General features: G+C 63.0%; 55 protein-coding genes and 1 tRNA gene (2 of these 56 running past the window's edge). 39 read left to right on the plus strand and 17 right to left on the minus strand.

Annotated elements, in window-relative coordinates; translation table 11 throughout:
• The 8 genes from N7568_RS05430 to N7568_RS05465 all read left to right on the plus strand — a co-directional run.
• On the plus strand, positions 1-808 hold the 3' portion of the coding sequence (locus N7568_RS05430) for an ABC transporter permease (protein WP_261608877.1). Its footprint begins 56 nt before the window's first position; only the last 808 of its 864 coding nucleotides appear in the window; its start codon lies beyond the left edge, outside the window; the stop codon is at positions 806-808.
• Positions 805-1638 carry an ABC transporter permease gene (locus N7568_RS05435; RefSeq protein WP_261608878.1) on the plus strand — a complete coding sequence of 278 codons (834 nt, stop codon included), beginning with the start codon at positions 805-807 and terminating at the stop codon, positions 1636-1638. Before N7568_RS05430 ends, N7568_RS05435 begins: the two co-directional genes overlap by 4 nt.
• 127 nt (positions 1639-1765) lie before the next feature.
• Positions 1766-2332 carry a hypothetical protein gene (locus tag N7568_RS05440; protein WP_261608879.1) on the plus strand — a complete coding sequence of 189 codons (567 nt, stop codon included), beginning with the start codon at positions 1766-1768 and terminating at the stop codon, positions 2330-2332.
• Between the two features lie 10 nt (positions 2333-2342).
• Positions 2343-3176: an exodeoxyribonuclease III gene (locus N7568_RS05445; RefSeq protein ID WP_261608880.1), complete on the plus strand. Its 834-nt coding sequence runs from the start codon at positions 2343-2345 to the stop codon at positions 3174-3176.
• Positions 3177-3196: 20 nt separating this feature from the next.
• Positions 3197-4309, plus strand: a complete 1113-nt coding sequence (gene trpS / locus N7568_RS05450; RefSeq protein WP_261608881.1) for a tryptophan--tRNA ligase — start codon at positions 3197-3199, stop codon at positions 4307-4309.
• Between the two features lie 4 nt (positions 4310-4313).
• Entirely contained in the window at positions 4314-4991 is a 678-nt protein-coding gene (locus tag N7568_RS05455; RefSeq protein WP_261608882.1) for a 2'-5' RNA ligase family protein, read from the plus strand.
• A complete protein-coding gene (locus tag N7568_RS05460; RefSeq protein WP_261608883.1) occupies positions 4918-6003 on the plus strand; it encodes a YihY/virulence factor BrkB family protein in 1086 nt (361 codons plus the stop codon). The genes N7568_RS05455 and N7568_RS05460 overlap by 74 nt, the downstream gene beginning before the upstream one ends.
• A 21-nt stretch (positions 6004-6024) precedes the next feature.
• Entirely contained in the window at positions 6025-6177 is a 153-nt protein-coding gene (locus N7568_RS05465; RefSeq protein WP_261608884.1) for a glycine zipper domain-containing protein, read from the plus strand.
• A gap of 22 nt (positions 6178-6199) precedes the next feature.
• Here the strand turns inward: N7568_RS05465 and N7568_RS05470 are convergent, their stop codons facing one another.
• Together N7568_RS05470 and N7568_RS05475 are read right to left on the minus strand one after the other, a co-directional pair.
• Positions 6200-8440, minus strand: coding sequence for a hypothetical protein (locus N7568_RS05470; RefSeq protein WP_261608885.1), 2241 nt, complete (start codon positions 8438-8440; stop codon positions 6200-6202).
• A 97-nt stretch (positions 8441-8537) separates the two neighbouring features.
• On the minus strand, positions 8538-9503 hold the full coding sequence (locus tag N7568_RS05475; protein WP_261608886.1) for a glycoside hydrolase family 43 protein: 966 nt from the start codon (positions 9501-9503) through the stop codon (positions 8538-8540).
• A gap of 79 nt (positions 9504-9582) precedes the next feature.
• Here N7568_RS05475 and N7568_RS05480 point away from each other — a divergent pair, with 79 nt between their 5' ends.
• Positions 9583-10884 carry an ABC transporter substrate-binding protein gene (locus N7568_RS05480; protein WP_261608887.1) on the plus strand — a complete coding sequence of 434 codons (1302 nt, stop codon included), beginning with the start codon at positions 9583-9585 and terminating at the stop codon, positions 10882-10884.
• A 25-nt stretch (positions 10885-10909) separates the two neighbouring features.
• On the opposite strand, the gene N7568_RS05485 is transcribed toward N7568_RS05480, so the two are convergent.
• The 5 genes from N7568_RS05485 to sdhC form a co-directional block, all read right to left on the minus strand.
• On the minus strand, positions 10910-11686 hold the full coding sequence (locus N7568_RS05485; protein ID WP_261608888.1) for an alpha/beta hydrolase: 777 nt from the start codon (positions 11684-11686) through the stop codon (positions 10910-10912).
• Positions 11687-11800: 114 nt separating this feature from the next.
• Positions 11801-12583 carry a succinate dehydrogenase iron-sulfur subunit gene (locus N7568_RS05490; protein ID WP_261608889.1) on the minus strand — a complete coding sequence of 261 codons (783 nt, stop codon included), beginning with the start codon at positions 12581-12583 and terminating at the stop codon, positions 11801-11803.
• Positions 12583-14382, minus strand: coding sequence for a succinate dehydrogenase flavoprotein subunit (sdhA, locus tag N7568_RS05495; RefSeq protein ID WP_090819949.1), 1800 nt, complete (start codon positions 14380-14382; stop codon positions 12583-12585). Before sdhA ends, N7568_RS05490 begins: the two co-directional genes overlap by 1 nt.
• A 97-nt stretch (positions 14383-14479) precedes the next feature.
• Positions 14480-14941 (minus strand): succinate dehydrogenase hydrophobic membrane anchor subunit, encoded by a 462-nt coding sequence (locus N7568_RS05500; RefSeq protein ID WP_017197835.1) that lies wholly within the window; start codon positions 14939-14941, stop codon positions 14480-14482.
• Positions 14942-14944: 3 nt separating this feature from the next.
• Positions 14945-15325 carry a succinate dehydrogenase, cytochrome b556 subunit gene (gene sdhC / locus N7568_RS05505; RefSeq protein WP_089594138.1) on the minus strand — a complete coding sequence of 127 codons (381 nt, stop codon included), beginning with the start codon at positions 15323-15325 and terminating at the stop codon, positions 14945-14947.
• A 289-nt stretch (positions 15326-15614) separates the two neighbouring features.
• Here sdhC and N7568_RS05510 point away from each other — a divergent pair, with 289 nt between their 5' ends.
• The 24 genes from N7568_RS05510 (at position 15615) to N7568_RS05625 (ending at position 40626) form a co-directional block, all read left to right on the plus strand.
• Complete coding sequence (locus N7568_RS05510; RefSeq protein WP_306422660.1) at positions 15615-16712, plus strand: mannose-1-phosphate guanylyltransferase; 1098 nt, start codon at positions 15615-15617, stop codon at positions 16710-16712.
• Between the two features lie 110 nt (positions 16713-16822).
• On the plus strand, positions 16823-18028 hold the full coding sequence (locus N7568_RS05515; RefSeq protein ID WP_261608891.1) for an amidohydrolase: 1206 nt from the start codon (positions 16823-16825) through the stop codon (positions 18026-18028).
• 122 nt (positions 18029-18150) lie between these two features.
• On the plus strand, positions 18151-18585 hold the full coding sequence (locus N7568_RS05520; RefSeq protein ID WP_261608892.1) for a MarR family winged helix-turn-helix transcriptional regulator: 435 nt from the start codon (positions 18151-18153) through the stop codon (positions 18583-18585).
• A gap of 69 nt (positions 18586-18654) precedes the next feature.
• Complete coding sequence (locus N7568_RS05525) at positions 18655-19086, plus strand: organic hydroperoxide resistance protein (RefSeq protein WP_261608893.1); 432 nt, start codon at positions 18655-18657, stop codon at positions 19084-19086.
• Positions 19083-20096, plus strand: coding sequence for an NADP-dependent oxidoreductase (locus N7568_RS05530; RefSeq protein WP_261608894.1), 1014 nt, complete (start codon positions 19083-19085; stop codon positions 20094-20096). The genes N7568_RS05525 and N7568_RS05530 overlap by 4 nt, the downstream gene beginning before the upstream one ends.
• Before the next feature lie 246 nt (positions 20097-20342).
• Positions 20343-21449: a BMP family lipoprotein gene (locus N7568_RS05535; protein ID WP_439898960.1), complete on the plus strand. Its 1107-nt coding sequence runs from the start codon at positions 20343-20345 to the stop codon at positions 21447-21449.
• Positions 21450-21584: 135 nt separating this feature from the next.
• The gene (locus N7568_RS05540; RefSeq protein ID WP_089597251.1) at positions 21585-23102 is read left to right on the plus strand and encodes an ABC transporter ATP-binding protein; all 1518 of its coding nucleotides are present in this window, start codon (positions 21585-21587) and stop codon (positions 23100-23102) included.
• Positions 23095-24450, plus strand: a complete 1356-nt coding sequence (locus N7568_RS05545; protein ID WP_261608895.1) for an ABC transporter permease — start codon at positions 23095-23097, stop codon at positions 24448-24450. The genes N7568_RS05540 and N7568_RS05545 overlap by 8 nt, the downstream gene beginning before the upstream one ends.
• Positions 24447-25736: an ABC transporter permease gene (locus N7568_RS05550; RefSeq protein WP_089594145.1), complete on the plus strand. Its 1290-nt coding sequence runs from the start codon at positions 24447-24449 to the stop codon at positions 25734-25736. Before N7568_RS05545 ends, N7568_RS05550 begins: the two co-directional genes overlap by 4 nt.
• Before the next feature lie 2 nt (positions 25737-25738).
• On the plus strand, positions 25739-26143 hold the full coding sequence (locus N7568_RS05555; RefSeq protein WP_261608896.1) for a cytidine deaminase: 405 nt from the start codon (positions 25739-25741) through the stop codon (positions 26141-26143).
• Positions 26140-27450, plus strand: coding sequence for a thymidine phosphorylase (locus N7568_RS05560; protein WP_261608897.1), 1311 nt, complete (start codon positions 26140-26142; stop codon positions 27448-27450). The genes N7568_RS05555 and N7568_RS05560 overlap by 4 nt, the downstream gene beginning before the upstream one ends.
• Positions 27451-27538: 88 nt before the next feature.
• Positions 27539-28189 carry a DedA family protein gene (locus N7568_RS05565; RefSeq protein ID WP_261608898.1) on the plus strand — a complete coding sequence of 217 codons (651 nt, stop codon included), beginning with the start codon at positions 27539-27541 and terminating at the stop codon, positions 28187-28189.
• A gap of 192 nt (positions 28190-28381) precedes the next feature.
• Complete coding sequence (locus tag N7568_RS05570) at positions 28382-29065, plus strand: DedA family protein (protein WP_261609032.1); 684 nt, start codon at positions 28382-28384, stop codon at positions 29063-29065.
• Positions 29066-29126: 61 nt separating this feature from the next.
• On the plus strand, positions 29127-30269 hold the full coding sequence (locus tag N7568_RS05575) for an adenosine deaminase (protein WP_261608899.1): 1143 nt from the start codon (positions 29127-29129) through the stop codon (positions 30267-30269).
• Entirely contained in the window at positions 30247-30936 is a 690-nt protein-coding gene (locus N7568_RS05580) for a MazG nucleotide pyrophosphohydrolase domain-containing protein (RefSeq protein WP_261608900.1), read from the plus strand. Before N7568_RS05575 ends, N7568_RS05580 begins: the two co-directional genes overlap by 23 nt.
• Positions 30937-31052: 116 nt before the next feature.
• Positions 31053-32333, plus strand: coding sequence for a phosphopyruvate hydratase (gene eno / locus N7568_RS05585; RefSeq protein WP_231342452.1), 1281 nt, complete (start codon positions 31053-31055; stop codon positions 32331-32333).
• Between the two features lie 132 nt (positions 32334-32465).
• Positions 32466-33260: an FtsB family cell division protein gene (locus N7568_RS05590; protein WP_261608901.1), complete on the plus strand. Its 795-nt coding sequence runs from the start codon at positions 32466-32468 to the stop codon at positions 33258-33260.
• 68 nt (positions 33261-33328) lie between these two features.
• Entirely contained in the window at positions 33329-34009 is a 681-nt protein-coding gene (locus tag N7568_RS05595; protein WP_261609033.1) for a DUF501 domain-containing protein, read from the plus strand.
• Positions 34006-34962 carry a Ppx/GppA phosphatase family protein gene (locus tag N7568_RS05600; RefSeq protein WP_261608902.1) on the plus strand — a complete coding sequence of 319 codons (957 nt, stop codon included), beginning with the start codon at positions 34006-34008 and terminating at the stop codon, positions 34960-34962. Before N7568_RS05595 ends, N7568_RS05600 begins: the two co-directional genes overlap by 4 nt.
• Positions 34959-36347: a S8 family serine peptidase gene (locus N7568_RS05605; RefSeq protein ID WP_261608903.1), complete on the plus strand. Its 1389-nt coding sequence runs from the start codon at positions 34959-34961 to the stop codon at positions 36345-36347. Before N7568_RS05600 ends, N7568_RS05605 begins: the two co-directional genes overlap by 4 nt.
• Before the next feature lie 38 nt (positions 36348-36385).
• Entirely contained in the window at positions 36386-37840 is a 1455-nt protein-coding gene (locus N7568_RS05610) for an NAD(P)/FAD-dependent oxidoreductase (protein WP_261608904.1), read from the plus strand.
• Positions 37841-37931: 91 nt separating this feature from the next.
• A complete protein-coding gene (locus tag N7568_RS05615) occupies positions 37932-38852 on the plus strand; it encodes an N-acetyltransferase (protein WP_261608905.1) in 921 nt (306 codons plus the stop codon).
• 21 nt (positions 38853-38873) lie between these two features.
• Positions 38874-38947 (plus strand) — tRNA-Leu (locus N7568_RS05620).
• 323 nt (positions 38948-39270) lie between these two features.
• Positions 39271-40626 carry an ABC transporter substrate-binding protein gene (locus N7568_RS05625; protein ID WP_261608906.1) on the plus strand — a complete coding sequence of 452 codons (1356 nt, stop codon included), beginning with the start codon at positions 39271-39273 and terminating at the stop codon, positions 40624-40626.
• Positions 40627-40709: 83 nt separating this feature from the next.
• On the opposite strand, the gene N7568_RS05630 is transcribed toward N7568_RS05625, so the two are convergent.
• From N7568_RS05630 to N7568_RS05650, 5 genes are all read right to left on the minus strand, one after another.
• Positions 40710-41567, minus strand: a complete 858-nt coding sequence (locus N7568_RS05630; RefSeq protein ID WP_261608907.1) for a phosphotransferase — start codon at positions 41565-41567, stop codon at positions 40710-40712.
• 119 nt (positions 41568-41686) lie between these two features.
• Positions 41687-42457 (minus strand): ABC transporter ATP-binding protein, encoded by a 771-nt coding sequence (locus N7568_RS05635; RefSeq protein ID WP_261608908.1) that lies wholly within the window; start codon positions 42455-42457, stop codon positions 41687-41689.
• Positions 42454-43446 carry an ABC transporter ATP-binding protein gene (locus N7568_RS05640; protein ID WP_207596785.1) on the minus strand — a complete coding sequence of 331 codons (993 nt, stop codon included), beginning with the start codon at positions 43444-43446 and terminating at the stop codon, positions 42454-42456. Before N7568_RS05640 ends, N7568_RS05635 begins: the two co-directional genes overlap by 4 nt.
• Positions 43443-44411 carry a branched-chain amino acid ABC transporter permease gene (locus N7568_RS05645; RefSeq protein ID WP_089594158.1) on the minus strand — a complete coding sequence of 323 codons (969 nt, stop codon included), beginning with the start codon at positions 44409-44411 and terminating at the stop codon, positions 43443-43445. Before N7568_RS05645 ends, N7568_RS05640 begins: the two co-directional genes overlap by 4 nt.
• A gap of 9 nt (positions 44412-44420) precedes the next feature.
• Positions 44421-45755, minus strand: coding sequence for a branched-chain amino acid ABC transporter permease (locus N7568_RS05650; RefSeq protein WP_261608909.1), 1335 nt, complete (start codon positions 45753-45755; stop codon positions 44421-44423).
• Between the two features lie 418 nt (positions 45756-46173).
• Between N7568_RS05650 and N7568_RS05655 the strand changes: the two genes are divergently transcribed.
• Positions 46174-47085, plus strand: a complete 912-nt coding sequence (locus N7568_RS05655; protein ID WP_261608910.1) for a Bax inhibitor-1/YccA family protein — start codon at positions 46174-46176, stop codon at positions 47083-47085.
• Positions 47086-47163: 78 nt separating this feature from the next.
• Here N7568_RS05655 and N7568_RS05660 read toward each other — a convergent pair whose 3' ends face one another.
• The 3 genes from N7568_RS05660 to galT all read right to left on the minus strand — a co-directional run bounded on the left by N7568_RS05660 (position 47164) and on the right by galT (position 50777).
• On the minus strand, positions 47164-48402 hold the full coding sequence (locus N7568_RS05660; protein ID WP_261608911.1) for an acetyl-CoA C-acetyltransferase: 1239 nt from the start codon (positions 48400-48402) through the stop codon (positions 47164-47166).
• Between the two features lie 66 nt (positions 48403-48468).
• On the minus strand, positions 48469-49629 hold the full coding sequence (gene galK / locus N7568_RS05665) for a galactokinase (RefSeq protein WP_261608912.1): 1161 nt from the start codon (positions 49627-49629) through the stop codon (positions 48469-48471).
• Complete coding sequence (galT, locus tag N7568_RS05670) at positions 49626-50777, minus strand: galactose-1-phosphate uridylyltransferase (RefSeq protein WP_261608913.1); 1152 nt, start codon at positions 50775-50777, stop codon at positions 49626-49628. Before galT ends, galK begins: the two co-directional genes overlap by 4 nt.
• A gap of 100 nt (positions 50778-50877) precedes the next feature.
• On the opposite strand from galT, the gene N7568_RS05675 reads away from it, so the two are divergent.
• The 4 genes from N7568_RS05675 (at position 50878) to N7568_RS05690 (ending at position 55068) form a co-directional block, all read left to right on the plus strand.
• Positions 50878-51828 (plus strand): aldose 1-epimerase family protein, encoded by a 951-nt coding sequence (locus tag N7568_RS05675; RefSeq protein WP_261608914.1) that lies wholly within the window; start codon positions 50878-50880, stop codon positions 51826-51828.
• Positions 51829-51913: 85 nt separating this feature from the next.
• Entirely contained in the window at positions 51914-53194 is a 1281-nt protein-coding gene (locus N7568_RS05680; protein WP_261608915.1) for an AI-2E family transporter, read from the plus strand.
• Positions 53195-53197: 3 nt separating this feature from the next.
• Positions 53198-54436: a threonine ammonia-lyase gene (gene ilvA, locus N7568_RS05685; protein ID WP_261608916.1), complete on the plus strand. Its 1239-nt coding sequence runs from the start codon at positions 53198-53200 to the stop codon at positions 54434-54436.
• Between the two features lie 14 nt (positions 54437-54450).
• On the plus strand, positions 54451-55068 hold the full coding sequence (locus tag N7568_RS05690; protein WP_261608917.1) for a rhomboid family intramembrane serine protease: 618 nt from the start codon (positions 54451-54453) through the stop codon (positions 55066-55068).
• Between the two features lie 142 nt (positions 55069-55210).
• On the opposite strand, the gene greA is transcribed toward N7568_RS05690, so the two are convergent.
• Positions 55211-55705: a transcription elongation factor GreA gene (gene greA / locus N7568_RS05695; protein ID WP_026542824.1), complete on the minus strand. Its 495-nt coding sequence runs from the start codon at positions 55703-55705 to the stop codon at positions 55211-55213.
• A gap of 152 nt (positions 55706-55857) precedes the next feature.
• Positions 55858-56316, minus strand: a complete 459-nt coding sequence (locus N7568_RS05700) for a DUF4307 domain-containing protein (RefSeq protein ID WP_261608918.1) — start codon at positions 56314-56316, stop codon at positions 55858-55860.
• Between the two features lie 74 nt (positions 56317-56390).
• On the opposite strand from N7568_RS05700, the gene mca reads away from it, so the two are divergent.
• Positions 56391-57269: the 5' portion of a mycothiol conjugate amidase Mca gene (mca, locus tag N7568_RS05705; RefSeq protein WP_261608919.1), read on the plus strand. It continues 27 nt past the right edge of the window; 879 of the gene's 906 nt are visible here — the first part of the coding sequence; it begins with the start codon at positions 56391-56393; its stop codon lies off the right edge, out of view.

Genomic DNA, 57269 nt, shown 5'->3' on the forward strand with positions numbered 1-57269 from the left:
CTCGCCTGAGGTTTCGGCTGCCCGGGCGCGGCGTTGGGGCTCCTTCTTCTATGCGGAGCAGGTCCTCCGCGTCATGCGCAACTACGGCTGGTCCGTGATCCTTTACAGCGTAGGGCAGCCGGTGGCGTACCTCTTTGCCATGGGAGTCGGGCTTGCCAGTCTGGTGGACGCCAACAGCGAAGCGGCGTTCGGAGGGGTCAGCTACCTGGAGTTCGTGGCGCCCGCCTTGCTGGTCTCCGCTGCCGTGATGACGGCGTCGGGGGAGTTCTCCTACCCCATCATGGACGGATTCAAGTGGCGCCGGGTGTTCTACGGTCCGCACGCCTCGCCGCTCATTCCACAGCAAATCGCAAGTGGCCACATCATGGCCAGTACCCTGAGGTTCCTCCTGCAGTCGGTGGTCTATTTTCTGGTGGTGGCCATGTTCGGCGCATCCCCGAGTCCGTGGGGTTGGGTGTCCGCGATCGTGGCCACGGTGGCAGCATTGTCTTTCGGCCTGCCGTTGATGGCATACGCGGCCAGCATCAAACAGGACAAGGGGCAGTTTGCCTTGGTTCAACGCTTCATCGTGATGCCGCTGTTCCTCTTCTCGGGGACGTTCTTCCCCCTCGATTCGCTGCCCCTTGCCGTACGTTGGATCGGCTGGATCTCGCCGGTCTGGCATGGGACCGAGTTGGGCCGGGTCTTCACCTACGGGATGGATCAAAGCCCCGTGCTGACCATCATCCATGTGGTGTTCCTGGTGGCCACAGCCACAGGTGGGTGGGTGCTGGTCCGCCGCCAGTTCGTGAAAAGGATGGGCTCATGAGTGTCCTGACAGGTGGCCACAGCGCCACGGACCTTGCCCGGGAGCGTAAGTTTGGTCCGCTGTACTCCCGTAACGCCAAGGCCGTGGTGGGCCGTGGACTGATGGCTGCCAAGAGCAGCACGTGGCTGGTGATGGTGTCCGGTTTCTTCGAGCCCGTGCTGTTCCTGTTGGCCATGGGCGTGGGCATGGGCTCGATTGTGGGCACAGTCCAAGGTCCCGGCGGAGAAGACATCAGCTACGCCGCCTACATTGCTCCCGCGTTATTGGCAGTCTCGGCCATGAACGGAGCCATTTACGACTCCACCTGGAACGTCTTCTTCAAGATGAACTTCGCCAAGCTGTACCAGGGAATGCTCTACACCTCCCTGGGGCCGCTGGATGTGGCCATCGGCGAGATCTTCCTGGCTCTCCTTCGCGGCCTGCTGTATGCCACGGGGTTCACCGCCGTCATGGGAGTGATGGGACTGCTCACCAGTTGGTGGGCCATTCTGGTCATCCCTGCCTCGGTGCTGATCGCGTTCGGTTTCGCGAGCTTCGGGATGGGCATCACCAGCTTCATGAAGACTTTCCAGCAGATGGACTGGATCAACTTCTTCCTGCTGCCCATGTTCTTGTTCAGTGCCACGTTCTACCCGCTCAGCGTCTACCCGCAGGTCATCCAATGGTTCATCCAGGCCATGCCCCTGTGGCACGGAGTGGAGCTGCTGCGCCAGATCAGTGTTGGCTCTTTCAGCCCGGCAACCGCCATCCACGTGGGCTACTACCTGGTGATGATCACACTGGGCATCATGCTGACTACGGGGCGGCTGCGCCAACTGTTCCTCAAGTGATGGGAGTTTTTGTACAGCTAATGCCCTCAAAAAGCCGTCTTAGGGGCACTAGCTGTACAAAAACTCCCGTGTTCGCCGTCCGTGGAAGCGGGCACGGGCACCAGTAGGCATTTGAGAGAATGGGTTCATGCAATCTCTCGGTGACCCGCACCCGTCCACGTCCCCCGCCGGTAAAGGCATGTTCAAGGGCTTCCGCATCGGCGGCCTGGGGATGACCGTCGTCATCATCGCCTTCCTGGTCGCCGTCATTTTCGCGGCGAACCAGAACGATGTTGTGGGCTGGGTTGTCGCAGTTGTGGCATTCGGTTGGTTGGCCCTGGCCACCTTCGTCGTGCTGAGCATTCGCAAGGCCGCGCAGCGGGCCGGTGCAAAGCTGACCGAAGCGCAGAATGCCTTCAACGCAGCAGCCGGCCGCGCGCCGTCGTCGTCCGCGGCCGACAGCGGCGGCACGCGCGTTGTAGCCGAGCGGAGCAAGGCGGACGAGGTACGCGACCTCAAGCTGGACCACTCGTTCAAAATCGTTCAGGTGCAGGTCCGCGTAGTGGATGAAGAACGCGCCAAGGGTGGCGCCGCAGATCAGGACACCATCAACCGGGCGCTGGAAACCATCGCCATTACGGCCACGAATGCACGGGACATGATCAAGTCCTCCGGCGGCTCGGACGAGCCCATGGCCGGCACCATCATCGACTAGAGTGGACCGGGTGAGTACGGCATTGAAGAGGGACTTCCTTCGCATCGCATCAGTAAACGTCAATGGCCTGCGGGCTGCCTACAAGAACGGCATGGCGGAGTGGCTGGAGCCGCGCGAGGTGGACATTCTCTGCCTGCAGGAAGTACGGGCCCCTGACGACATTGTCAGGAAGCTGATCGGCGACGGGTGGTACCTCCTTCACTCCGAGGCTGAAGCCAAGGGCCGGGCCGGTGTTGCCATCGCTTCCCGCGAAGAGCCCACCGCTACCCGTGTTGGCATCGGTGACAGCTACTTCGATACCTCCGGGCGCTGGGTTGAAGCTGACTTTTCCGTAAAGAACGCCGCAGGTGGGTTCTCCACGCTTTCCGTTGTCAGTGCCTATGTGCACTCCGGTGAAGTGGGAACCCCCAAGCAGGACGACAAATTCCGGTTCCTGGACGCCATGACCGTCCGTCTGCCGGAGCTCGCCAAGCACAGCGACCATGCCTTGGTGGTTGGCGACCTCAACGTCGGACACACCGAACTCGACATCAAGAACTGGAAGGGCAACGTCAAGCGTGCCGGCTTCCTCCCCGAGGAGCGCGCGTACTTTGACCGCTTCCTCGGCGAAGAAATCGGATGGAGGGATGTCCACAGGGGCCTGGCAGGAAATGTCGCCGGCCCCTACACCTGGTGGTCCCAGCGCGGTAAGGCCTTTGACACGGACACTGGCTGGCGCATCGACTACCACCTGGCCACCCCGGGTCTCGCGGCAGCCGCTTTCTCGGCTGTGGTGGACCGGGCACCTTCGTGGGACACCCGCTTCTCTGACCACGCACCGCTGGTAGTCGACTACCGGCTCTAAGCTCCCTGAGGTATTTCTCCATGACTAGTTCCATCACGACTGAAACCGGTACGTCCGCCGCGGCGGCACCTGCGACGTCCACAAAATTGGCTGCTGGCGCCAAGCACCGGGTCCTCTCCGGCATGCAGCCTTCCGCCGATTCACTGCACCTTGGCAATTACCTCGGTGCCCTGGTCAACTGGGTCCGGATGCAGGACGAGTACGACGCCGTGTACTTCATCCCGGACCTTCACGCCATCACGGTGCCGCAGGACCCTGCTGAACTTGCACGGCGTACCCGCGTCACCGCAGCCCAGTACATCGCCGGTGGCGTGGACGTGGATAAGTGCACACTCTTCGTCCAATCGCAGGTTCCCGAGCACGCCCAGCTGGCCTGGGTCCTGAACTGCATCACCGGCATGGGTGAAGCCAGCCGCATGACCCAGTTCAAGGACAAAGCCCAGAAGCAGGGATCGGACCACGCCAGCGTTGGCCTGTTCACTTACCCCATCCTGCAGGCCGCTGACATTCTCTTGTACCAGCCGCACGGTGTGCCGGTGGGCGAAGACCAGCGCCAGCACGTGGAACTCAGCCGGGACCTCGCCAACCGATTCAACAGCCGTTTCGGGGAAACATTCCAGGTGCCCGAGGCCTTCATCCAGAAGGAATCGGCCAAGATCTACGACCTCCAGAACCCCACGGCCAAGATGTCCAAGTCCGCTGAATCACCGGCCGGTCTGATTAACCTCCTGGACGATCCCAAGACAGTGGCCAAGCGCATCAAGTCGGCCGTCACGGACACTGAAACCGAGATCCGCTACGACCGTGAGAACAAGCCAGGGGTTTCCAACCTGCTGACCATCTACTCGGCCATCAGCGGCACCCCGGTTGAGAAGATCGTGGCCGACTATGAGGGCAAGATGTACGGCCACCTCAAGGTTGACCTGGCGGAACTCGTCTCCGGACATCTGGCACCCATCCGGGAACGCGCCAACGAACTCCTGGCGGACCCGGCCGAGCTGGACCGACTCCTGGCCCTCGGTGCAGACAAGGCACGCGAGATTGCGTCCGCCACGCTCGCCGATGTCTATTCCAAGGTCGGTTTCCTTCCCTACCGCGGAGATGCCTCCCGCGGGGACCAGGGAGTCCGCTAACTCCATGTGCTCCGCTGGCCAGCTCAACGTCAAGACCGGCACCCGAAAGGGTGTCGGTCCGGACGACTCTCGCCAGCCCGCTGCCACCGGCACCGATTGCGGTGCCGGTGACACCATGTGCGTGGGTGTGATCCTCGGTTTTCCGCCGGAGATCGCGCGTGAGCTCCAGGAATGGCGGGCCTCCTTCGGCGATCCGATGGCCGAGGTCATTCCCGCCCACATCACGCTGATCACCACCACGCCCACCCAGGATTGGGCGGCTACCCGCGAACACGTACGGGAAGTAGCGCGGACCCAGGAACCGTTCGATATCACCATTTCGGGTACAGGTTCGTTCCGTCCCATCTCACCCGTGGTGTTTGTCAATGTCGAAGAAGGCTTTGAAGAGTGCGTGCAGTTGCACGAGAAACTTCAAACGGGCCCGCTGGAGCGAATGCTTCCCTTCCCGTACCACCCGCACGTCACCGTGGCACACGATGTCGCACAGGAAAACCTTGACGAGGCCGAAACGGTCCTCAAAGATTACCGGGCGACCTTCCCTGTGGTTAGCATGGGACTTTACGAGCACGACACCAATGGAATTTGGCAGCTACGGGAAGAGCTCGACTTTGGCGGCGATACTGACGAAGAACAGCAAGCGGATTCAAGCCACACAGGCGGACGCTCCTCCGCTTCCAATTGAGCTGGCCAAACTCAAGCTTGAACTCCTGCGCAAGAGGCAGGACTGGGGCCAGGCGAAACGCGCCGGTTTAGGCGTGCCACAGAAGGCCGGCGCATTCTTTGCCCTCTTCATGGCGAGGCTGAACACCAACCGCGCCATGCGTTCCTTCCAGCACTATTCACGGCAGCACGGGCCGTTGTTGAGCGCCGGCATCGGATTCAACATGTTCTTCTCCGTCACGGGTCTGATCACCACCGGCTTCGCAGTTGCCGGAATCGTTTTGGGTGGTAGCCCCGCACTTCAGGACGCTGTGATAGACAGCGTCGCCTCGGCTGCTCCCGGGCTTCTCCAGGTGGATGGCGGCGAGGGACTTGTTGATCCGCAGTCTTTGCTTAATCCCTCGGGACTTGGCTGGACAGCTCTGATTGCGGCGGTTGTCACCGTTTTCATCTCCCTTGGGTGGATAGCAAGCATCAGGGAGGGCATCCGAGGCGTCATGAATGCCGAGCCCCTGGTGCGTAATGCTGTCCTGCAGAAGGTCATCGACGCCGGCACGCTCCTTCTTCTTGGCGTGATGCTGGTAGTAAGTGCCGGCGCATCCCTGATCTTCGGCACGGCGGCCGACTGGCTCATCGACGTCCTGAAGCTGGATGAGAACGTGGCCGGGCCCATCGCCGCAACCGTCAAGATCGTCATTCCACTGCTGCTGAACTGCGCGACGGCGGCAGTACTGTTCCGTATTGCTGCCGGCCTCAAGCTGGGGCGGCGGGCCTTCCTCGAAGGGGTGGTGCTGGCCGGCGTCGGGACCACAGTCCTTCAACTCTTCAGCACCGAACTCCTGGCCCGGTCCGGGAACAATCCCGTCCTGGCATCGTTTGCCATCATCATCGGCCTGCTGATCTGGTTCAACCTGGTCAGCCAGGTGTTCCTCATCTCTGCCTCGTGGTCGGCCATTCGCGAGGCTGACACCGGGGCGGGGGAGACCCCTCGCAAGAAGGTCCTCGGTTCGCGCCGTGCGGCGCCCCGCACCTGACATTCCGGCTCTGGAGGCGCCATGAACAATCAGCTGTGGATCGGATGCCTCCTGGGGGCCGCTGTGGGCCTCATCGTTGGCCAGTTGGTCTTCAACTCGCCCTTCCTGGGCATCCTTGTGGGTGTGGGACTCGGAGCACTTGTGGGGGCAGCGGTGGGACCCCGCCGCGGATAGCCGGCAAGGCCCCGGAACCACCCTAGGGCGCCTGCATCAACCCTTCCCACGCAACGGTCCAGTCCGACGGGAATCCGGGGGCATGGCGCTCCGGCCCGTTGTCCCAGCCTGCCGCCATCAGTGCGACGGCAGCCAAAAGCCCCCCGTTTCCGGGGAGATAGAGCGGCAGGGAGTCGGTTTGCCGGTTGTGCCCATTGGTGAGGACCGTGTTCTTGCGGGCGTTGAGGAGGAGCGCGTCCACAGCCGCTTCGGGGTCCTCCAGCCGGGCAGCAGTCATCGCCATCACGGGATAGTCCCAGCCCCAAGTGCTGTCCCAGTCCCAGTCGGCCAGGACGTCCGACAGGGTGGCGCGCATAATGTCCGGGTCGATGAGATCTGTCTGTGGAAGGACCCCCAGAGCGCACAGCATGGACGGGTGGTCTGTGCGAATGGTGAACGGCTCCACGTCGATCGCAGCGTACGCGCCATCGATCACGCGCGGTGGTACCAGGCCGTCTGCGACGTCGGACCATTCCGTCACGGGTTCCAGGCCCAGCCGCTCGCGCCACGCAGCCGCCGCCCGCAGGCCCCACTGCCAATAGGCCAACTCAAACGTGGGGTTGGTGACCTTGACCCGGATGGAGCCGTAGCTTTCCTGTGCTGGAATCAGGGGTGGACCCAGCTCGAAACCGCGTGATGTGGGATACGCAAAGCTTGCCATGAAGGCGGCCGATTCGAACACGATCTCCGCGAACTCCTCCAGCACTTCCCGGCTGGGGTCGGCGCGGTACACGAGCTCGGCCAGATGGATGGGATGTGGTTGCTGCCAGATCAGGAACGTTCCGATGGGGCTGGGGCTCTCCCTGCCGTCCGGTCCCACCTGTTTGGGCCAGCGGACGCCCTCGAAGCCCTGGGCTTTGGCGGTCTGGCGGGCGGTTTCCAGCATCGTGGCGTACCACCGCAGGGATGGCAGGAGCAGCTCCACCCGGTTCCAGTGCGCAAAGTGCGCGGCGTGCCACCAGTGCATTTCCAGGTGAAAACGGCCGCGCCACGAATTGCAGACAAGCCCGGTCTCCTGCGGCGGTAACGATCCTGAGCAATTGACCGCCGTCAGGTACTGGGACAGCACGATCCTGCGCTCCAGCTCCTTGGCGCGTGGATCGGCGGTCGCATGAAGCTCGATTGCCCCGCCTGAGGACCAGAACTCCGGCCAATAGGCCTCTGATGCTGCCGCCACACTGCCCGTCGGTGTACGCACGACGCCGGTACTTCCTTCGGCGGAAGCGTTCGCCCCCGCTGCTTCGGCGGTCAGTCGGTTGTTGCCTCGTGGGACGCAGTCACCATCGCCGGCGGAGACGAAAGCAACGGAGAAATCCAGAACGCGGGCGCTGTCCGGACCGCCGACAGGGGAGGGTGCAATCCGGAGGCGGTGCTGTTCGGTCTGTTCCACGGACAGGTCCGGACCGGTAATCACCACCCGGTAGCGGGAGTTGTCCAGCTCGCGGCGGACTGTCCATGCTGTGCAGCCATTGTGGGCTTGCGACGGCTCCGGTCCGTCGAGCTGTGTGGTGTGGGCGCCCACCCTGCCCCAGTCCGCGGCGTCGTGCCACGCTTCAGACCCATACGGGAAGCCGAAGCCGACAACAAGACCAGCAGCCAGCGCCGTTGACTCCACCCGGAGGCCCACCTCGTCGCGGTGGGGGTGGCACGCCGTCGTGACTGTGACGTAGTGTCCTGCGAGCATGAAGCGGCTTGTCACTACCCCCGTCCACAGGTCCAGCGTTTGTTGGGTGTCGGTGATGTCTGCTTCCGTGATGGCCCGCTCCGCGCCATTCTTGATCCACCGGAAGCCGATCCGCCCCAGATCCAGTCGGTGGGCGTTCGCCCGGAGCCAGGTTTCAGCCGTGGAGGTGTCCGTTTCGCGGTCGTTGACGATCCCGCCCACCATGTCCACGTAAGGCACGGGGCCGCGGGGCGAATCGTAGAGGACGGTGGAACCAGCGAGGTCATAGGTTTCCGGCGAAGGCACCGAGTGCCAGCCCCACTGGGATTGCGTGCCCAGAAGCGTGCCTGGTGGAAGGTCGTCGCGGGCGCCAACAGGGTAGGCGTCGGGCATGGATTGCAGCCCTGTGAGGTCCATGGTGAAGGCGAATTCTCCATTGCCTACGGAGACAGGGCTCCGTGGATCAAGGTTTTCCTGCCGGACGTTGTGGCGCCGCACGAGGCCCTTGCGATCGATGGCTGCGGGGGATTGCGGACTATGGGTGGTGCTTTGGCTGTGCACTTCGCACGCCCTCCTGATGCTGTCTGACGTGACTGCTGCTGTCGCTGAGAAATCGTTTTCCGAAACGATTCAATACTCGGGGCCATGCGAATCTGTGTCAACCCCTCATTCGGAGGATGCTCCTGGCATCCGTGTCCTCCAGTGACAACACCACAGTGTCCTCGAGTTCGTCGAGTGCGAAGAACGCCGCCCGCTCGTCCGGCGTCCCGTTGGGCTGATGCAAGGTGAGGAACAAGTTGCCGTCGAGGGTTCGGCCGATCATTCCGTGTCCACCGTTGGCGCTCCAGAGGGGCCTGGGTTCTTGGATCCATGGGCCCAGCACTGTTCCCGACCCGCTACGGGCAATGCCCATGGCGTAGCCGTCGTCGCCGAAGCTGGACCACAGCATGATGAGCTTGCCGCTGCTGAGGCGGAACAAGAACGGGCCGTCGGTAACGAAGACCGGAAACTCCCGGTCCTTCACGGATGGGGCATCCAGGGCCCGGGCCCAAGGAGCTTCTGAGGCGCTGAACAGAAAAACGGGCACACCCTCTGCGCTGCGCAGATCCGCCGTCAGGCGCTGTGCCATGACGGCTCCGTCGTGCACTTGCTTCCATTCGTGGCAGAAGACGATCCACGGCACTCCTTCCTGGTCCACGTGCAGGGTCCCATCCAGGCACTGCCAGTTGCGGGGTGTGACCGGGCCGTCGCTCCAAGGCTGGAATGGACCTTCGGGTTGCCCTGCTGAAAGTATCTGTGTTCCCCGAAGGTGGCCGGGGGCGATGAAGGTGGCAAACATGAAGTACCTGCCCTGATGCTCGTGAACTTCGGGTGCCCAATATTGCTCCTGGCTCCAGAAGGTGGGGGATGGCCGGAACGCCGCGAAGGGGCCGTCCCACATGGCCAGATCCCTGCTGCGGTAGCAGTCGAAGCCCGCGGCGGGCCCGGACCAGATGTTTTTGTCCGTGCTTCCGAAGAGCAGATACTCGCGGGTGTCGGCCAAGGTGAGGACGAAAGGATCGCGGATCTGGATGTCGCTCAAGGTTCGGGACAAGGTGACTCCTTCGGTGGGGAAATAGTTCATAGTAAAAACTATTGACGGCTCGACCGGTCCTTGATACGTTTCAGGAACCGTTTTCACAGACTTGAAAGAAGCTTACCCAATGACGCGTAAATCTCTCCGTCGTTTCCAAAAGGCAGTAGCAGTCATGGCGACAGTCGGCATGCTTGGCCTCACCGTAGCCTGCTCCAGTCCCTCATCCAATCAGCCCGAGGATGGCCCGGTGGAGATTCGCTTCTCCTGGTGGGGTAATGCCACCCGCGCCGAAATGACCAACAATGCCATCAAAGAGTTCGAAGCGGCCAACCCCAACATCAAGGTCAAGCCCGAGTACGGCGATATCGGCGGCTACTTCGACAAACTGGCCACCCAGGTTGCAGCCAACGACGCCCCCGACGTGATCACCATGGGCGGCGCCTACCCGGCCGAGTATGCCAACCGGGGTGCGCTGCTGGACCTGTCCAAGGTGAGCGGATCACTCGACCTTTCGAAGCTGGATCAGGGGGCCTTGGAAAACGGGCAGGTCCAAGGCAAGCAGTACGGCGTTTCCACCGGCGCCAATGCACTCGCCATCGTGGTGAACCCCGCAGTGTTCCAGGCTGCTGACGTTGCCCTTCCGGACGACAGCAAGTGGTCTTGGGACGACTTCGCCAAGGTCGCCGAAGACGTAACAGCCAAGAGCCCCAAGGGTACCTACGGCACAGCCACCGTCCTCACGCACGACTCGCTGGACGCGTTCGCCCGCCAGCGCGGCAAGTCGCTTTACACCCAGGACGGTCAGTTGGGACTGGACAAGGAAACGGTCCAGGACTACTTTGATTTCTCGCTGAAGCTCAGTGAATCCGGCGCAGCTCCCAGTGCGTCCGAGACCGTGGAGAAACTCAATGTCAGCACGGAGCAGACACTCATGGGCATGGGGCAGGCCGGCATGATGCTCACATGGACCAATTCGCTTTCCGCCCTGAGTAAAGCATCTGGCGCTGAATTGAAGCTGCTCAAGCTCCCGGGTGAGACACCTACGCCCGGCATCTGGCTCCAGTCTTCGCAGTTCTACACCATCTCTGCGCGCAGCAAGCACACAGACGCCGCCGCCAAGCTGGTCAACTTCCTGGTGAACAACGAGGCCGCGGCCAAGATCATCCAGAGTGACCGCGGCGTGCCCAGCAACTCCGGCATGCGTACGGCAATCCAGGATCTGTTGACGCCCCAGGGCAAGGTGGAAGCCGCCTACATCGACCAGATCGGCAAGATGGACTTCGCCCCCACGTTTATCGGGCCCACGGGTTCAACAGCGGTCTCCGAGATCACGGCACGGATCAACACCGAGGTCCTGTTCAAACGGCTGGCCCCGGACAAGGCGGCAGAGCAGTGGCTCAGCGAAAGCAAAGCAGCCATCGGCAAGTAGTACCCAACCAGGTCGGTCCGGGGCGTCAGGTGGCGTCCCGGACCTCCAGGTACGGATCCGCCCAGGCTCCGATGATGCGCGCAACCCGTGCTGCCTGGCCCTTCCCGGTGAGGAGGTGCTCGCTGCCCTCCAGCGAGATGAAGCTCCGGGGGTGCCGGGCAGTACGGAAGATCTCGCTGGCGTTGTCGATCCCCACGGTGTTGTCGGTGGGGGAGTGCATCACCATCAGCGGCTTGTGGAGACTCCGGATGCAGTCGCGCAGGTCTGCGCGTTCCACGTCCTCCACAAAATGGCGGCGGACCTCCATGGGCCGTCCGCCAAGGTCCACCACAGCGCTGCCGTCCCGCAGGATGGCATCAATTTCGGTGTCGAACATGTGCTCCACGTGCTTGGGCTCGTAGGGCGCGCCCACGGTCACCACGGCGTTCAGTCCAGGAATGTCGCGGGCCGCCGCAAGCACAGCCGCGCCCCCGAAGGAGTGGCCCACCAGCAGGGAGATGTCCCGGCCCAGCCCCCGCATGAATTCCGCGGCGAGGATGGTGTCGGCAACCTTCACGCTGAAGGACCCGGCAGACCATTCGCCCGCGGAACCGCCCAGGCCGAGGTTATCGAAGCGCAGCATCCCAACACCCTGCTCAGCCAGCCCCTTGCAGATACGGGATGCAGCGGGGCTGTCCTTGCCAAGGGTGAGGCCGTGCGAGTACAGGCCCCAGCCCCGCACCGGGCCCTCGGGGACGTCGACAATCCCCGCCAGCGTATCGCCGGTGCTTCCTGCGAAGCTGATCTTTTCGGAGCGTGACACGCTGGTCTCCTTGCGTTGCTATGAGCGGTTGAGGAAGTTGATTAACGACGACGGCGCCGTTCACCATCAGTGGTGAGCGGCGCCGTCGTCGTGTTGTCTTTTAGTGAACGGTGACTAGATCTTGCGGGCCAGGATGGCCTGCTTGACCTCGGCGATGGCCTGGGTCACCTGAATGCCACGCGGGCATGCTTCCGAGCAGTTGAAGGTGGTGCGGCAGCGCCACACGCCTTCTTTGTCGTTGAGGATCTCAAGGCGCATGTCGCCGGCGTCATCACGGGAATCGAAGATGAAGCGGTGTGCATTGACGATTGCAGCCGGACCAAAGTACTGGCCGTCGGTCCAGAAGACCGGGCAGGACGAGGTGCAGGCAGCGCACAGGATGCACTTGGTGGTGTCGTCAAAACGCTCACGGTCCTCAACGGACTGCAGGCGTTCCTTGGTGGGCTCGTGGCCCTTGTTGATCAGGAACGGCATGACTTCGCGGAAGGACTGGAAGAAGGGCTCCATGTCCACGATCAGGTCCTTCTCCACCGGAAGGCCCTTGATCGGTTCCACCGTGATGGGCTTGGACGTGTCCAGGTCCTTCAACAGCGTCTTGCAGGCGAGGCGGTTGCGGCCGTTGATGCGCATGGCATCGGAACCGCACACGCCGTGGGCGCAGGAGCGACGGAAGGAAACGCTGCCGTCGATTTCCCACTTGACCTTGTGGAGGGCATCCAACACGCGGTCCGTGCCGTACATGGTCAGCTTGTAGTCATCCCAGCGTGCTTCGTCCGAGATCTCGGGATCGTAGCGGCGCACGCGGAGCGTGATGTGGAAGGTGGGGATTTCACCGTCGCCGGCAACGCTTGCCGGGAGCTCGATTTTGGAAGCGGGCTCTGCCATTTCGGTCGTCATTAGTACTTACGCTCCATCGGCTCGTAACGGGTGAAGATGACGGGCTTCGTCTCAAGACGGATGCCCGCGACGGATTCCGCCGAGGAGTCGACGGTGACGGAGTTGTCCAGGTAAGCCATGGAGTGCTTCATGAACTTCTCGTCATTGCGGTCCGGGAAGTCCTCGCGGTAGTGGCCACCGCGGGACTCTTCACGGTGCAGTGCACCGACGGTCATGACCTTGGCCATGTCCAGCAGGAAGCCCAGCTCCACTGCTTCCAGCAGGTCCAGGTTGAAGCGCTTGCCCTTGTCCTGGACAGTGACGTTCTTGTACCGCTCTTCGAAGGAAGCGATGTCGCTGAGGACCTGCTCCAACGATTCCTTGGTACGGAACACCTGCATGTTGGCGTCCATGGTGTCCTGCAGTTCCTTGCGGATCTGGGCGACACGCTCGGTACCGTTTCCGGTGAGCAGGCCGTTGAGGATGCCACGGGTCATTGCCTCAGGGTCCTCGGGCAGCTCAACGTAATCAGCCGTCTTGGAGTATTCCGCTGCTGCGATGCCGGCGCGCTTGCCGAACACGTTGATGTCCAGGAGCGAGTTGGTGCCCAGACGGTTGGAGCCGTGTACGGAAACGCAGGCAACTTCACCGGCTGCGTAGAGGCCAGGCACAATCGTGTCGTTGTCCTGCAGCACCTCGGTGGTGATGTTGGTGGGGATGCCGCCCATGGCGTAGTGCGCCGTGGGGAACACCGGAACCGGGTCCGTGAACGGTTCCACACCCAGGTAGGTGCGGGCGAACTCGGTGATGTCCGGAAGCTTGGCTTCGATGTGCGCCGGCTCAAGGTGGGTCAGGTCCAGGAGGACGTAGTCCTTGTTCGGACCACAACCGCGGCCTTCACGCACTTCGTTCGCCATGGCACGGGCCACGATGTCACGGGGTGCGAGGTCCTTGATGGTGGGGGCGTAGCGCTCCATGAAGCGCTCACCCTCCGAGTTACGCAGGATGGCACCTTCACCACGTGCACCCTCGGTGAGGAGGATGCCCAGGCCGGCGAGGCCGGTCGGGTGGAACTGGAAGAACTCCATGTCTTCCAGGGGGATGCCACGGCGGAACGCGATGCCCATGCCGTCACCCGTGAGGGTGTGGGCGTTGGACGTGGTCTTGAAGACCTTGCCGGCACCGCCTGAAGCGAACACAACGGACTTGGCCTGGAAGACGTGAAGTTCGCCGGAAGCGAGGTCATAGGAGACAACGCCGGCAACACGCTTCTGCTTGTACGGGGTACCGTCTTCGCGCACTGCGTCTTCTTCGACGATCAGCAGGTCCAGAACGTAGTACTCGTTGTAGAACTCAACGTTGTGCTTGACGCAGTTTTGGTACAGCGTCTGCAGGATCATGTGGCCCGTACGGTCGGCTGCATAGCAAGCACGGCGGACGGGAGCCTTGCCGTGGTCACGGGTGTGGCCACCGAAACGGCGCTGGTCAATGCGGCCTTCGGGCGTGCGGTTGAACGGCAGGCCCATCTTTTCAAGGTCCAGCACGGCGTCAATGGCTTCCTTCGCCATGACCTCGGCTGCGTCCTGGTCAACCAGGTAGTCGCCACCCTTGATGGTGTCAAAGGTGTGCCATTCCCAGTTGTCTTCTTCGACGTTGGCCAGTGCTGCACACATTCCACCCTGGGCTGCACCGGTGTGCGAACGGGTGGGGTAGAGCTTGGTCAGTACCGCTGTGCGTGCGCGCTGACCGGACTCGATCGCGGCGCGCATGCCGGCGCCACCTGCACCGACAATAACGACGTCGTACTTATGGACCTGCATACCAGATGCTCTCTCTTTCAAAATTCAGATGGTCTGCGGAGGCTGCTCCGCTACGTCATGCGAACCGGTTCACTCCGCAGAGCCACCGGGAACGCTGCTACGGGGCCGGGCAGAATCCGCCAGGAAGCTGAACGCCGTCGACGACGGGGCACGGGTTGAACGTGAAGATCACCAGGGTGCCAAGGATGATGATGACCAGGGTGGCCGCGTAGAGGACCATCTTGAGCCAGAAGCGCGTGGAATCCTTCTCGGCGTAGTCGTTGATGATGGTGCGGACACCGTTGGTGCCGTGCAGCATGGCAAGCCACAGCATGGCGAGGTCCCAGAACTGCCAGAAAGGATCGGCCCACTTGCCGGCTACGAAGCCGAAGTCGATGGCGTGGATGCCTTCGCCCACCAGCAGGTTCACGAAGAGGTGGCCGAAGATCAGCACCACCAGGACGATGCCGGAGAGGCGCATGAAGAGCCAGGCGATCATTTCGAAGTTGCCGCGGCTGGAGCCGGTGCGGTTGTACTTCGGGGCGATTTTCCCGCTGCGCGGGGATTCGATGGTTGTCATGGCTTAGTGGCCTCCCAGCGCGAGGGAAAGGTGGCGGATGGCGAAGCCGGCGAACGTGACCAGCCACAGCGCAAGCACGATCCACAGCATCTGGCGCTGGTACTTAGCGCCCTTCTTCCAGAAGTCGATGGCGATCACACGCAGGCCGTTGAAGGCGTGGAAGATGATCGCGGCGACCAGGCCCGTTTCCCCCAGGGCCATGAGGGGGTTCTTGTAAGCACCAATGACGGCCGTGTAGGCCTCAGGGGACACGCGCACCAATGAGGTGTCCAGCACATGGACCAACAAGAAGAAAAAGATCACTACACCGGTAATGCGGTGTCCAACCCAGGACCACATGCCTTCACGGCCGCGGTACAAGGTGCCAGCTGGTTTTGTCGGCACTGATTAAACCTTCCTGCAACACAGCGGCGCTGGCATGGGATCCACGCGGGGGGAACGCCTGCTGCGAGAGCACTCGTAGCTCACGCCTAAATCTAGGCTTCGCTCACAGCATATTCAATTTAGGGCGGGCTTCTCTGCTTGTTAATTCCATGTTTCCTGCCCATATTCAGGCGATTTTGGTCAGAGTCTGAGACGAACACCACATGCGTGGCGTTCTGCGGGGCTTCCCGGCTGCGTCGGATAAAGTGTTGCGGTGAGTACAGAAGACGCGAAATACCCGGAATCGCCCATGAACCGCTTCCATGCGGTTATTCCGGCCGGCGGTGTAGGGACCCGGCTGTGGCCGCTCTCGCGTGCTGCCGCGCCCAAGTTCCTCCACGACCTGACCGGTTCCGGCAGCACGTTGTTGAGGGCCACCTATGACCGCCTTGAGCCGCTGGCAGGCGAGCGGGTGCTCGTAGTGACCGGTGAGGCGCACCGCGCCGCTGTTTGTCGTCAGCTCCCCGAAATAGGGGACGACGAACTGGTGCTCGAAAGCGAACCCAAGGACTCCGGTGCTGCCATCGGACTGGCCGCTGCCATCCTGTACCGCCGCGATCCGGAGACCATCATGGGCTCCTTCGCCGCAGACCAGGTCATCAGCCCTGACGATCTCTTCCTGGAAACCGTGCGCGAGGCGATCTACACCGCTGCCATGGGCAAGATCGTCACCATTGGCATCAAGCCAACGCACCCGTCCACCGGCTTCGGTTACATCCGTTCAGGTGCTGCACTCAACGTCGAAGGTGCTCCAAACGCGCTTGCCGTGGCTGAGTTCGTCGAGAAGCCAAGCCAGGAAGTTGCCAACAAGTACGTCGAGGCTGGCGACTATGTGTGGAACGCCGGCATGTTCGTCGCCCCGGTAGCTCTCATGCTCAAGCACCTCGAAGCCAACCAGCCGGAGCTCTTCGCAGGCCTGCAGGAGATCGCCGAGGCCTGGGACACGCCGCAGCGCGACGAGGTCAAGGCGCGTGTCTGGCCAACCCTGCCCAAGATTGCCATCGATTACGCCGTGGCCGAGCCTGCAGCGGCAGCCGGTGATGTCGCCGTCGTGCCTGGTACCTTCCGTTGGGACGACGTCGGTGACTTTGCCGCCATTGGCCGTCTGAACAACGCCGGCGACGTCGACGAAGTGACGGTGCTTGGCGAAGGCGCCCGCGTGTTCGCCGAGAATGCCAGCGGCGTGGTGGTCTCCGATACCAAGCGCGTCATCGCCCTGATCGGCATCAAGGACGTAGTCATTGTGGATACTCCCGATGCCCTCCTTGTCACCACCAAGGAGCACGCGCAACTGGTGAAAGGCACTGTTGACGCCCTGAAGGCCAGTGGCGATACGGACGTGCTGTAGTACATCTGCTTATACCGTGAGCCACCTCTTTGGTTGTCCTGCGCCTGAACGCAGCGTAACCAAGAGGTGGCTTTCGTTCTTCGGAGGCCACGCATGGCTAGAGTTGTGACGTGCGCAATTACACGACTGAAACCGAGCCCGCTCCCGTGGTGAGTCCTTGGGTTGATGAACTGCTTCCCGGACTCATTGAATTCCGACGCGACCTTCATGCGCACCCCGAGCTGTCCTTCAAGGAATTCCGCACCACGGACAAGCTGGTGGAGCGGCTTGAAGCTGCCGGACTGAAGCCCAGGCGGCTGGAGGAGACAGGACTCACGGTTGACGTGGGCGAAGGCCCCATTGCCACAGCCCTTCGCGGGGACATTGACGCACTGCCGATCATTGAGGAAACCGGCCTGCCTTTCGCGTCGAAGAACCATGGCGTCACCCATGCTTGCGGGCACGACGTCCACACCACCGCCATGCTCGGCATTGCGTTGACGTTGCAGCGGATGCACAAGAACAATCCGCTGGGTGGCACGGTCCGGATCATCTTCCAGCCCGCCGAGGAAACCATGCCGGGGGGCGCCTTGTCCTGCATTGAGCAGGGCGTGCTGGAGGGCGTGCCGCGGATCCTTGCGCTGCACTGTGATCCCCGGATCAACGTAGGCCAGATCGGTACCCGCATCGGTGCCATCACGTCGGCGTCGGACACCATTAAAATTGAACTCTCGGGACGCGGTGGACACACGTCCCGCCCGCACCTGACCGAGGACCTTGTCTTCGCTTTGTCTCAGATCGCCATCAACGTTCCGGCTGTTCTTTCCCGCCGCGTGGACGTCCGCAGTGGCGTATCCGTGGTCTGGGGCCAGATTTCCGCCGGCTCGGCGCCGAATGCCATTCCCGGATCCGGCTATATGGCCGGCACCATGCGTTGCCTCGATCGCGATGCCTGGCACAGCGCGGGGGAGTTGTTGGATGACGTTGTGAGGCAGGTTGCCGCGCCTTATGGCGTGGACGTTCACCTTGAACACACCCGCGGCGTGCCTCCCGTGGTGAACTCCGAGCATGAGACGGCCCTCATCGAAGCGTCCGCCCGTGCCGAGCTGGGCGAGAATGCCGTGGTCCTCACGCCGCAGTCCATGGGTGGCGAGGATTTCGCCTGGTTCCTGGCCGACCTTCCCGGTGCCATGATGCGCCTCGGCACGCACACCCCCGGCGGCGAAGAATACGACCTCCACCGCGGTGACTTCATTGTGGACGAACGAGCCCTTGGCTACGCCATCCGCGTCCTGACCGCAGCTGCGCTCCGGACCATCCGCGACCTGGAGAAATAAACCCAACCGAGTCGCAGTTCAGGCCGTTTTGAGCTCTCAGAATGGCCTGAACTGCGACTCGCTTGGGTACGGCCGGCGTATATAAGTTGTGCACAATTAAATTGTGCACTATTGTTTTATCCATGAGTGATGCACCCCGCCTCCGCCACCAGGTCTGCTTTGCGCTGTATTCGGCGTCCAAAGCCGCGACGGCGGTCTACCGCCCCGTGCTGGAGGACCTCGGCCTGACGTATCCGCAGTACCTGGTGATGCTGGTCTTGTGGGAGCAGGAGCCGCGGAGCGTTCGCGACCTCGGTGCCGAATTGGGCCTCGATTCCGGAACGCTCTCGCCCCTGCTCAAGCGGCTCGAAGCCTTGGGACTGGTGGAACGCCGCCGCTCCGCCGAGGACGAGCGCCGCGTGGACGTGGTACTGACCGACGCCGGGACCGCCTTGAGTACCCGCGCACAGGCCGTGCCCCAGCGCCTTGCGGACGCCGCCGGACTTTCTGCCGGTGAGATCGAACAGCTGCACGCCACCCTCGGCAAGCTCACCAAAGCCCTCAACGGCTCACTCTGAGAACAGCTCACTCTGACAAACTCCCGGAAAATCCCGAGACGTCCATTCCCGAAGAGAAACGGAAACACCATGAAGACTCTCTACACTGCCGAGGCATTGGCCTCCGGCGAAGGCCGCGACGGCAACGCCCGCACCAATGACGGCAAACTGGATGTCGCACTCGCCAGCCCCGTGGAACTCGGTGGCAACGGTGAAGGCACCAACCCGGAGCAGCTTTTCGCCGCCGGCTACGCAGCTTGCTTCCACTCCGCGCTGCGCCTGGTGGGCCGCAAGGAACGTGTTGACCTCAGTGATTCCGCAGTTGCCGCCAAGATCCACTTCGGTGCACTGACTGACAGTGAAGGGTACGGCCTGGCTGCCGAGCTCGAGATCGCACTGCCTGCCCTGAACCGCACCACTGCTGAAGAGTTGATGGCCAAAGCGCACCAGATCTGCCCGTACTCCAACGCAACCCGCGGCAACATGGCCGTAGACCTCAAGCTCGTGGAGTTCGCAGCATGAGCGCCGTTGCAACCGAAACCCGCGAAATCCAGCTTGCTTCCCGCCCGGTGGGACGTCCGGCTCCGGAGAACTTCCGACTGGCAACAGCGCAGCTCCCCGAGCTCGCCGAAGGGCAGCTCCTGGTGAAGAACCAGTTCATGTCCGTGGACCCCTACATGCGCGGCCGCATGAACGACGTCAAGTCCTACTCGGCGCCGTTCCGCCTCGATGCAGCGCTCGACGGCGGTGCGGTAGGTGAGGTCATCGCGTCCCGTTCGGACGCGCACAAGGTGGGTGACGTCGTCGTGCATCAGCTCGGCTGGCGTGAGCACGCCGTAGTGGACGCAGCGGCAACCACTCCGGTTCCGTCGGGGCTGGCCCCCACCTCCGCGTTCCTCGGTGCGCTGGGCATGACCGGGCTGACTGCCTACGCCGGACTGCTCAAGGTCGCAGAGTTCAAAGAGGGCGATGTTGTCTTCGTGTCCGGCGCGGCAGGTGCCGTCGGTTCGATGGTGGGCCAGATCGCCAAGGCCATGGGCGCCTCCAAGGTCATCGGCAGTGCAGGATCGCCGGAGAAAGTGGCCCGCCTGCTGGAGCTCGGGTTTGATGCCGCCTTCAACTACAACGATGCTCCAGTGCTGGACCAACTGAAGGAAGCTGCGGGCGAGCGTGGCATCGATGTGTACTTCGACAACGTCGGCGGCGAACACCTGGAAGCTGCCTTGGCTACCCTTACCGTTGGTGGCCGGGTTGCCATGTGCGGAGCCATCGCACAGTACAACTCCACCGAGCCCCCGGTGGCGCCAAGGAACCTGGCCGTGGCGATCGGCAAGCAGCTGACAATGCGCGGATTCCTGGTGGGCGGACAGCGGCAGCACGCCGCTGAATTCGCGCAGAAGATGGCCGGCTGGCTCGCCGACGGCAGCGCCAGCTATGACGAAACGATCGTCGATGGCTTGGAGAATGCACCGCAGGCCTTCATCGACCTGCTGGATGGCGCCAACACCGGAAAGATGCTGGTCCGCCTCTAAACCCAGAGGTGAATCGCGTGTGACTTGCGCACCCGGCTACTGCTTGGTAACAAAAGGTCAACAATCTGACCTGGAGTGATCAATTGTGGTAGCTGGGTGTGTTCCAGGCCACTAGTGTGGGTTTCATCAATGCGCTTCGGCGCAGCTGCGAGCATCAGTGAAAACAGAATTTCTGCCTCAGGTATAGGAAACGGACACTCATTGACCATCCGTCGTAGCGCCAATCACTTTCTTCCTGGAGGAAAATTGAAGAAACCACTGCGTGCCACCCTGAAGCGCGGTTCAATGGCCGGTGTTGCCACTGTCGGCGCAGCAGCGCTCCTGCTGACCGGCTGCGGACAGGCCCCCGACGCCGGATCCGGCGCCGCTACCAAGAGCGACTTTGTTGGATGCATCGTGTCCGACTCCGGCGGATTCGATGACCAGTCCTTCAACCAGTCCTCATTCGAAGGCCTCAAGAAGGCCGAGACTGATCTGGGCATCACGGTGAAGTCGGCCGAATCGAAGGCCAACAGCGACTTCGAAACCAACCTCAACGGCATGATTTCCGCCGGCTGCAACCTTACGGTTACCGTCGGCTTCCTCCTGGGCGATGCCACCAAGGCCGCCGCCGAGAAGAACACGGACAAGCACTTCGCGATCGTCGACTACACGTATGAGACTCCGATCGCCAACGTCAAGCCGATCGTGTATGACACGGCACAGGCGGCTTACCTGGCCGGCTATGCGGCTGCGGCCACCACCAAGACCGGCAAGGTGGGCACCTTCGGCGGCATCAAGATCCCCACGGTCACCATCTTCATGGATGGCTTCTACGACGGCGTCCAGGCCTACAACAAGGCCAAGAACAAGACCGTCCAGGTTGTTGGCTGGGACAAGACCACCCAGGACGGTTCGTTTACGGGTGACTTCGAGAAGCAGGACACGGGCAAGCAGGTCACCATCAACCTGCTGGACCAGGGCGCGGACATCATCATGCCTGTCGCAGGACCTGTTGGTAAGGGTGCAGGCGCAGCGCTGAAGGAAGCCAAGGCAGCCGGCAAGGACGTCAAGCTCATCTGGGTTGACTCCGATGGCTACCTCACCGCTCCTGAGTACAAGGACCTCATGCTGACCTCCGTGGTCAAGCAGATGGGCGAAGCTGTTGAAGCCGTGGTGAAGGATGACACGGAAGGCAAGTTCAACAACGCAGCCTACGTTGGCACCTTGGAGAACGATGGCGTTGCCATCGCTCCGTTCCACGATCTTGACTCGGCTGTCACCGCTGAAACCAAGTCCGAGCTCGATGCCCTGAAGGCTGACATCGTCTCCGGCAAGCTGGTTGTCGAATCGGCAGCGAGCCCCAAGAAGTAAATCAATTCCTGGACGCGCCGCCAGTACCGAGCCCCGGTACTGGCGGCGCGTTTTTGCCCTGACTACGCTGGGCCTCAAAGCCAGTGGCTTTGGAGCAGTACAGCCGTCCCTCGGACTCACAGAACGGTGGGAGTTGTGAAACTCGAATTGAAGGGGATCTCGAAAGCCTTCGGGACCTTCTACGCCAACCAAGACATCGACCTCGTGGTCGAATCCGGCCAAATCCATTGCCTTCTCGGCGAAAACGGTGCCGGAAAATCAACCCTTATGAACGTGCTGTACGGGCTGTACGAGCCCACAGCCGGCCAGATCCTGGTCAACGACCAGCCGGTCAACTTCCGCGGCCCGGGTGATGCCATGGCGGCCGGCATCGGCATGGTGCACCAGCACTTCATGCTGGTCCCCGTCTTCACGGTGGCGGAAAACGTGGCCCTCGGTGCGGAGCCGACCTCGTTCGGCGGTGTGCTCAGCATGGACGAAACCCGGAAGAAGATCCGGGAAATCTCCGACAAATACGGCTTCGATGTGGATCCCGACGCCTTGGTGGAGGACCTCCCCGTGGGCGTCCAGCAACGTGTAGAGATCATCAAGGCACTGGTCCGCGAAGCCAAGGTCCTCATCCTGGACGAGCCCACCGCAGTGCTGACGCCCCAGGAAACCGATGAACTTCTGGACATCATGCGGCAGCTCAAAGCCGGCGGTACGTCCATCGTCTTCATCTCGCACAAGCTGCGTGAAGTGAAGGCTGTCTCCGACGTCATCACCGTCATTCGCCGCGGCAAAGTAGTGGGGGATGCGCCTCCCACGGCATCCGCCACCGAACTGGCCTCCATGATGGTGGGCCGCCCCGTCAGCCTGAGCCTGAACAAAGCACCCGCGCAGCCGAAGGAAACCACGTTCGTGGTGGAAAACCTGACGGTCCGCGCTGCCAACGGCACCAACGTGGTGGACGGGATCAGCTTCGACATCGCCCAAGGCGAGATCCTCGCCGTCGCGGGTGTCCAAGGCAATGGCCAAACGGAACTCACCGAAGCCATCCTGGGCGTGCAGGAGCACGTCACAGGTTCCGTGACCCTGGACGGCAAGCAACTGCTGGGCCTTCCGGTCAAGGAGGTGCTGCGCTCGGGTGTCGGCTTTGTTCCGGAGGACCGCACTGTGGATGGACTGGTTGGTCCCTTCTCGGTCGCCGAAAACCTGGTGCTTGACCTGTATGACCAAGCGCCGTTTGCCAGCGGCATCAGCATGAAGCCGGCCAAGGTTGCCGAGCATGCCAAGGCCAAGATCGAAGAATTCGATATCCGGACTCCTTCTGCGGGGTCGGCCGCCGGAACCCTCTCCGGCGGCAACCAGCAGAAAGTGGTCATGGCCAGGGAGTTGTCCAGGCCTCTGCGGTTGTTCATCGCGAGCCAGCCGACCCGTGGCGTGGATGTCGGCTCCATCGAGTTCCTGCACAAGCGCATCGTTGCCGAACGTGACGTCGGAACGCCGGTCATGATCGTTTCCACTGAACTTGACGAGGTCATCGAACTCGCCGATCGGATTGCCGTGCTCTACAAGGGCAAGCTCGTGGGCATCGTCCCCGCCGGAACGCCCCGCGACACCCTCGGTTTGATGATGGCCGGCGTCGGCCCGGAAGGAGGCTCCGATGACTGAGAACGATCAGTCCAAGAGCGAACCAACACCCGCCCTGCCCGCTGAGGACCAGTCCACAGCGGACCTCCGTGCGGCAGATGTCTCACTCGATACCGCGGGAGGCATGCTGGAACCGTCCATCGTTCCGGTGTCTTCCCAAAGCGGCGATTCAGGAGCGCAGCACGGCAGCCTCCTGCGCCGCATCGTGATGGGCAACGGCTTCGTTTCCGTCCTGGCCGTCATCGTGGCGCTGTTCCTGGGTGGCCTGCTGATTGCCAGCACGGACGCCCAGGTAGCCAAAACCGCAGGCTACCTGTTTGCACGGCCCGCGGATTTCCTGAGCGCGTTGTGGTCTGCCATGACCGAGAGCTACGTTGCCCTTTTCCAAGGGTCGGTCTTCAACCCCCGGCAGGGACTGCAGCCGCTGCTGGAAACCATGACCGTGGCAACCCCGCTGATCTGTGCCGGCCTTGGCGTTGCCCTGGCCTTCCGTGCAGGACTGTTCAACATCGGTGCCCAAGGCCAGATCATCATCAGTGCCACGCTCGCCGCCTACGTAGGTTTCGCCTGGCACCTGCCGTTCGGCCTGCACCTGCTGGTGGTCATCATCATGGGGGTCCTGGGTGGTGCACTTTGGGGTGCCATCGTTGGCATCCTCAAAGCACGGACCGGCGCGCACGAGGTGATCGTCACCATCATGCTGAACTACGTGGCCTTGTTCCTGCTGGACTTCCTGCTGAACACTGCTGCGTTCCGGCGTCCGGGGGACAACAGCCCCATTTCGCCACGCCTGGACGAGTCGGCAACGTATCCCGTCCTCATCCCCGGCTCCCGTCTCCACCTGGGATTCCTGGTGGCCATAGCGCTGACCTACGGCGTGTGGTGGCTGCTGAACCGGTCCACCATCGGCTTCGAGTTCCGTGCTGTTGGCGCCAACCCCGTCGCTGCACGGACCGCCGGCGTCAAGGTGTCCCGCGCCACCATCCTGGTGATGGCGATGGCAGGTGCCCTCGCCGCCTTTGGCGGTATTGCCCAGGTGGCCGGTACCGAAAAGGTGCTGACCGGCGGTGTCGCTGCCCAGATCGGCTTTGACGCCATCACGGTTGCCCTGCTGGGACGCAGCACGCCGTGGGGGACGTTCTTCGCCGGCCTGCTGTTCGGAGCTTTCCGTGCAGGGGCAGTGCAGATGCAGATCCAGACGGGAACGCCCATCGATATCGTGCTGGTGGTGCAGTCCTTGATCGTGCTCTTCATCGCAGCCCCTCCGCTCATCCGGTCGATTTTCCGGCTTGAGCCCAAGAAGAAGAACAAGACACCCAAAGCGGCTCCCAAGGCTGCCCTCGTCAACGCCTCCGGAGGTGCCAAGTGAGCGCGACAACCACCGCTCCGAAGTCGGGTTCAACGGCCCTGCCGGCATTCCGGCCTTCCATGAAAGTCCCGCTCTCGCTCGGCATCCTTGCCCTCATAGCCCTGGTTTTCTTCGGCTTCCTGGGCCCGGACCAGACAGCCGAGATGAAGATCAGCGACGCCGGTGACGCCGTTGCCGTCCCGGCGCTCATGATTCCGGGGCAGGTGGGCGGGGTGGTCTTCGGCATTCTGCTCCTGGCCATGGCCGCGTATTCCATCTACCTCTGGACGCAGGGAGAACGCTCGCCCAAGTGGCTGCCCATCGCGTTTGCCGTGGTGTTCGTGTTTGCGTTGCTCGTCTGGATTGTGGCAGGCGCACGGCAGCCGTCCATTTCGCTGGCTGGCCTTGTAGCGGGGTCGGTAACGCTGGCCGTGCCATTGGTCTTCGGCTCTCTCTCCGGCGTGCTCTGTGAGCGCGTGGGCGTGGTCAACATTGCCATTGAAGGCCAGTTGCTGGGCGGTGCCTTCACCGCTGCGCTGGTGGCTACCATGACGGGCAGCCCCTACATTGGCCTGATCGCGGCGGCTGCAGCCGGTGCCGCGGTCTCCATGGTCCTCGCCGTGTTCAGCATCAAGTACTTGGTCAACCAGATCATTGTGGGCGTTGTCCTGAACGTGCTGGTCTCGGGCCTCACCGGCTTCCTGTACGGCACCCTCATGGTTCCCAACAAGGAGCAGTTCAATACCCCGGGGCGCCTGGACATCCTGCCGATCCCGCTGCTGTCGGACATCCCCATCATCGGACCCATCCTGTTTGAGCAGTCCATCGCCGGTTACCTCATGTACATCGCAGTGGCCGTGGTGTGGTTCGGCCTGTTCAAGACCCGCTGGGGCCTGCGTGTCCGCGCCGTCGGTGAGCACCCGCAGGCTGCTGACACCCTCGGTATCAACGTCAACGCCACCCGCTTCTGGAACGTCACCCTGGGTGGCGCCATCGCGGGCATCGGTGGAGCCGTGTTCACACTGGTGACCATCGACTCCTTCACGAAGGACATCTCCGGTGGCCGCGGCTTCATCGCACTGGCTGCCCTGATCTTCGGACGATGGAACCCGATAGGTGCCTTCCTGGCCTCGCTGCTGTTCGGCTTCGCCTACAACCTGCAGTCGATCCTGGGCATCATCGGTACCCCGGTGCCCAGCCAGTTCATGGCCATGCTGCCGTACCTGGTGACCATCTTCGCCGTCGCCGGTTTGGTGGGTAAGTCGCGGCCACCGGCCGCAAGCGGCATACCGTACGTGAAGGGTTGACGATGCCTGCGAATGACATCGACTGGCCCGCTCTGGAAGATGCGGCAAAGCAAGCCATGGCGCGTGCCTATGCGCCGTACTCCAAGTTCCCGGTGGGGGCCGCGGCCCTCACCGAGGACGGCCGGATTATCAGTGGCTGCAACGTGGAGAATGCCAGCTACGGTCTGACGCTTTGCGCCGAATGTGCCTTGGTGGGGGAACTCCACATGACCGGCGGTGGCAGGCTGGCCGCTTTCTATTGCGTGGACGGCCAAGGCAACATCCTTATGCCGTGCGGACGTTGCCGCCAGTTGCTCTACGAGTTCCGGGCTCCAGGCATGCAGCTCATGACCACGCAGGGAATCAAAACCATGGACGATGTGCTCCCTGATGCCTTCGGTCCCGAAAACCTGGAGGAAACCACGTGACCAAAACTGAAGCGTTCGATGCCGTCCAGATCATCTCCATCAAGCGTGACAAGGGCACCCTCACTCCCGAGCAGATTGACTGGACGATCGATGCCTACACCCGTGGTGTCATTGCCGAGGAGCAGATGGCCGCACTGAACATGGCCATCCTGCTTAACGGCATGGATCGCGCCGAGATTTCGCGTTGGACTTCCGCCATGATCGCCTCGGGGGAGCGGATGGACTTTTCGTCCTTGAGAAGGCCCGACGGCGGCATGAAGGCTACCAGCGACAAGCACTCCACCGGTGGGGTAGGGGATAAGATCACGCTGCCGCTGGCACCGCTGGTGGCCGTCTTCGGCGTCGCGGTTCCACAGCTATCGGGCCGGGGGCTCGGCCACACGGGTGGAACATTGGACAAGCTCGAAGCCATCCCCGGATGGCGCGCCAACTTGAGCAACGACGAGATCATGGCCCAGCTCCAGGACGTGGGTGCAGTCATCTGCGCGGCAGGTTCCGGGCTGGCTCCTGCCGACAAGAAGCTCTACGCACTGCGCGATGTGACGGGCACGGTGGAAGCCATCCCGCTGATTGCCTCTTCGATCATGAGCAAGAAGATTGCGGAAGGCACGGGTTCATTGGTGCTGGACGTGAAGGTTGGCTCGGGTGCCTTCATGAAGGACGAGGCTCGTGCCCGCGAGCTTGCCGAGACCATGGTGGCCTTGGGCAAGGACGCCGGCGTGCACACGGTGGCGCTGATCACGGACATGTCCACGCCTCTCGGTTTGACGGCCGGAAACGCGATCGAAGTTGAGGAATCGGTGGAGGTCCTTTCCGGCGGCGGTCCGGAAGACGTCGTCGAACTGACCGTCCGCTTGGCCGAGGAAATGCTGGCGGGTGCCGGCATCCACGACGCCGATCCGGCAGCGGCACTCAAGGACGGCCGTGCCATGGACGTGTGGAACCGGATGATCGAAGCCCAGGGCGGAGATCCCCGGGCCACCCTGCCCGTAGCCAAGGAATCCGAGGTCGTCTACGCACCGGCGGACGGCGTCCTTGTGGGGTTGGACGCGTTGTCCGTGGGTGTTGCGGCGTGGCGGCTGGGCGCGGGGCGGGCACGCAAGGAGGACCAGGTCCAAGCTGGAGCCGGTGTGCGGCTGCACGCCAAGCCCGGTGCACTGGTACGCGCCGGCGAGCCCTTGATGACTCTCCTGACGGATACTCCCGGGAAGTTCGAACGGGCCAAGGAAGCGCTCCAGGATGCCGTGGTGATCGCGCCCGAGGGTTCACGCCCGGCGCATCAGCTCATCATCGACCGAATCGCCTAGGCTTAAGTGTTCCGGGCCGTTCGCCAAGGACGGCCCGGAACACCAGTCATCCGGCGCCTGTGGGGGAGCCGGCTACCGTAAGGAAACCGTGCAGGGCATCAACGATTTCATCCTCGCCGCGGCGGAGCAGCCCTGGGTGTTGTTCCTGGTGCTGGCCTGCTGCGTGATAGATGGCTTCTTCCCACCTATTCCCAGCGAATCCGTGGTGGTTGGCCTGAGCGCCGTGTCCGGGAGCAGCGGCTCGCCCAATGTATGGCTGCTCGGCGTGATGGCAGCCCTGGGGGCGTTCTCAGGGGACAACATCGCGTACATTATCGGCCGCCGCATCGGGATCCAGCGGTGGCGGTGGATGCGCACGCAGCGGATGCAAGGCGCTTTCCGTTGGGCAGGGAAGGAACTCCGACGCCGGTCGGCCTCGCTCATCATGGTGGCCCGCTTCATCCCCATTGGCAGGGTGGCCGTCAACCTGACGGCCGGTGCCACGCACTTCCACCACCGACGCTTCGTGGCCCTCACGGCAATGTCCGCCGTCCTGTGGGCCACGTATTCGGTGATCCTGGGGTATTTCTTTGGCGTCTGGTTCGAGGACAACCATCTCCTGGGTGCTGTCATAGCGATCGTGGTTGCCGTGATCCTGGGAATCATCATCGATCGGATCATCAGCAAAGTCCGTGGATCCGTGCCGTTGGATGGCAAGAACATCCCTGAGGAAGACGCCCCGACTCCACCCACGGTATGACGCTTCAGGACCCGCAAGATCAGCCCGGCGGTTGACGACGGCACCTTCTCAGCACCTATAGCGTTAAGCGTGTGATCCCAAGGCTGGGACGTAGCGAACGACGTCCCGGCCGTGGGACACTAGAGCGACTTCCGTCACACCGTCAAGTCATATTCGTCTAGGAGCTACCGCCGCGTGGAGTTTTTGAACCAAATGCTCGAGCATGCAGCCGGGCAGCCCTGGATATACCCGGTCCTGCTGGTCTTCTTCTTCATTGACGGATTCGCCACCATCCTTCCCAGCGAAACAGCCATTGTTGGCCTCTCGGCGCTGTCCCTTCACAGCGGAGAGCCCAACCTGTGGATCCTGGGAGCTACCGCTCTGGTAGGCGCCATGGCAGGCGACAACATGGCCTACATGCTGGGCCGGAAAATCGGCCTCACCCGTTGGAAATGGATGCGTCGGCCCAAGGTCCAGAAGATGTTCGCCTGGGCGCAGTACGAGCTGGACAAGCGCGGGGCGGTCCTGATTTTCACGGCCCGCTACATTCCGTGGGGCCGTGTGGCCGTGAACTACGTGGCCGGACAAACCGGTTTCCGCCACCGGACTTTCTTCTGGCTGGACGCCTTCGCCTGCATCACGTGGGTAGGTTACTCCATCGGTATCGGCCTCCTCGCAGGCCAGTGGGTGCATCACAACCCGCTCCTGGGCGTCGGCATCGCGGTTGCCTTCGCCGTGGTCCTTGGCATTGTGGTGGATCACGCCCTCCGCTGGTGGCACAAGTACCTGGAGAAGAAGGACCTCGCCAAGGAAGCTGCTGCCGGCACCCAAGTGGCAGCAGCCGATCCCGCAGAAAAGGCGATCGCCGGCGTCGACCTCTCCAAGCCTGCCAGCTAACGCGACAGCAGTACCAAACCCGGAAGCTCGCTTGGGGACACCTGCACGTTAGTCTTGGTACGTGACTGAGCCCATACTTGACGCCGCCCCTGCCCTCGACTTCGATCTGAAGAGCCTCCCCAAAGTCTCCCTGCATGACCACCTCGACGGAGGCCTCCGCCCCGCCACCATCATCGAGCTCGCCGAGGCGGTGGGCCACACGCTGCCCTCCACCGACCCCGTTGCGCTGGGCGAGTGGTTCCGCGAGTCCGCTGACTCCGGCTCCTTGGTCCGATACCTCGAGACCTTTGACCACACCATTGCCGTCATGCAGACCAAGGAAGGCCTGTTCCGGGTTGCCAAGGAATTCGTGGAAGACCTGGCCGAGGACGGCGTCGTGTACGGCGAAGTCCGCTGGGCACCGGAGCAGCACCTGCAGAAGGGCTTGACCCTGGATGAGGTTGTTGAGGCGGTTCAGACGGGCCTTGAAGCCGGAGTGGACGCAGCCGAAGAGCGTGGCCAGCAGATCCAGGTGGGCCAGCTCATTACCGCCATGCGGCATGCTGACCGTGGCCAGGAAATCGCGGAGCTCGCCGTCCGCCACCGTGCCAATGGTGCCGTGGGCTTTGACATTGCCGGAGCTGAAGACGGCTTCCTGCCGTCCCGCTTCAAGGATGCCTTCACGTACCTCGCCGAAAACAACTTCCCGGCCACGGTCCACGCAGGCGAGGCCGCGGGCCTGGACAGCATCCAGTCGGCACTGGTTGATGGCCGCGCCCTGCGCCTGGGCCACGGTGTGCGGATCGCCGAGGATATCTCGGTGGAGTTTGAAGACAATTCGGACGACGACGGCGAGGACACCATTGGCATGGTGACCATCGGCAGCGTCGCAGCCTGGGTCCGCGACCGCGGAATCGCCTTGGAAATCTGCCCGTCGTCCAACCTCCAGACCGGCGCCATCTCCGGCTTTGGCGAGGGCATCGAAAGCCACCCGGTGGATATGCTCTTCCAGCTCGGCTTCAACGTCACCATCAACACGGACAACCGCCTCATGAGTGGCGTCACCCTGACGGATGAGTTCGAACTGCTCGTGGAGACCTTCGACTACGACCTCGATGATCTGCTGGAACTGACGCTCAACGCCGCCGAGGCAGCTTTCCTGCCGCTGGACGAACGTGAAGCTTTGGTCGAGTACATCAACGATGCCTACGCCAACCTCGGCTGACACCGGCTCAAGCGGCTTGCCGGAGCTCATCCGGACAATAGCCGCCCTCCGGGAGCACTGCCCCTGGATGGGTGCGCTGACACACGAGTCACTCGTCGAGTACTTGATCGAGGAAGCCTACGAAGTGGTGGAATCGATCGAGGCAGGTGCTGTTGACGATGAGCTCCGCGGCGAGCTGGGCGATGTACTGCTCCAGGTAGTGCTTCACGCCCGGCTCGCCGAAGAACGGGGCAGCTTTGACTTTGATGCAGTAGCACGCAGCATCACCGCCAAAATGGTCCGGCGAAACCAGCACGTCTTCAAAGCCGACGGTTCACTGCAGGAGAGTTTCCCGGCCAGTGTCGAGGAAATCATCGTCAAGTGGGACGCAGCCAAACGCGCGGAGAAGCCGGAGCGGGAGGACCCCTTCGAGGGCATTCCGCCGCACCTTCCGGCGTTGGCAGCGGCGCAAAAGTCCCTCGACCGGGCGGTACGCGCGGGCCTGGAGGTTGACGCGCAAGGTGCCTTGGCCGCCGTCGGACTTCCTGTCATCCCGGCCTCGGAAGAGGCCCTTGGCGAGCTGCTGCTCGCCGTCGTCGCCGGCGCCCGGGAGCAAGGACTCGACGCCGAACGGGCCCTCCGTTCCGCAGTTCGAACGTTTCAGACCAACCAGGCCCAACCTTCATGACGTGAGTCTTTGGAAGTTGTTCCGTAACCTAAGCCACTCTCGACTACGCTAGTAGCGACGAGGACGTTGAGAATTTCCCTCCTCATTCCTGTAATTTGCCCATAAGGAGCACATCCATGGCGCTTATCGATGCCATCCACGCACGCGAGATCCTTGATTCCCGCGGAAACCCGACCGTAGAAGTTGAGGTCCTGCTCTCCGACGGCCAGATCGGCCGTGCAGCAGTTCCCTCCGGTGCTTCCACCGGTGAACACGAGGCCGTTGAGCTTCGCGACGGCGACAAGGGCCGTTACCTCGGCAAGGGTGTCCAGAAGGCCGTTGACGCCGTTATCGACGAGATCTCCCCGGCCCTGATTGGTTTCGACGCCACTGACCAGCGCAGCATCGACCAGGCCATGATCGACCTCGACGGTACGCCCAACAAGGGCAAGCTCGGCGCCAACGCCATCCTGGGTGTTTCACTGGCCGTTGCCAATGCTGCCGCAGCTTCCGCCGACCTCCCGTTGTACAAGTACCTGGGCGGCCCGAACGCCCACGTTCTGCCGGTTCCGCTGATGAACATCCTCAACGGCGGCTCGCACGCCGACTCCGATGTGGACATCCAGGAATTCATGATCGCCCCGATCGGTGCCGAGACCTTCTCCGAGGGCCTGCGCTGGGGCGTTGAGGTTTACCACAACCTCAAGGCTGTCCTCCAGGAAAAGGGCCTCTCCACGGGCCTCGGCGACGAGGGTGGCTTCGCCCCCAACCTGCCGTCCAACCGCGCCGCACTGGACCTGATCCAGGAAGCCATCAAGAATGCCGGCTACACCCCGGGTACGGACATCGCCCTGGCACTGGACGTTGCCTCTTCCGAGTTCTACAAGGACGGTGCTTACCAGTTCGAAGGCAAGGCACTTTCCGCTACCGAGATGAGCGCCTACTACGCTGAGCTCGTTGCCGACTACCCGCTGGTTTCCATTGAAGACCCGCTGGACGAGAACGACTGGGAAGGCTGGAAGACCCTCACCGACACCATCGGCGACAAGGTCCAGCTGGTGGGCGACGACCTCTTCGTCACCAACCCGGTCCGCCTGCAGCAGGGCATCGACGCCGCCACGGCCAACTCCCTGCTGGTCAAGGTCAACCAGATCGGTTCCCTGACCGAGACGCTGGACGCCGTTTCCCTGGCCCAGCGCTCCGGTTACACCACCATCACCTCGCACCGCTCCGGCGAAACCGAGGACACCACCATTGCTGACATCGCCGTTGCCACCAACGCGGGCCAGATCAAGACCGGTGCCCCGGCCCGCTCCGAGCGCGTTGCCAAGTACAACCAGCTGCTCCGCATCGAAGAAGAACTCGATGACGCCGCACGCTACGCCGGCCGCAGCGCGTTCCCGCGTTTCAAGGGCTAGCATTCCGCAAAAACAGCTGACCGGTGGCTATGGTGGAAAGACCATGGCCACCGGTTCTGTTTAACGCTGGCCAGATCAGGAAAAGCACGCGCAGCAACCCGCCAGGCAAGCACCGGGCATTACAGGAGTGTCATGGCCACCCGTCGTCCAAAGGTACCCAGGGCCGACGCCCTGGGCGGTCCGTCCGGTGCAGGCCGTCCAGCAGGTGCAGGCCGTCCATCCAGCGACACACGGAATCCCGGTGCCACGCCACGTGGTGCCACCACGGGTTCTGGCGGTGCAGGTTCTGGCGCAGGTTCTGACGGTGCAGACGTCATCAAAGCGGAGTTTGGCGGCACGCGAGTCACGTCAAAACCATCCACTCCGGCAGCGGCTGCCAAAGCGTCGGACCCCACCAAGGGCTCGGCTGGCTCGAAGGGTCCCGCAGGCAGCAGGACCTCTACTCCAAGGAAGCCAGGGGGGACTTCGGCGAAGCCCGCGGACAAGGCGTCGGACAAGCCGGGCCCCGGAGCCAAGGATGACCGCGAGCTGGATCCCGTACCGGCGAAGGCGTTCTCCGGACGGATGCTGGCATTGGCCGTCGTCATGATTGCCATCACCATCATGCTGGCTCCCACGGTGAAGATCTTCCTGGAGAAACGCGCCGAAATTTCCGCTCTGGAAGCCGAGATTGCCGGCCGGAAAGCGGAGCAAACCGAGCTGAATAAACAGCTCTCCCGGTGGCAGGACCCCAACTACGTGAAACAGCAGGCCCGCGACCGCATTAACATGGTTATGCCGGGTGAAACAGGTTACTGGGTGTTTGGGGGAGAAGAAGCCGCCGGCACGCCGGGTGGCCGCACCGGCTCCGGATCGTCTGCAAACCCGGAGAACCTGCCCTGGGTGGATGCTCTCTGGGAGTCAATCAGACGATCGGCAACTGACTAGACGCGGTGCCCACCGCCGTCGTGTCCGCAGTGGACACGGCAACAAGGGCAGGAAGGGTGGCAGCGCAAGTGGAAGAGAACACGGCAGCCGTGCCGCAGGAATCCCGCCAGCCATCAGCACACGATCTTGAGGTCCTGAGCCGACAGCTCGGCCGGCCCGTCCGGGACGTCGTTGAGATCCCGGCACGATGCGTATGCGGCAATCCGCTGGTGGCGGCCACCGCACCGAGGCTCAGTAACGGAACACCGTTCCCCACCACCTTCTATCTGACCCACCCCGTCATCACCTCCGCAGTGTCGCGGCTTGAAGCGGGCGGGCTCATGAATGAGATGAACGAGCGGCTGACAGCCGACCAGGAGTTGGCCAGGGCCTACCAGGGGGCCCACGAGTCCTACCTGCAGGCCCGTAACGACATCGCCGGTCGCTCCGGCACCGGCGCGGTACCCGAGATCGATGGAATCTCCGCCGGCGGCATGCCGACGCGCGTGAAGTGCCTCCATGTCCTGGTGGGTCATTCGCTGGCTGCCGGGCCCGGCGTCAACCCGCTGGGGGACCAGGCCCTCGAATCCATTTCGGAGTGGTGGACCAAAGACCGTTGCTACTGTGATGGCGCGTGGGACACAGCGGGCGAGGCTCCTTCCCGGGACTTGAGCCGCCATGGCCCGCAAGGATTGCCGGACATTGTTGGGCGCCCTGCCCCCGTGCGGAAACCCAGGACCGCCGTCGGCGAACCGGAAGGCACTGCATGAGCCGCGTGGCAGCAATCGACTGCGGAACCAACTCGATCCGCCTCCTCATCGCAGATGTTGCGGCAAACGGAGCGTCAAGCCCGTTGGCCGACGTCGTTCGCGACATGCGGGTGGTCCGGCTGGGCCAGGGTGTTGACGCTACGGGTGAACTGGCACCCGAGGCCTTGGAACGCACGTTCGCAGCAACGCGTGATTACGCCGAACTCATCAAGGAGCACGGTGCCGCGCGCGTTCGTTTCGCAGCGACGTCCGCTACCCGCGACGCACGCAACCGTCAAGTTTTCGTGGACGGCATCCGGGACCTGCTGGGCGTGGAACCTGAGGTTATTTCCGGTGACGAGGAAGCAGCGCTTTCCTTCGCCGGCGCCAGCAGCGTCCTGCCCGCGACAGGGGAGGACGCCATCCTGGTGGTGGACCTTGGCGGAGGCAGCACCGAATTCGTCCTGGGCGACTCCAACGGCGTCATCGCGGCACGCTCGGTGGATATTGGTTGCGTGAGGCTCACTGAACGCCACCTTCGCAGCGATCCGCCCACTTCTGCGCAAATCGCCGCAGCAGAGGCCGACGTCGATGCCGCACTTGATCTTGCCGGGCAGGCGGTGCCGCTTGACCGCGCCACGGCTGTGGTTGGCGTGGCAGGGTCCATCACCACCATCACGGCGCACGCGCTGGGGCTGAGCAAGTACCAGCCTGAACGGATCCATGGCGCGTCCCTGGACCTCCAGACCATCAGTGATGCCTGCACCAGCCTGTTGGAAATGACGCGGGACGAACGCGCAGCACTTCCGTACATGCACCCAGGCCGCGTGGACGTCATTGGCGCGGGCGCGCTGGTGTGGCGCCGCATCCTTGACAGGCTGTCCACGGTCAGCCACGGCCGCATCACCACGGCGGTCTCGAGTGAGCATGACATCCTGGACGGCATTGCCCTCAGCATCCGGGATGCCGAATGACATTACGCTACCGACGTACCCTCTCCGCTGCCTTGGCCTCGGCCCTGGCCGGTGGGGCGCTGGCCGGTGCACTGTTGACGGCTCCGGCCGCCAACGCAGATGCCTGGCGCGACAAGGAGTTCTGGCTCAAGGAAACGGGAGTCACCAACGCCTGGCAGGTATCCAAGGGGGCTGGAGTCAAGGTTGCCATCATCGATAGCGGCATTGATGGAAACCACCCTGACCTGAAGGGCGTCGTGGTCGGAGGGACGGACGTCTCAGGAGCCGGGGCACCCAATGGGCAGAAAAGCATCGGCGCCAAGACCGAGCACGGGACCCTGGTAGCCACCATGCTCGCCGGGCGCGGACACACCACGCCCACCGCATCACCATCACCCTCGGCCAGCGCACCGCCGGCACCGCCCACCACGCCTCCCGCCGGAGGGCCGGACGGGATCGTGGGCGTCGCGCCCGAAGCGGAGATCCTCGCGGTCTCAACCTGGCTCGGCTCGCCCAATCCAGGCGGCAAGACGGACCAGGAACAGATCCCGGATGCCGTTCGGTGGGCAGTGGACAACGGTGCCAAGGTCATCAACATCTCCTTGGGCAGTACATCGCCCGACTGGCCCCAGAGCTGGGATGCAGCGTTCCTTTATGCCGAGCAGAAGGACGTGGTGATTGTCGCCGCCGCGGGCAACCGGGTGGGTGGCAATATCCAGGTCGGAGCGCCGGCAACCATCCCCGGCGTCCTCACTGTCGCCGGACTGGACGGCGAAGGGCGGGCCAGCGTGGATTCCTCGTCACAAGGCATCAGCATCGGCGTAGCGGCTCCCGCAGAGAAACTGGTAGGCGGCATTCCGGGAGGTGCGTATGCCGAATGGGCGGGAACGTCCGGAGCGGCGCCCATCGTTTCCGGTGTGGCTGCACTCATCCGATCCAAATGGCCGGAGATGAGCGCCACCCAGGTCATCAACAGGATTGTGTCCACGGCCAAGGATGCGGGGGCGCCTGGGAAGGACCCGCTGTATGGCTATGGGATCCTGAACGCCGAGGCTGCGCTGAAGGAGGAAGTACCCACCACCAGCAGCAATCCCCTGGGGTCGATAGCAGACTGGATACGTGTCCATCGCCGTGGTGACTTCAGTACGCCTTCGCAGGCGCCCGTAGAGAGTCCTACCAGCGCAGCACCCACGCTTGCCGATCCGACTGTTCCTGCTGCCAAGACGCCGGCGACCATGGATGAAGCCCTTCCTGCCGTCGTCGTGCTTGGCTTTGGAGCGCTTTTCATCGCGCTCGTGACAGGTGCTGCGATCCAGCTGCGGAGGGTCTCCAGAAACCCTCCAGCTGTTGCCGAGGAAGCTGAAACTGGAGTGTTGCAGGCGGTTGATCCGCCGGCCAAGACGTAGTTAGTGAAGATTTTCACAAAGTACTGTATTCTGGTTTCATGGCAACCACCCCAGAGCTCATTGACCGTCCCCGGGTTCTCGTCGTCGGCGGCGGCTACGTCGGACTGTACGTAGCACTCAAACTGCAGAAGAAGATCGCGAACGCGGGCGGCATCGTCACCGTCGTTGATCCACTGCCGTACATGACCTACCAGCCCTTCCTTCCGGAAGTAGCCGGTGGCAACATCGAGGCACGCCACGCCGTCGTCTCCCACCGTCAGCACCTCAAGCAGACTGAGCTCATCCAGGGCCGCGTCACCAGCATCGACCATGCCAACCGGACCGCGGTCATCGCCCCGTCCGACGGCGGCGACAACTTCGAAATCCCGTACTTCGACGTTGTTATTGCAGCAGGCGCCATCACCCGTACCTTCCCCATCAAGGGCCTCGCGGACAAGGGCATCGGCCTGAAGACCATCGAGGAAGCCGTTGCACTGCGCAACAAGGTGCTGGAGCGCATTGAAGCCGCTTCCACCATGACCGACCCCGCAGAGCGCGCCAAAGCACTGACCTTCGTTGTTGTCGGTGGCGGCTTCGCCGGCATCGAGTGCCTCACCGAAATGGAAGACCTCGCCCGCGCCGCGGTCCGCAACAACCCGCGCATCCGTCAGGAAGAAGTCCGCTTCATCCTGGTCGAAGCCATGGGCCGCATCATGCCCGAGGTCACCGCTTCGCAGGCCGAGTGGGTTGTGGAGCACCTCCGCAGCCGCGGCATTGAAGTTCTCCTCAACACCTCCCTGGACAGCGCCGAGGGCAACCTCAAGCTGATCAACCTCCCGGACAAGACCCCGGCCCAGGAAGTTGAAGCCGACACCCTGGTATGGGCTGCAGGCGTGCAGGCCAACCCGATGATCCGCTCCACCGACTTCCCGCTGGAACCGCGTGGCCGCGTCCGCGTTCTCCCGGACCTCCGCATTGCAGGCGACGAAGGCATCATCGAGAACGCCTGGGCAGCCGGCGATATCGCTGCTGTCCCGGACCTCACAGGCAAGGGCCTGCCGGACGGCACCTGCGTCCCCAACGCCCAGCACGCTCTTCGCCAGGCCAAGAAGCTCGCCAAGAACCTCTGGGCTTCCCGCTGGGACAAGCCGCTGCACGACTACAAGCACAAGAACCTTGGTGCTGTTGCCGGTTTCGGCGAGTGGAAGGGTGTCGCCAACATCAACCTGCTCGGCCGCATCGGACTCAAGGGCGGCCTCGCCTGGCTGGCACACCGTGGCTACCACGGTATGGCTATGCCCACGGTTGAGCGCAAGTTCCGCGTGGTCTTCGGCTGGATCCTGGCCTTCTTCGCTGGCCGCGACACCACCCAGCTGATCGACCTCGACAACCCGCGCGGTGCCTTCGTGGCAGCAGCGACGCCGGCTCCCAAGCCCGCAGCTGCTCCGGCGCCGGTGGAAGCCAAGCCCGTTGCCGAAGAGGTCAAGACTCCGGTAACTGCTGACGCCAAGTAGTACACGCACGACGGCGGCCGCCCCCCCCTGAGGGGAGTGGTCGCCGTCGGCGTTTAAGCAGGTGGGTTACCCGCGCCCCTAGACTGTTTCCATGTCCGGCGAAACCGACCTGAAGACCCTCTTGGAATCCCTGCACCCCGTGGCCCGCGAAGGCGAGTACGTTTACGCCCTGTGGCCGCATGGCCGGCCACTGGAGGGTGGTATTGAAGCGGCTGTGCGCGAGGCGGAGGGACTCACGGTAGTCCTGCGCCGGGACGAGGCTGATTCGCTCGGACTCAGCTACGACTTCGTGGCCACGTGGATCACGCTCCAGGTCCACTCGGCACTCGAAGCGGTGGGCCTGACGGCTGCCGTGAGCGCCGCGCTGACCCACGCAGGAATCAGCTGCAACGTTCTTGCGGGTTTCCATCATGACCACCTCCTGGTGCCTTCCGCAGATGCCGGCCGGGCCATGGATGTGCTCCGGCTTTTGGGTCGCGGTGTTGTGCTCCGCAGTGAGCGTCCCGAGGACCGCGCCGAGATTCTGGACCTGACTGCCCAGGCCTTCTCCGTCTCGCCGGTAACCGGAGAGCCCGTGGAAGGCGTGCCGATTGAAGTAGGGCTGCTGCGCCAGCTCTTTGAGTGCAGTGAATATCTGCCGGAGTTCAGCATTGTGGCCGAAATGGGTGGGGAGATTGTGGGGCATGCCATCAGTACGCGGGGCTGGATCGGTGACTTGGAACTCATAGCCCTTGGCCCCATCGGCGTGCTTCCCCACTTTCAGAAGCGCGGGGTTGGTTCGGCTTTGATGCGCGAGACCGCGGCCCGTGCCACAGCCGCGGGGGAGCCCGGCATTGCCCTGCTCGGAAGCCCCCTGTACTACCCACGCTTCGGTTACGTGCCGGCAACCTCTGTGGGCGTGCAGCCGCCTGAGGCGATGTGGGGCGAGCACTTCCAGCTGCTGCCCCTGCCGGAATGGCCCGACGGCGTCCGTGGCACCTTCCGCTACGCCGAACCTTTTAACCGGCTATAGCTGGGATACCATGGTCCGGGCGCCCCAGTAGCCCAATTGGCAGAGGCAGCGGACTTAAAATCCGCGTGTTGTGGGTTCGAGTCCCACCTGGGGCACACAAGAAAAAGCCTCCGAATCCCTTGCGAATAAAGGGGATTCGGAGGCTTTGTTGTTGCCGCGGCTTCGGCCCTCCAAAGTGGGCTTGACGGCCTGTCTGGTGGTTGGCTGCCCCGCCGGAATCGCTTCCGCTGTGCCCAGGAGGATCCTCCGCGGAAGTTCCCAGCCGGCTCGTAGATTCCCCACAGGCAACGAGTGTTATAGGGATGTGACCTGAATCACTTATGTTCGACGTCCAATTGCATTAGTTTGAGTCTTAATCAGGAACACCTGAGTAATCGCATCAAAGGCAGTTCGCACCTTTCGATCGAGGAGACAACGCATGTTTGATCTTTCCCCAGCGGCGCCCCGAGCCGCCAAGCTAACAGCGCTTGGCATTGGGGTCGCTCTCTTGGCCACGGCTTGTGGTGGGTCTTCGACGCCTACCCAGACCGGGTCTTCTTCCGCCGCGGCCGCAGGCATTTCCTGCCCGGCTCCCAGCGGCGGGGCGGGGGCCGGCAACAGCCAGGCTGCCACCAACACGGGACCAGTACCTCCCTCGACCACCACCACTGACGCACCACTGAAACTTGGATCGCTCCTGCCGACGACGGGGTCGCTGGCGTTCCTCGGCCCACCCGAAATTGCCGGTGTCAACCTCGGCATCAAGGAAGTCAACGACGCCGGTGGCGTGCTCGGCGCACCTGTCTCCGTGGTCCACCGTGACTCCGGTGATACCAAGACGGACATCGCCACGCAGTCCACCACCGCCCTCCTGGGCCAGGGCGTGAGCGCCGTTATTGGTGCCGCATCCTCAGGCGTTTCCAAGACGGTCATCAACCAGATCACGGGCGCCGGTGTCATCCACTTCTCGCCCGCCAACACCTCGCCTGACTTCACCACCTGGGACGACAAGGGCCTCTACTGGCGAACTGCACCGTCCGACGTCCTGCAGGGCAAGGTCCTGGGCAACTACATGGCCACCTGTGGAGCACAGACCGTTGGCATGATCGTTCTGAACGACGCTTACGGAACCGGACTCCAAAAGAACGTCAAGGAAGCCTTCGAGGCAGCCGGCGGCAAGGTTGTTGCTGAAGAACTCTTCAACGAGGGTGACTCCCAGTTCAGCAGCCAGGTGGACAAGGTCCTCGCCGCCAAGCCGGATGCGATCGCCCTGATCACCTTCGACCAAGCCAAGAGCATCGTCCCCTTGATCACCGGCAAGGGCATCAAGCCCACGCAGCTGTTCATGGTTGACGGCAACACCTCGGATTACAGCAAGGACTTCCAGGCCGGCACCATGAAGGGCGCACAGGGAACCATTCCCGGTACGTTCGCCAAGGACGACTTCAAGAAGAAGCTCCTCGCCATCGATCCCGCGCTGAAGGATTACAGCTACGCAGGCGAGTCCTACGACGCCGTGAACCTGATCTCGCTGGCCTCTGAGGCCGCCAAGAGCACCAAGGGCACGGACATCGCAGCCAAGCTGAAGGAAGTCTCTGAAGGCGGCGAGAAGTGCACCACCTTCGCAGGCTGTGTCACGTTGCTCCGCGAAGGCAAGGACATCGACTACGACGGCCAGTCCGGTCCGGTCACGTTCTCCGACGCTGGTGACCCCACCGAGGCGTACATCGGTATCTACGAATACCAGGATGACAACACCTACAAGCCGGTCCGTGAAGAGTTCGGCAAGCTCTAAGCCGAACATCACTAGACCGTAGCTGGCAACAGGCCCCCTTCCCCACAAGGAAGGGGGCCTGTTCTGCGTCCTGGCTCAAGCAATCATCCGCTGTATGGGGCGAACCCCGCCAGGACTCTGTCCACCATGTCAACGCCCTGCTGTTCGAAGACGAAGTCTCCCACTTGGTGGGCCCACAACACCGTACCGACTGACTGGTTGAGGTTCTCCAGCGTCCACAAATGCCGCTCCTGTTCGGTGGTGACGACCCTGCCCAGGCCTTCATGGAATGCTGCCTGAAGCCCCGGCCGGCCCAGGAACTGCTGATGGCTGAGCCGAACAAGGTCGTGGACCCACGGGCGCAGCTCGGCGCGGCCAAAATCGATGACCTTGATGTGGCCGTTGTGGTGCAGCCAATTCCTTGGCTGATAATCGCCATGGGTGGTCACCAGGTCGGCCGGACCGGTTTCAAGGAAAGCCAGAGCTTCTGTTAGCAGGCGGTGTGATTCCTCCGGAAGGAGCCCGTGGGCACTTTCAATGATCGACGTCGTCCTGGCCGTCAGGGCGCGGGTGTAACTCCGGGATGTTCCGGCAGGCTGGTGCAAAGTGGCCAGAAGTGCGCCGGCCTCATGAAAAGTCTCTGGATCGGTTTCAGCGTCGCTTCCGGCGACCAGCGACCCAGGCAAGTATGTGGTGACCAGGAGGCCTGCATCCGGAGCCGCGTGCCTGAGCGTTGGTACCCGGCCTTCAAGTCCGGGCAGTCCCCGCGAGTATGCGTCGATTTCCCGGCGAATATGGTGGCTGGTGGTGCTGGCCTTCACGATGAATTCCTGGCCGTCCGGGTCTGCAACCTGCAGGACGGTGGTGTCCTGCAACGGCCAGGAGTGGTTTTGTACCACGGTGTAATTGCCCAGCCACGAGGTCAGCAATCCATGCTGTTGTTCTGTGATGCTTCGGGTCATCAGTCCAGCATGTCATCAGCGCCTCGAGGGACCGCCACAAAGCCGTTGGCGGACCTTCAACGAAGGAGGGCCCCGGGATACCATCCCGGGACCCTCCTGTGCTTGTGCAGCTGTGGCGGTTAGACCTCGTCCGCCAGGGTGCCCAAATAGAGCTGAATGACCTTGGGGTCCTTCATGAGCTCACGACCGGTACCCGTGTACGCGTCCTTGCCCTGGTCCAGCACGTAGCCGCGGTCGCAGATCTGCAGGCAGCGGCGGGCGTTCTGTTCCACCATGATCACGGACACGCCGGCACGGTTGATCTCGTGCACCCGGAGGAAGGTCTCGTCCTGTTTGACGGGGGAGAGGCCTGCCGACGGCTCGTCCAGCAGCAGTACAGCCGGATCCATCATGAGCGCCCTGCCCATGGCCACCATCTGGCGCTCGCCGCCGGAGAGCGACCCCGCCCGCTGCGCCCGCCTCTTTCCCAGCTCCGGAAAGAGGCTGGTGACGAAGTCGAAGCGCTGGGAGAAGTCCTTGGGCCGCTGGAACATACCCATCTGAAGGTTCTCTTCGATGGTCAGTGCTGCGAACACGTTGTTGGTCTGCGGCACGAAGCCCACGCCCTGGGTTACCAGCTTGTTGGCTTTCAAACCCGTGAGGTCCTGGCCCCGGACCACCACGGTGCCGGAGTGGACCTTCACCAGGCCGAACATGGCCTTCAGCAGGGTGGACTTGCCGGCACCGTTGGGGCCGATGATGCCGATCAACTCACCCTTGCGGGCCTCGATGCTGCATCCATTGAGGATGTTGACGCCGGGAATGTACCCGGCCACGAGGTTGGTGACTTTGACGACGGAATCGCCTGCCGGAGCAGCTGCTGAGGCGGGCATTGCGGCGGGGCTGCTCATTTCCCGTCCTCCTTCTTGGTTTCAACGATGTCGGACAGGATGCCGGCGTCTTCAGTACCCACTACCGACTCTTCGTCGGCCTCGAGTTCGGCCTCGAGCACCTTGATGCCTTCGGCATCGCCGAGGTCCACGTCGTGGTGGGCGCCAAGGTAGGCGTCGATGACGGCAGGGTTCTTCATGACTTCGCCCGGAGGGCCTTCAGCCACCACCTTGCCTTCCGCCATGACCACTACCCAGTCTGCGATATGGCGGACCATGTTCATGTCGTGCTCGACGAAGAGCACGGTCATGCCTTCAGCCTTCAGGTTCTTGATGTGGTCCAGCAGCGACTGCGTCAGCGCGGGGTTCACGCCGGCCATGGGCTCATCGAGCATCACCAGCTTGGGCCGCACCATCAGGGAACGTGCCATTTCCAGCAGCTTTCGCTGTCCACCGGAGAGGGACGCGGCGTAGTCGTCCTTCTTGGCATCCAGCTTGAACTTCTCCAACAGCACGTTGGCCTGGGCCGTGATTTCCTTCTCGCGGCCTCCCCACATGCCCTTGAACAGGGCCTTGGAGAGCCGTTCGCCGGGCTGGTCGGCTGCGCCGAGCCGCATGTTCTCCATGACAGTCAGCTTGCCCATCACCTTGGTCAGCTGGAACGTGCGCACCATGCCCATGCGTGCCACCTTGTAGGAGGAAACACCTGCCAGGCTGTTGCCCTCGAACTGCCACTTGCCCGTATTGGGAGTGTCAAAGCCCGTGAGCAGGTTGAACAGGGTGGTCTTGCCGGCGCCGTTGGGACCGATCAATGCGGTGATCTTATGGCGCGGGATCTCGAGGTACTCGACGTCCACTGCGTTGATGCCGCCAAAGGACCGGGTGACGTCCTCTGCCACCACAATGGGATCGCGCTTCTTGCAGCCGGGGGTGTTTTCCCCGACGGCGATGGGCCGCGAATCGGTCATGTAGTCGATATTTTCGGTATTGCGTTCGTTGGTCTCACTCATGCGAAAGCAAGCTCCTTCTTATTGCCGAAGACGCCTTGCGGGCGGAAGATCATCAGGAGCATCAGCGCGACACCCACCAGGATGTAGCGCAACTGGCCGGCCTGGACGGTGGTCAGCCAGGTGACTGCCCCTGATTCGATAAGGCCGTAGAGCAGGCTCTGGGTCAGCGACAGGACAACCCAGAAGATCATGGCTCCGATGACCGGCCCCAGGACAGTGGCCATGCCACCGAGGAGGAGGCAGGTCCACAGGAAGAACGTCAGTTCCGTGCCGTAGTTGGACGGCTGGACAGCGCCGCGGGGGAGCGTGAAGATCATGCCCGCCAAGGCACCCAGCACACCACCGATGATCAGTGCTTGCATCTTGTAGGCGTAGACGTTCTTACCGAGAGAACGGACAGCATTCTCGTCTTCGCGGATGCCCTTCAGGACACGGCCCCACGGGCTGCGCATGAGGAGCCACACCAGCACACAGCACACGATTACAAGTCCCCAGCCGACTACGCGGATGAAGAAGTCGCGGTTGTTCATGCCCATGTAGGACCCCTCGGGGAAGGGGTTCATGGCGTAGAACGTGTTCTCGAACGCTGCCAGACCGTTGGCCGAGCCCGTGACGCTGGTGAGCTGGTTGGTGGTGACTACGTAGCGGACAATTTCTGCCGCTGCGATGGTGACGATTGCCAGGTAGTCGGCGCGTAGCCGGAGGGTGGGAATTCCAAGGATGAAGGCGAAGATCACCGAGCAAAGAATGGAGATGATCAGTGCAAGGAAGAAGGGAGCGTCGAAGCTCAGGGTGGAGATGGCGAAACCGTAGGCACCGACGGCCATGAAGCCGGCCTGGCCGAAGTTCAACAGGCCTGAGTAGCCGAAGTGAACCGCGAGGCCCAAAGCGGCAAGTGCGTAGGCCGCCGTCGTCGGGCTGAACAATTCGCCAAGGGCGCTGGAGAAAATAAATCCGAAGTCCATGGCCCGCTCCTAACCCACACGCTCACGCCGGCCGAGGATACCCTGCGGTCGGAACAGAAGAACAACAATCATGATGAACAAGGCACCGACGTACTTGAGGTCGGCTGGAAGGCCGAACACAGTTGTCAGTTCGACGAAGATGCCGACGACGATCGAGCCGATCAGAGCTCCGAAGACGGTCCCCAGACCGCCAAGTGTCACGCCGGCGAAGATGAGAAGCAGGATCTGCGAGCCCATGTCGAAGGTGACGCCCGGACGGTAGTACGCCCACAGGATGCCACCGAGGGAGGCGAGGACGCCGCCAACGATCCAGACGATGCGGATGACGGAGTCGACGTCGATGCCGGAGGCGGCTGCGAGTGCAGGGTTGTCCGCTACAGCGCGGGTTGCCTTGCCCAGACGGGTCTTCAGCAGGACGATGCCGATCAAGGCGATGACCACGGCGCTGATGACCAGCGACCACAGGTTGTTCGGGGAGATGGATACAGGCCCGATCTGGATTTCCGCGCTTTGTGCTCCGGGCAGCTGTTGGGTTGCTCCACCGAAGAAGAACTGGATGACGTAGCGGATGGCCAAGGCCAGGCCGATGCTGACGATCATCATGGGAACGAGGCCGGAGCCGCGCTTCCGCAGTGGACGCCAGAGTCCGGCGTCCTGGACGTAGCCGAAGAGGCCGCCGCCGATCAGTGCCAGCAGGATCGCCAGCCAGAAGGGGAGTCCGAAACCGTTGAACATGAACACGAGGACGGCGCCCAGGGTCACCATCTCGCCGTGGGCGAAGTTGGTCAGGCCTGTGGTTCCGAAGATCAGGGACAGGCCCACGGAGGCGAGGGCAAGAAGGAGGCCAAAGCTCAGGCCCGCCACCAGGCGGTTGAGGAGGTTCTGGCCAAAGTCCTGCTGTTGGACCACGATGCCCTCACCGAAGGCGAAGATCACCGACAGGTTGGAGGTCTGGCTGAACGTGACATCGCGGGGATTGTCCTGGCCCTCGGCCAGTGCGATTCCCTCCGGCAAGGTGGAGGTGTCCAGCTCTATGGTGTAGGTGCCCTGCACGGGGACACCGATGGTCCACGCACCGTTGGCTCCGGAGGTGGCGTCACCTTCGAACCCGTTGCCTGAGGCTTTGATTTTGACGCCGGGTATGGGTGCCCGGGCATCATCGCGGAGGAATCCGCTGATGTTGTTTTGGAATGTCGTCGGTGACGGCGAAGGCGATGGGGTGGTTGCCTGTGCCGAGGGGGCGGCGATCAACAGAGCGGCGATGAGGGCTGCGAACAGCGCCCCCACAACTCTCTGTAGTCCCTTGGACCGTCTGATGGACGGGTCGCGCAGTGTGCTTCTCAAAATGGAAACCTCCACAGTGGGGGTGGTCCCGGCTGCGCCATTGCAGCCGGTGCGAACGGTAAATGGGGCTTGTGAACAGTTCTTGCCTAGCTGCCTCGATTGTGATCTAAGTCACCCATGTGTGGCCTATGTTACCGCCCGGTGGACTGAATGAATGCCCAGTTCGGGGGTGCAAACATCGCGATCGGATAACAACTGTGAAGCTATAGGCAACTTATGATGTAGCTAAACTTAAGTAAACCTTTGTTGAGTAAGGGTGCTTCTAAACGTTCCGGCGGGTCCCTGTCGCTGCCACTCTGCCGCTTTCGTGTCACGGTTGCGTTTCGTCTGGGTGAACAAGGGAACTTTCCCTGCCGCGCGCGCGTGGTAATTGGTACCGTGAATTATCACTTAGCCCTTTTTCAGGAGGACACCCGCAATGGCACTTGGCGGAAACCCAGTCTTCAACGGAAAGAATTTCCGTGGAGCAAAGCAGGCCCCGCCTGTACCGCAGAACCCGTACGGCCAGCAGTTTAACCAGGCACCCGGTCGGGCGCCTGGCCAGGTGATGGATGGCCAGGCCGCGTGGTCTGCCCAGCAGCAGAACATGACCAATGAGCAGCTGCAGCAGATGTACAACCAGCCGGCTGCCGGCCCCGCCGACACCGGCCGCATGACCTATGACGACGTCATCATGAAGACTGTCGCCTGCCTCGTGGTCCTGGTGATCGGCGCCGGCGTGACGCTCTTCGTAGCTCCTGCCCTGTCCACGATGCTCATGATCGTTGGCGCGCTGGGCGGCTTCGTCCTGGCACTGGTCAACACCTTCAAGAAGCAGCCTTCACCTGCCCTGATCCTTGCTTACGCCGGTCTGGAAGGCCTGTTCCTGGGCGGCCTGACCCGTATCCTCGACGGCAGGTACCCCGGCGTCGGCCTCCAGGCTGTCATCGGTACGCTGGCAGTCTTCGGCGTCACCCTGGTGCTCTTCAGGAGCGGCAAAGTCCGCGCCACCCCCAAGATGGTGCGCTTCTTCATGATCGCCACCATCGGTTACGCAGTCTTCGCCCTGATCAACATGGTGATGATGTGGACCGGCGCCGTGCAGGAGCCCTTCGGCCTGCGAACCAGCATGACGATTGCAGGCATCCCGCTGGGTGTCTTCATCGGCATCCTCGCCATTGGCCTTGCAGCCTTCTCGCTGATCATGGACTTCACCAGCATCGAAGAAGGCGTCCGCGCCGGCGCCCCGGAGCGTTACTCCTGGGTTGCTGCCTTCGGCCTGACGGTCACCCTGGTTTGGCTCTACATTGAAATCATCCGCCTCCTGGCAATCTTGCGAGGCGACGACTAACTCCATCGGAGTTCGTCACACGTGAAATGCCCCCGAAGAGTCTTCGGGGGCATTTTTGCGTCCGGGCCAGCCATCGGCCTAGCTCAGGCGCTCGAAAACCACGGCCATTCCCTGCCCGCCGCCAACGCACAGGGTGGCAAGCCCCAGGGTTCCATCGCGCTCCTTGAGACCGTTCAGGAGCGTACTGGTCATCCGTGCACCGGTCATGCCAAAGGGGTGTCCCAAGGCGATGGCGCCACCGTGGACGTTGAGCTTGGCAGGGTCGATGCCCAGTTCACGTGCACTTGCCACCACCTGCACGGCGAAGGCTTCGTTGAGCTCCACCAGATCGATATCCTCCATGGTCAGTCCGGCCAAAGCCAGCGCCCGCCGGGTGGACTCCACCGGCCCCATGCCCATCAGTTCGGGGGAGAGGGCGCTGACGCCAGTGGACACCACCCTCGCCAGTGGTTGCAGGCCAAGTTCCCGGGCACGTGAGTCACTCATGACAACCACCGCGGCGGCGCCGTCATTGAGCGGGCACGCGTTGCCGGCCGTGACGGTTCCCTCTGAACGGAAGACCGGTTGCAGGGCGGACACTGCTTCGAGGGTCACGCCTGCCCGGGGTGAATCATCCCGATCCACCACTGTGCCGTCCCTGCGTGTGTACGGCGTAATGTCGCGGGAGTAGAACCCTGATGCGATGGCAGCTTCTGCGCGGTTTTGGCTCAGTACGCCCCACTCGTCCTGCTCGGCACGGCTGATGCCGTAGCTGGTGGCGACGTTCTCGGCGGTCTGTCCCATGGAAATATAAATGTCCGGTAGGCGGCCACCCAGTCGGGGATCTGTCCACGGAATGTTGGACGCTGCCCTCGCCGCGGTGCGTTGGGCGGCCGATTCGAAGAGTGGGTTGTGGGTGGCGGTGTCCGTTTCGCCGGCACCGGCCCAATTCTGGTATCTGGTGACACTCTCCACTCCAGCGGACACGATCGCATTGGCCTCACCGGATTTGATGGCGTGAAATGCCATTCGCAGGGTTTGCAGGCTCGACGCACAGAAGCGGTTGATGGTGGCCGCCGGCACGCGGTCCAGCCCGGCGAGGACGGCCACCACCCGTGCCATGTTGGACCCGGCCTCACCGCTGGGTTCGGCGCAGCCGAGGAGGATGTCGTCCAGGCCGCGTCCGTCGTCCGCGGCAGGATCAAACCCCGGGAGTTTAGCGAGGGCAGCACGCACCATGGCCGTCGCGAGGTCGTCGGGGCGTTCGTCCTTGAGCGAGCCTTTGAAAGCCCGGCCAATAGGGCTTCTGGCAGTGGAAACAATGACAGCCTCAGTCATGGCCCCAGCTTACGCCCGGCGTCTGGACGGACGCCGGGCGTCTGGACGGGCGCCGGGCGTCAGCGATCAGGCCAGGCGAAGGGCGCCCGCCGCCGGAGTCACCGTGAAGATGTCCGGTGCGGTGTGGCCGGCCTCTGCGAAGGAGCGCACGACGGCGTCACGCACTTGCTGCTCCAGGCCCACCGGAGTCAGTGCGATGGCAGAGCCGCCGAAGCCGCCGCCGGTCATGCGGGCGCCGATGGCACCGTTGGCCCGCGAGGTGTCGACAGCGAGATCCAGTTCCGGGCAGGAGATCTCGAAGTCGTCGCGCATGGAAACGTGGCTCGCATCCAACAATGGGCCAATGCTGGCGGGACCCTGGTTGCCCAGGACTTCCACGGTCTGGAGCACCCGGTCGTTCTCGGTGACCACGTGGCGCACGCGTTTCATCGTGGTCTCGTCCAGCAGTCCGGACGCTTCCTCCAACCGTTCCACGCCGACGTCGCGCAGTGCTTTGACGCCCAGGATCTCGGCACCCAACTCGCAGGACGCGCGGCGGGATGCGTAACCGCCGTCGGCATGTGAGTGTGAAACCTTGGTGTCGATGACCAGAAGGACCAGTCCGGAGGCTTCGGCGTCGAACGGGACGAGGTCCACGTGCTGGTCGCGGCAGTCCAGGAAGACGGCGTGGCCCTTTGCGCCGCGCAGGGAGGCCGACTGGTCCATGATTCCGGTAGGGGCGCCAACGAACACGTTCTCCGCGCGTTGGGTGGCCAGCACCAGGTCCTCGGCCGCAAGTCCGGCACCGGTCAACTCATTGAGGGCCGAGATGACGGCGCACTCGATGGAATGGGAAGAAGACAGGCCCGCCCCGGAGGGAACGTCGGAATCCAGCAGGAGGTCGAACCCGGGCACCTCAATGCCGCGTTCCTTCAGTGCCCAAGCGACACCGAGTGGATAGCGGGACCAGCCTTCGCCCGAGCCCGGCTCCAGCTCTGAAAGGTCGGCTTCCACCACACCGTGTCCGCCGAAGGTGGACAGCAAGCGGACTGTGGAGTCATCGCGGACGCGAAGCGCAACCTTTGCCGTCTTGTCGATGGCAAAGGGCAGCACAAAGCCTTCGTTGTAGTCCGTGTGCTCGCCGATCAGGTTAACGCGTCCCGGCGCCTGCCACACGCCGTCGGGAGCTGCGCCGAACGTTTCCCTGAAGCGGGCGGCGAGGACGCTGGTGTCGGTGGTGGTCGTCATGCTCGGGTGCCTTCCAGGGTCTTGTTTGCGGCTGGTACTGCGGCGACGCTGCGCAGCCGCTCGGCCACTGCTTCGGGGGTGATGTCGTTAATGAACGCTCCCATGGCGGCCTCTGAACCGGCCAGGTACTTGAGCTTATCGGCTGCACGGCGGGGCGAGGTGAGCTGCAGGTGCAGTTGGCCCGCGGGACGAAGTGCCGGATCCAGCGGGGCCTGATGCCACGCCGAGATGTACGGCATGGGGGTGGGGTAGAGGGAGTCGAGGCGCTTGAGCAGGTCAAGGTAGACGTGCGAAAGTTCATCGCGTTCTGCGCCCGTGAGCGCTGCGAGGTCGGGGACGCTGCGATGGGGAACCAAGTGGATTTCCAGGGGCCAGCGGGCCGCGAAGGGAACGTAGGCGCTGAAGTGCTTTGCCTCCAGGACCATGCGGCTGCCGTCCTCGCGTTCAGCCTTGAGGAGCGACGCCGCCAACGTTTCCTTCCCGTCGACGTCGTCGTAGTACTTCCGGGCAACAGCACCGAGCTGGGCGGCGCGCGGCGTGACGTACGGGTACGCGTAAATCTGTCCATGCGGGTGATGCAGGGTGACGCCGATATCCGCGCCGCGGTTCTCGAACGGGAAGACCTGCTTGATGCCCGGCAAGGCGTTCAATGCTTCGGTCCGCTGGGCCCACGCTTCGATGACCGTGCGGGCGCGTGTCTCACCGAGTTCGGCGAAGGAGCCGGTGTGCTGCGGCGTGAACGCCACCACCTCGCAGCGACCGAACGCGGGTCCGGTAATTCCGTGGCCGCTGGTTCCCGGTGCGGGAAGCGGGGGAATGTCGCCGAGGGCCGGCCCTAGGGAGGGGAAGCGGTTTTCGAACACCACCACGTCATAGTCCGAGGCCGGAATTTCCGAGGGGTTCGCCGCGCTTGTAGGGCAAATGGGGCACTGGTCGGCAGGGGGAAGGTGCGTGCGGGTCTGGCGGTGGGCCGCTACGGCCACCCAGTCACCCGACAGGGCGTCGTACCTGACCTCGCCGGGCTCTCCGCGCGCCGGAAGCTCGCGGTGGTCCACCAGTGATTCCGGTGTGCGTTCCGGAGTTCCGGGGTCGTCGAAATAGATCAGCTCGCGGCTGTCCGCAAGGCGGGTGCTGGTGATGCGACTCATGGATCCATCATTCCACAAGTGACCAAAAACGCATAGTTTCTAACAAAAGCTAACATTGGGCGGTGGGGCTACGGGTCCCGAAATGAAGTACGGTATTGCCATGTCTGCCTCGCCTTCACCCGCCGATAACGCGCTTCCGTCCGAATCCCGCCGCTTCGCCACGGGCAGGCAATTCGAGCTTCGCAGGGGCGATGCGCTCGCCGTCATCACCGAACTCGCTGCCGGGCTGCGCCTTTACTCCCGCGGCGGCGTGCAACTGACGGAAAGCTACGATGACGACCAGATTCCTCCGGGCGCCACGGGCATCACCCTGGCGCCATGGGCCAACCGCGTGGAGGACGGGGTCTGGTACCTCGACGGCAAGAAGCAGCAACTCGATATCACCGAGGTCTCGCGCAACAACGCCAGCCACGGTCTGCTGCGGAACACTGCGTACACCTTGGTGGACGAATCAGAGTTCAGCGTGACGCTCGAAGCCACCGTCTTCCCGCAGCACGGTTACCCTTTCCTGGTCCGGCACCTGGTCCGCTATGAGCTGGATGAGGCCATGGACCTCCGCGTCCGGCAGACCTTGGTCAACGATTCCCAGGACAGGGCGCCCTTTGTGCTCGGGGCGCACCCCTACCTGCGCCTCGGCGACGTCGCTGCCGAGGACCTGGTGCTGACGGTGCACGCCCGTACCCGGCTGGTGGCCGACGAGCGCTTGATTCCCCGCAGCACAGCTGAAGCAGATGGCCAGTACGATCTTTCCGCCGGCACTGCGGTGAATGACCTGTTGATTGATGTCGCCTTGACCGATCTGGCGTACGACGGCGGCGTGGCCCGCCATACGCTGACAGCGCCTGATGGCCGCAGTGTCAGTCTCGAACAGGACGAGCTGTCCCCGTACGTCCATGTTTTTGTCACAGACACCTTCCCCGGCCGCTCCAAGGCAGTGGCCATCGAGCCTATGACGGGCCCTGCCAACGCCTTCAACAGCGGTGACGGCCTGCGATGGCTGGCCCCCGGCGAGGCGTTCACCATGAGTTGGGGCATCACCGCATCCCTCTGAGCTTTTTGTACGTGTTGCCACAGCGTTTGGTACCCGCTGCGCGGGCCGGTTTCCCATACGGCGTGGCCTACGGAATTATGGGTTCATGACGCCAACACCGGACGCCAAATCCCGCTCTGACCGCCAAATTGCCGAAGACATCCCCTACGGGGTGCGAATTGCTGCTGCCTGGTCGTGGCGGGCAGGACTGATCTTGCTCATGATCGGCGCCTTGGTCTGGCTGCTGGGCAAGGTCAGCTTCCTCATCATCCCGGTCATGGTGGCTGCCCTTCTGGCCGGCCTGCTGTATCCGGTGGTGGCCTGGCTCCGCGGCCGCAAGGTGCCTAACGGGGCTGCCGTCGCCATCACTGTGGTGGCCTTCATCGGCGTCATCGCCGGCGCGCTCGCCCTGGTGGGAAGGCAGCTTGCCTCCGGCTTCGGCGAGCTCTGGCAGGAGGCCTTGGCCGGAATCCAACAGATCCAGACGTGGTTGGCAGATGGTCCCCTCCACCTGACGGCAGATCAAATCGACCAGTACATTGCCGATGGCGCGAACGCGCTGCAAAACAACAGCAGCAGCATCCTCAGTGGCGCCTTGTCCTTTGGCAGCACCGCCGGACACTTTGCCGCGGGACTCGTCCTGGCGCTCTTCATCCTCATCTTCTTCCTGCTCGAGGGCAGCCGCATTTGGGCCTTCCTGGTCCGTCTCCTGCCCAAGACTGCGCGCAAGGCCACTGACGGCGCAGGGCGTCGTGGGTGGACGTCCATGGTCAGCTACGTGCGTATCCAGATGTTCGTGGCGTTCGTGGATGCTGTGGGCATTGGTGTGGGCGCTGCCATCATCCAGGTTCCCCTGGCACTTCCCTTGGCAGTCCTGGTGTTCATCGGCTCCTTCATCCCGGTAGTGGGTGCCCTTGTTACAGGAGCCATTGCGGTGCTTCTTGCGCTGGTATCCAACGGGCCCATCAACGCGCTCATCATGCTGGCAATCGTTCTGCTGGTCCAGCAGCTTGAAAGCCACATCCTGCAGCCGCTGGTGATGGGCAAGGCCGTGTCGCTGCACCCCGTAGCCGTGATCCTCTCGGTGGCCGCGGGCTCCTACCTCGCAGGCATCCCGGGAGCGCTGTTCGCGGTCCCGTTGCTCGCCGTAGTAAATACGGCGGTTCGGTACATTGCCGGGCGGACGTGGGAACATGATGAAGGATTGGGCGGTTTGGAGCTTCAACCGGCTACCGCTTCTGCGGGACCGGCCGGAGACGCCAACTTCAAGGAGGTTCACCTCCCCAAGCCCGAATCCCGCCTCGGAAGAGGCATCGCAGGCAAGAACAAGGCCGCAGGTCGCCCCTCTGCTGAGGACCCTGCCGCCGACACCACCAAAGGAGAATAGTCAGTGAATACCCTCGAAACCCTGCCCGTCACGCTGGACGATGTCCTTAAGGCGCAGGAGCTGCTCGAGGGCATTATTACCAAGACTCCGGTGGAGACGTCCCGCGCGCTGGGTCACCTCGTAGGCGGCAACGTCTTTTTCAAGTGCGAGAATCTGCAGCGCGCAGGCTCCTTCAAGGTCCGCGGCGCCTACGTGCGCATGGCCCGGCTGACCGAAGATGAGAAGAAGCGGGGCGTAGTGGCGGCCTCGGCCGGCAACCACGCCCAAGGCGTGGCTGTCGCTGCAAAGAGCCTGGGCATCAACGCCCGAATCTACATGCCCCTTGGAGTGGCGCTGCCGAAGCTAGCCGCCACCCGCAGCCACGGCGCCGAAGTCATCCTGCACGGCCACAACGTAGATGAGGCGCTGGCTGAAGCGCAGCGCTACGCCAACGAGACCGGTGCAGTGTTTGTACACCCCTTCGACAACGTAGACGTCGTTGCCGGACAGGGGACCATCGGGTTGGAGATCCTGGACCAGATCCCCAATGTTGACACTATCCTCATGGGCGTCGGCGGTGGCGGTTTGTTGGCAGGCGTCGCTGTGGCCATCAAGGCCCGGGCCAAGGAACTGGGCCGCGAGATCCGGGTCATTGGTGTCCAGGCGGAGAACGCCGCTGCCTACCCGCCCTCCTTGGCGGCGGATGCGTTGGTGCCCTTGAAGAAGGTGTCAACCATGGCCGACGGAATCGCGGTGGGACGGCCCGGACAGCTGCCCTTCAGCATCATTCGCGAGCTCGTGGACGATGTTGTTACGGTCAGCGAAGACTCGCTTGCAAGGGCGCTGATCTTCCTCCTCGAGCGGGCCAAGATGGTCGTGGAGCCCGCCGGCGCCGTGGGAGTAGCCGCGCTGATGGATGGCAAGATCGAAAACCCGGGGAACACCGCCGTCGTGCTTTCCGGCGGCAACATCGATCCCATGCTCATGCTGAAAGTCATCCAGCGGGGTCTTTCGGCCGCAGGCCGGTTCATGACCGTCCGCATGATGCTCGACGACAGGCCCGGTTCCTTGGCAACGATCGCGCGGATCATCGCCGAAAACGATGCCAACGTCACCGGCCTGGACCACACCCGCCTGGGTGGCTCCATCAGCATGGGCGACGTCTCCATCACCATCAACCTGGAAACCAAGGGCCACGAACACGGCGAACAGGTTCTCGGTGCACTGCGTGCCGAGGGCTTCCAGCCCATAGTGGTGCACTGACGGGAGGAGCACCCATGGTGCTGGGAATGCCTGAAGGATCCAAAGAAGCGGACCGGGAGTCGCTGGCCGGCCGGGCGAAGGGTGGCCTGCTCTTCATGGGCGGCTTCGTCGTCCTGCTGTATGTCATCGAGATTCTCAACACGCTGATGCGCCACGGCTTGAACTCCACCTTTGGCCTGCGATCCCGTTCCATGGACGGTGTGCTGGACATCCTGACGTTCCCGCTGTTGCACGCGAACTTCAACCACTTGCTCTCCAACACGCTGCCGCTGATCATCTTCGGCTTCCTGGTGTTCCTGTCCGGCCTCCGGGTGTTCATCACAGCGTTGGCCTTCAGCTGGCTCGGATCCGGGCTCGCTGTGTGGCTGATCGGCGGGGGAGGGGTGACGGTAGGGGCGTCCGGGCTGGTGTTCGGATTCTTCGCGTTCTTGCTGGTCCGTGGTTTCTTCAACCGGAACTGGTGGCAGATCCTGCTCTCCGTGGTGCTGTTCATGGCCTACGGCAGCATCCTCTTCGGCGTGCTGCCCACGGTGATGGGCTACGTGTCCTGGCAGGCGCACCTCGGCGGAGCCGTAGGCGGCGTCGTGGCGGCGCTCCTGTTACGTCCCAAGTCCACGCCCGCCGCCCTCTGACCCAAGTAAGTCGCAGTTCAGGTCGTTCCCAGCGCTGGGAACCACCTGATCTGCGACCCGGTTGGGTGCCCACACGAAAACGCCGGCCCGCCCCGCGAAGGGGTGGGCCGGCGTCGTGTACTTCGGGCCGGTGAGCCGCTGATTAGGCAACGTAGGGCTTGGCGGAGACGATCTCCACCGGGATTTCCTTGCCGTTGGGGGCGACGTAGCTCAGGCTGTCGCCTTCCTTGTGGCCGATGATGGCGGCACCCAGGGGCGACTTTTCGCTGAAGACGTCCAGATCGGAATCACCGGCGATTTCGCGTGAGCCCAGCAGGAACGTCTCTTCATCGCCGGCGATGCGGGCAACAACCAGCATGCCGGGCTCAACGATTCCGTCATCTGCAGGTGCTTCGCCAACCTGGGCGTCGCGCAGGAGTGCGGTGAGCTGGCGGATGCGGGCCTCGATCTTGCCCTGCTCTTCCTTGGCTGCGTGGTAGCCGCCGTTTTCCTTCAGGTCGCCTTCCTGGCGGGCAGCTTCGATCTTCTGGACGATTTCCGCCCGGCCAGCGCCGGAAAGGTGGTCCAGCTCAGCCTGCAAGCGATCGAAAGCTTCCTGGGTAAGCCAAGCCGCAGTGGCGCTATTGGTGGTAGACACGGATTTCTCCTCTAGATCTGACAATGCAAAAGACCCCGCCGAGATGGCCACTAGTGGAACTCAGTAACCAACTTAACGGGGTGAAGGTTTCATCCATTGTAGTAAATCCTTTGGACGAACCCAAACCGGTTGAGTCGTGGGTCACATGATTGTTATTTACCGCTGTCCACGATCCAGCAACTATCCACAACGCCTGAGACGGCCGGTGACTCGGTACGCAGGACAGTGCGCTGGACGGTGGTGCTGCCGCCGTCGGCACTCGCCTCGGGCTGGTTGGCCCCGATTTCCACAACCTTCCAGCCGACCACCGCGAACTTGGAGTCCATGGCCTTGATGGCGCATTTCGCGGTGGCTCCGGGATACTTGGTGACCTGGTAATCCACCTCAGCCTGGGTGCCGTCCACGGTGCTGTACCCAATGTCCTTGAAGGTGACAGGGGCTTGAGCGGATCCGGTTGCGACATAGGCGGCGAACCCAATCCCGATGACCAGGGCGCCGATGACGATGTTCCGCTTGGTTTTGCGGGCCATGGCGCGCTTTTGACCGCCGTAGCGATTGGCTAGGCTGGTGCTTGCCGGTACTTGGGTGGCCGATAGGTCCTCTGAAGTCACCCGTCCAGTTTAGTGCCGATCCCGGCGCCCCATCACCGCCCCACAAGCTTGATACACGAAAGAGGAGCCGTCACGTGACAGCGTCCAGCAGTTCCGACCAGCAGCTGCGGCTGCTCGCCGTCCACGCCCACCCGGATGATGAGTCCAGCAAAGGTGCGGCAACCATGGCAATGTACGCCGCCGCGGGAGTAGACGTGATGGTCGCTACGTGCACTGATGGCTCACGCGGTGACATCCAGAACCCGGCCATGGAAGACGCACCCCACCCCAAACGGGATATGGCCGGTGCCCGACGCCTCGAGATGGCGAACGCGGCCGCTGTGCTGGGTATCAAGCAGCGTTGGCTGGGTTTTGTGGACTCCGGTCTTCCAGAGGGCGATCCCCTCCCGCCGTTGCCCCCGGGGTGCTTTGCACTGCTGCCGCTGGAGCGCGCCACGGCGCCCTTGGTCCGGCTCGTCCGCGCTTTCAAACCGCACGTGATCCTCAGCTATGACGAAAACGGCGGCTATCCGCACCCCGACCACATCATGGCCCACAAGGTGGCGGTGGAAGCCTTTGAAGCCGCCGGCGACCCGGACCGCTACCCGGGCATGGGGGAGCCGTGGGCTCCGAGCAAGCTCTACTATGACCGTGCCTTCAGTCCCGAACGGTTCCGGGCCCTGCACTTCGCGCTGGAGGAAGCCGGACTGCAGTCTCCCTACGCCGAGCGCCTTGCGGCATGGTTGGAGGCTGATGCCGAGGGCCACGCTCCGGTCCCTCCGGGTCACCAGACCACCACCCAGGTGGATTGCGGCGACTTCTTCGAGGCGAGGGACGATGCACTCCGGGCGCACCGCACGCAGATCGACCCCCTCGGCTTCTTCTTCGCCGTATCGCCGGATCTGCAGCGGACTGCATGGCCTTGGGAGGACTACACCTTGGTCAAGTCCAGGGTTCCTTCCGAGCTGCCGGAA

This window comes from Paenarthrobacter aurescens (genome assembly GCF_025421775.1).
Classification (GTDB): domain Bacteria; phylum Actinomycetota; class Actinomycetes; order Actinomycetales; family Micrococcaceae; genus Arthrobacter; species Arthrobacter aurescens_B.

Bases quoted from the DNA above. Each gene is read 5' to 3' on its own strand.
- N7568_RS05435 (WP_261608878.1), top strand. From the start codon at position 805: ATGAGTGTCCTGACAGGTGGCCACAGCGCCACGGACCTTGCCCGGGAG.
- N7568_RS05440 (WP_261608879.1), top strand. From the start codon at position 1,766: ATGCAATCTCTCGGTGACCCGCACCCGTCCACGTCCCCCGCCGGTAAA.
- trpS (WP_261608881.1), top strand. From the start codon at position 3,197: ATGACTAGTTCCATCACGACTGAAACCGGTACGTCCGCCGCGGCGGCA.
- N7568_RS05455 (WP_261608882.1), top strand. From the start codon at position 4,314: ATGTGCTCCGCTGGCCAGCTCAACGTCAAGACCGGCACCCGAAAGGGT.
- N7568_RS05465 (WP_261608884.1), top strand. From the start codon at position 6,025: ATGAACAATCAGCTGTGGATCGGATGCCTCCTGGGGGCCGCTGTGGGC.
- N7568_RS05475 (WP_261608886.1), bottom strand. From the start codon at position 9,503: ATGAACTATTTCCCCACCGAAGGAGTCACCTTGTCCCGAACCTTGAGC.
- N7568_RS05480 (WP_261608887.1), top strand. From the start codon at position 9,583: ATGACGCGTAAATCTCTCCGTCGTTTCCAAAAGGCAGTAGCAGTCATG.
- N7568_RS05490 (WP_261608889.1), bottom strand. From the start codon at position 12,583: ATGACGACCGAAATGGCAGAGCCCGCTTCCAAAATCGAGCTCCCGGCA.
- sdhA (WP_090819949.1), bottom strand. From the start codon at position 14,382: ATGCAGGTCCATAAGTACGACGTCGTTATTGTCGGTGCAGGTGGCGCC.
- N7568_RS05500 (WP_017197835.1), bottom strand. From the start codon at position 14,941: ATGACAACCATCGAATCCCCGCGCAGCGGGAAAATCGCCCCGAAGTAC.
- N7568_RS05510 (WP_306422660.1), top strand. From the start codon at position 15,615: ATGAACCGCTTCCATGCGGTTATTCCGGCCGGCGGTGTAGGGACCCGG.
- N7568_RS05520 (WP_261608892.1), top strand. From the start codon at position 18,151: ATGAGTGATGCACCCCGCCTCCGCCACCAGGTCTGCTTTGCGCTGTAT.
- N7568_RS05525 (WP_261608893.1), top strand. From the start codon at position 18,655: ATGAAGACTCTCTACACTGCCGAGGCATTGGCCTCCGGCGAAGGCCGC.
- N7568_RS05530 (WP_261608894.1), top strand. From the start codon at position 19,083: ATGAGCGCCGTTGCAACCGAAACCCGCGAAATCCAGCTTGCTTCCCGC.
- N7568_RS05545 (WP_261608895.1), top strand. From the start codon at position 23,095: ATGACTGAGAACGATCAGTCCAAGAGCGAACCAACACCCGCCCTGCCC.
- N7568_RS05555 (WP_261608896.1), top strand. From the start codon at position 25,739: ATGCCTGCGAATGACATCGACTGGCCCGCTCTGGAAGATGCGGCAAAG.
- N7568_RS05570 (WP_261609032.1), top strand. From the start codon at position 28,382: ATGCTCGAGCATGCAGCCGGGCAGCCCTGGATATACCCGGTCCTGCTG.
- N7568_RS05580 (WP_261608900.1), top strand. From the start codon at position 30,247: ATGCCTACGCCAACCTCGGCTGACACCGGCTCAAGCGGCTTGCCGGAG.
- eno (WP_231342452.1), top strand. From the start codon at position 31,053: ATGGCGCTTATCGATGCCATCCACGCACGCGAGATCCTTGATTCCCGC.
- N7568_RS05590 (WP_261608901.1), top strand. From the start codon at position 32,466: ATGGCCACCCGTCGTCCAAAGGTACCCAGGGCCGACGCCCTGGGCGGT.
- N7568_RS05600 (WP_261608902.1), top strand. From the start codon at position 34,006: ATGAGCCGCGTGGCAGCAATCGACTGCGGAACCAACTCGATCCGCCTC.
- N7568_RS05605 (WP_261608903.1), top strand. From the start codon at position 34,959: ATGACATTACGCTACCGACGTACCCTCTCCGCTGCCTTGGCCTCGGCC.
- N7568_RS05610 (WP_261608904.1), top strand. From the start codon at position 36,386: ATGGCAACCACCCCAGAGCTCATTGACCGTCCCCGGGTTCTCGTCGTC.
- N7568_RS05615 (WP_261608905.1), top strand. From the start codon at position 37,932: ATGTCCGGCGAAACCGACCTGAAGACCCTCTTGGAATCCCTGCACCCC.
- N7568_RS05625 (WP_261608906.1), top strand. From the start codon at position 39,271: ATGTTTGATCTTTCCCCAGCGGCGCCCCGAGCCGCCAAGCTAACAGCG.
- N7568_RS05630 (WP_261608907.1), bottom strand. From the start codon at position 41,567: ATGACCCGAAGCATCACAGAACAACAGCATGGATTGCTGACCTCGTGG.
- N7568_RS05635 (WP_261608908.1), bottom strand. From the start codon at position 42,457: ATGAGCAGCCCCGCCGCAATGCCCGCCTCAGCAGCTGCTCCGGCAGGC.
- N7568_RS05640 (WP_207596785.1), bottom strand. From the start codon at position 43,446: ATGAGTGAGACCAACGAACGCAATACCGAAAATATCGACTACATGACC.
- N7568_RS05645 (WP_089594158.1), bottom strand. From the start codon at position 44,411: ATGGACTTCGGATTTATTTTCTCCAGCGCCCTTGGCGAATTGTTCAGC.
- N7568_RS05655 (WP_261608910.1), top strand. From the start codon at position 46,174: ATGGCACTTGGCGGAAACCCAGTCTTCAACGGAAAGAATTTCCGTGGA.
- N7568_RS05660 (WP_261608911.1), bottom strand. From the start codon at position 48,402: ATGACTGAGGCTGTCATTGTTTCCACTGCCAGAAGCCCTATTGGCCGG.
- galK (WP_261608912.1), bottom strand. From the start codon at position 49,629: ATGACGACCACCACCGACACCAGCGTCCTCGCCGCCCGCTTCAGGGAA.
- galT (WP_261608913.1), bottom strand. From the start codon at position 50,777: ATGAGTCGCATCACCAGCACCCGCCTTGCGGACAGCCGCGAGCTGATC.
- N7568_RS05675 (WP_261608914.1), top strand. From the start codon at position 50,878: ATGTCTGCCTCGCCTTCACCCGCCGATAACGCGCTTCCGTCCGAATCC.
- N7568_RS05680 (WP_261608915.1), top strand. From the start codon at position 51,914: ATGACGCCAACACCGGACGCCAAATCCCGCTCTGACCGCCAAATTGCC.
- N7568_RS05690 (WP_261608917.1), top strand. From the start codon at position 54,451: ATGGTGCTGGGAATGCCTGAAGGATCCAAAGAAGCGGACCGGGAGTCG.